56 protein-coding genes (2 of these 56 only partly in view) are annotated in these 57,671 nt (G+C 35.1%); 16 read left to right on the top strand and 40 right to left on the bottom strand.

Features of this window, described 5'->3' with window-relative positions:
- A protein-coding gene (locus tag H7F21_RS15315) for a 1-aminocyclopropane-1-carboxylate deaminase/D-cysteine desulfhydrase (protein ID WP_185790180.1) crosses the window boundary here: on the bottom strand, positions 1–774 show its 5' portion. The gene continues 165 nt to the left of window position 1, outside the view; the window shows 774 of its 939 coding nt (coding positions 1–774); its start codon is at positions 772–774; its stop codon lies beyond the left edge, outside the window.
- A 218-nt stretch (positions 775–992) separates the two neighbouring features.
- Here H7F21_RS15315 and H7F21_RS15310 point away from each other — a divergent pair, with 218 nt between their 5' ends.
- From H7F21_RS15310 to H7F21_RS15285, 6 genes are all read left to right on the top strand, one after another.
- Positions 993–4,631 carry a T9SS type A sorting domain-containing protein gene (locus H7F21_RS15310; RefSeq protein WP_185790179.1) on the top strand — a complete coding sequence of 1,213 codons (3,639 nt, stop codon included), beginning with the start codon at positions 993–995 and terminating at the stop codon, positions 4,629–4,631.
- A 373-nt stretch (positions 4,632–5,004) separates the two neighbouring features.
- Positions 5,005–5,175, top strand: coding sequence for a C1orf53 family protein (locus H7F21_RS15305; RefSeq protein ID WP_185790178.1), 171 nt, complete (start codon positions 5,005–5,007; stop codon positions 5,173–5,175).
- Entirely contained in the window at positions 5,175–7,184 is a 2,010-nt protein-coding gene (locus tag H7F21_RS15300) for a urocanate hydratase (protein WP_185790177.1), read from the top strand. Before H7F21_RS15305 ends, H7F21_RS15300 begins: the two co-directional genes overlap by 1 nt.
- A gap of 11 nt (positions 7,185–7,195) precedes the next feature.
- A complete protein-coding gene (locus tag H7F21_RS15295; protein ID WP_185790176.1) occupies positions 7,196–7,756 on the top strand; it encodes a DUF4136 domain-containing protein in 561 nt (186 codons plus the stop codon).
- Between the two features lie 116 nt (positions 7,757–7,872).
- The gene (locus H7F21_RS15290) at positions 7,873–9,552 is read left to right on the top strand and encodes a SulP family inorganic anion transporter (RefSeq protein WP_185790175.1); all 1,680 of its coding nucleotides are present in this window, start codon (positions 7,873–7,875) and stop codon (positions 9,550–9,552) included.
- Between the two features lie 136 nt (positions 9,553–9,688).
- Complete coding sequence (locus H7F21_RS15285; RefSeq protein WP_185790174.1) at positions 9,689–9,880, top strand: cold-shock protein; 192 nt, start codon at positions 9,689–9,691, stop codon at positions 9,878–9,880.
- A gap of 57 nt (positions 9,881–9,937) precedes the next feature.
- On the opposite strand, the gene H7F21_RS15280 is transcribed toward H7F21_RS15285, so the two are convergent.
- The 4 genes from H7F21_RS15280 to H7F21_RS15265 are packed head-to-tail and all read right to left on the bottom strand — an operon-like array spanning position 9,938 to position 15,499.
- Positions 9,938–10,999, bottom strand: a complete 1,062-nt coding sequence (locus H7F21_RS15280) for a bestrophin family protein (protein WP_185790173.1) — start codon at positions 10,997–10,999, stop codon at positions 9,938–9,940.
- Between the two features lie 52 nt (positions 11,000–11,051).
- Positions 11,052–13,100, bottom strand: a complete 2,049-nt coding sequence (locus H7F21_RS15275; protein ID WP_185790172.1) for an alpha-ketoacid dehydrogenase subunit alpha/beta — start codon at positions 13,098–13,100, stop codon at positions 11,052–11,054.
- On the bottom strand, positions 13,101–14,168 hold the full coding sequence (locus H7F21_RS15270; protein ID WP_185790171.1) for a branched-chain amino acid aminotransferase: 1,068 nt from the start codon (positions 14,166–14,168) through the stop codon (positions 13,101–13,103).
- A 50-nt stretch (positions 14,169–14,218) separates the two neighbouring features.
- Entirely contained in the window at positions 14,219–15,499 is a 1,281-nt protein-coding gene (locus H7F21_RS15265) for a dihydrolipoamide acetyltransferase family protein (RefSeq protein ID WP_246431503.1), read from the bottom strand.
- A gap of 197 nt (positions 15,500–15,696) precedes the next feature.
- On the opposite strand from H7F21_RS15265, the gene H7F21_RS15260 reads away from it, so the two are divergent.
- Positions 15,697–16,170 carry an Lrp/AsnC family transcriptional regulator gene (locus tag H7F21_RS15260; RefSeq protein ID WP_185790170.1) on the top strand — a complete coding sequence of 158 codons (474 nt, stop codon included), beginning with the start codon at positions 15,697–15,699 and terminating at the stop codon, positions 16,168–16,170.
- Positions 16,171–16,172: 2 nt separating this feature from the next.
- On the opposite strand, the gene H7F21_RS15255 is transcribed toward H7F21_RS15260, so the two are convergent.
- The 19 genes from H7F21_RS15255 to H7F21_RS15165 form a co-directional block, all read right to left on the bottom strand.
- Positions 16,173–17,819 carry a MutS-related protein gene (locus tag H7F21_RS15255; protein ID WP_185790169.1) on the bottom strand — a complete coding sequence of 549 codons (1,647 nt, stop codon included), beginning with the start codon at positions 17,817–17,819 and terminating at the stop codon, positions 16,173–16,175.
- Between the two features lie 77 nt (positions 17,820–17,896).
- The gene (locus H7F21_RS15250) at positions 17,897–18,493 is read right to left on the bottom strand and encodes an acyltransferase (protein WP_185790168.1); all 597 of its coding nucleotides are present in this window, start codon (positions 18,491–18,493) and stop codon (positions 17,897–17,899) included.
- Between the two features lie 2 nt (positions 18,494–18,495).
- Positions 18,496–19,248 carry an enoyl-CoA hydratase/isomerase family protein gene (locus H7F21_RS15245; RefSeq protein WP_185790167.1) on the bottom strand — a complete coding sequence of 251 codons (753 nt, stop codon included), beginning with the start codon at positions 19,246–19,248 and terminating at the stop codon, positions 18,496–18,498.
- Between the two features lie 48 nt (positions 19,249–19,296).
- The gene (locus H7F21_RS15240; protein ID WP_185790166.1) at positions 19,297–19,581 is read right to left on the bottom strand and encodes a GIY-YIG nuclease family protein; all 285 of its coding nucleotides are present in this window, start codon (positions 19,579–19,581) and stop codon (positions 19,297–19,299) included.
- Between the two features lie 53 nt (positions 19,582–19,634).
- A complete protein-coding gene (paaZ, locus tag H7F21_RS15235; RefSeq protein ID WP_185790165.1) occupies positions 19,635–22,172 on the bottom strand; it encodes a phenylacetic acid degradation bifunctional protein PaaZ in 2,538 nt (845 codons plus the stop codon).
- Positions 22,173–22,183: 11 nt separating this feature from the next.
- Complete coding sequence (locus tag H7F21_RS15230) at positions 22,184–22,786, bottom strand: short chain dehydrogenase (RefSeq protein ID WP_185790164.1); 603 nt, start codon at positions 22,784–22,786, stop codon at positions 22,184–22,186.
- 28 nt (positions 22,787–22,814) lie between these two features.
- Complete coding sequence (locus tag H7F21_RS15225) at positions 22,815–23,135, bottom strand: GIY-YIG nuclease family protein (RefSeq protein WP_185790163.1); 321 nt, start codon at positions 23,133–23,135, stop codon at positions 22,815–22,817.
- A 35-nt stretch (positions 23,136–23,170) separates the two neighbouring features.
- Positions 23,171–24,379 carry a 3-oxoadipyl-CoA thiolase gene (gene pcaF, locus H7F21_RS15220; RefSeq protein WP_185790162.1) on the bottom strand — a complete coding sequence of 403 codons (1,209 nt, stop codon included), beginning with the start codon at positions 24,377–24,379 and terminating at the stop codon, positions 23,171–23,173.
- A gap of 1 nt (position 24,380) precedes the next feature.
- On the bottom strand, positions 24,381–24,944 hold the full coding sequence (locus H7F21_RS15215) for a hypothetical protein (RefSeq protein WP_185790161.1): 564 nt from the start codon (positions 24,942–24,944) through the stop codon (positions 24,381–24,383).
- Complete coding sequence (locus H7F21_RS15210; RefSeq protein ID WP_185790160.1) at positions 24,941–25,345, bottom strand: hotdog fold thioesterase; 405 nt, start codon at positions 25,343–25,345, stop codon at positions 24,941–24,943. Before H7F21_RS15210 ends, H7F21_RS15215 begins: the two co-directional genes overlap by 4 nt.
- Before the next feature lie 92 nt (positions 25,346–25,437).
- Positions 25,438–26,595, bottom strand: coding sequence for a 3-hydroxyacyl-CoA dehydrogenase NAD-binding domain-containing protein (locus H7F21_RS15205; protein WP_185790159.1), 1,158 nt, complete (start codon positions 26,593–26,595; stop codon positions 25,438–25,440).
- A 71-nt stretch (positions 26,596–26,666) separates the two neighbouring features.
- Positions 26,667–27,605 carry a threonine ammonia-lyase gene (locus H7F21_RS15200; protein ID WP_185790158.1) on the bottom strand — a complete coding sequence of 313 codons (939 nt, stop codon included), beginning with the start codon at positions 27,603–27,605 and terminating at the stop codon, positions 26,667–26,669.
- The gene (locus H7F21_RS15195; RefSeq protein ID WP_185790157.1) at positions 27,606–28,385 is read right to left on the bottom strand and encodes an enoyl-CoA hydratase-related protein; all 780 of its coding nucleotides are present in this window, start codon (positions 28,383–28,385) and stop codon (positions 27,606–27,608) included.
- A 62-nt stretch (positions 28,386–28,447) separates the two neighbouring features.
- Positions 28,448–28,948 carry a 1,2-phenylacetyl-CoA epoxidase subunit PaaD gene (gene paaD / locus H7F21_RS15190; protein ID WP_185790156.1) on the bottom strand — a complete coding sequence of 167 codons (501 nt, stop codon included), beginning with the start codon at positions 28,946–28,948 and terminating at the stop codon, positions 28,448–28,450.
- Position 28,949: 1 nt separating this feature from the next.
- Positions 28,950–29,705, bottom strand: coding sequence for a 1,2-phenylacetyl-CoA epoxidase subunit PaaC (gene paaC / locus H7F21_RS15185; protein WP_185790155.1), 756 nt, complete (start codon positions 29,703–29,705; stop codon positions 28,950–28,952).
- Positions 29,706–29,804: 99 nt separating this feature from the next.
- Positions 29,805–30,092, bottom strand: a complete 288-nt coding sequence (gene paaB, locus H7F21_RS15180) for a 1,2-phenylacetyl-CoA epoxidase subunit PaaB (RefSeq protein ID WP_185790154.1) — start codon at positions 30,090–30,092, stop codon at positions 29,805–29,807.
- Between the two features lie 284 nt (positions 30,093–30,376).
- Positions 30,377–31,333 (bottom strand): 1,2-phenylacetyl-CoA epoxidase subunit PaaA, encoded by a 957-nt coding sequence (paaA, locus tag H7F21_RS15175; protein WP_185790153.1) that lies wholly within the window; start codon positions 31,331–31,333, stop codon positions 30,377–30,379.
- A 111-nt stretch (positions 31,334–31,444) separates the two neighbouring features.
- Positions 31,445–32,518, bottom strand: a complete 1,074-nt coding sequence (locus H7F21_RS15170) for an FAD-binding oxidoreductase (protein WP_185790152.1) — start codon at positions 32,516–32,518, stop codon at positions 31,445–31,447.
- A 68-nt stretch (positions 32,519–32,586) separates the two neighbouring features.
- Complete coding sequence (locus H7F21_RS15165) at positions 32,587–33,156, bottom strand: TetR/AcrR family transcriptional regulator (RefSeq protein ID WP_185790151.1); 570 nt, start codon at positions 33,154–33,156, stop codon at positions 32,587–32,589.
- A gap of 46 nt (positions 33,157–33,202) precedes the next feature.
- On the opposite strand from H7F21_RS15165, the gene H7F21_RS15160 reads away from it, so the two are divergent.
- Positions 33,203–33,508: a rhodanese-like domain-containing protein gene (locus H7F21_RS15160; protein WP_185790150.1), complete on the top strand. Its 306-nt coding sequence runs from the start codon at positions 33,203–33,205 to the stop codon at positions 33,506–33,508.
- On the opposite strand, the gene H7F21_RS15155 is transcribed toward H7F21_RS15160, so the two are convergent.
- Positions 33,503–34,117 carry a DUF4230 domain-containing protein gene (locus tag H7F21_RS15155; protein ID WP_185790149.1) on the bottom strand — a complete coding sequence of 205 codons (615 nt, stop codon included), beginning with the start codon at positions 34,115–34,117 and terminating at the stop codon, positions 33,503–33,505. The genes H7F21_RS15160 and H7F21_RS15155 overlap by 6 nt on opposite strands.
- 262 nt (positions 34,118–34,379) lie before the next feature.
- Here H7F21_RS15155 and H7F21_RS15150 point away from each other — a divergent pair, with 262 nt between their 5' ends.
- The 4 genes from H7F21_RS15150 (at position 34,380) to H7F21_RS15135 (ending at position 37,681) form a co-directional block, all read left to right on the top strand.
- Positions 34,380–35,108 (top strand): hypothetical protein, encoded by a 729-nt coding sequence (locus tag H7F21_RS15150; RefSeq protein WP_185790148.1) that lies wholly within the window; start codon positions 34,380–34,382, stop codon positions 35,106–35,108.
- Between the two features lie 221 nt (positions 35,109–35,329).
- Positions 35,330–36,094, top strand: coding sequence for a hypothetical protein (locus H7F21_RS15145; protein WP_185790147.1), 765 nt, complete (start codon positions 35,330–35,332; stop codon positions 36,092–36,094).
- Between the two features lie 272 nt (positions 36,095–36,366).
- Positions 36,367–36,579: a hypothetical protein gene (locus H7F21_RS17445; RefSeq protein ID WP_246431500.1), complete on the top strand. Its 213-nt coding sequence runs from the start codon at positions 36,367–36,369 to the stop codon at positions 36,577–36,579.
- A 280-nt stretch (positions 36,580–36,859) separates the two neighbouring features.
- Positions 36,860–37,681: a hypothetical protein gene (locus H7F21_RS15135; protein WP_185790146.1), complete on the top strand. Its 822-nt coding sequence runs from the start codon at positions 36,860–36,862 to the stop codon at positions 37,679–37,681.
- A 12-nt stretch (positions 37,682–37,693) separates the two neighbouring features.
- On the opposite strand, the gene gldC is transcribed toward H7F21_RS15135, so the two are convergent.
- Both gldC and gldB read right to left on the bottom strand, forming a co-directional pair.
- Complete coding sequence (gldC, locus tag H7F21_RS15130) at positions 37,694–38,029, bottom strand: gliding motility protein GldC (RefSeq protein WP_185790145.1); 336 nt, start codon at positions 38,027–38,029, stop codon at positions 37,694–37,696.
- The gene (gene gldB, locus H7F21_RS15125; RefSeq protein ID WP_185790217.1) at positions 38,029–38,985 is read right to left on the bottom strand and encodes a gliding motility lipoprotein GldB; all 957 of its coding nucleotides are present in this window, start codon (positions 38,983–38,985) and stop codon (positions 38,029–38,031) included. Before gldB ends, gldC begins: the two co-directional genes overlap by 1 nt.
- A 90-nt stretch (positions 38,986–39,075) precedes the next feature.
- On the opposite strand from gldB, the gene nadE reads away from it, so the two are divergent.
- Both nadE and H7F21_RS15115 read left to right on the top strand, forming a co-directional pair.
- Complete coding sequence (gene nadE, locus H7F21_RS15120) at positions 39,076–39,864, top strand: NAD(+) synthase (RefSeq protein ID WP_185790144.1); 789 nt, start codon at positions 39,076–39,078, stop codon at positions 39,862–39,864.
- Between the two features lie 133 nt (positions 39,865–39,997).
- Entirely contained in the window at positions 39,998–40,627 is a 630-nt protein-coding gene (locus H7F21_RS15115; RefSeq protein ID WP_185790143.1) for a response regulator, read from the top strand.
- Here H7F21_RS15115 and dnaG read toward each other — a convergent pair.
- The 5 genes from dnaG to H7F21_RS15090 all read right to left on the bottom strand — a co-directional run bounded on the left by dnaG (position 40,620) and on the right by H7F21_RS15090 (position 46,364).
- Positions 40,620–42,599, bottom strand: coding sequence for a DNA primase (gene dnaG / locus H7F21_RS15110; RefSeq protein WP_185790142.1), 1,980 nt, complete (start codon positions 42,597–42,599; stop codon positions 40,620–40,622). The two genes, H7F21_RS15115 and dnaG, sit on opposite strands and share 8 nt — an antisense overlap.
- 151 nt (positions 42,600–42,750) lie before the next feature.
- On the bottom strand, positions 42,751–43,842 hold the full coding sequence (locus H7F21_RS15105; protein WP_185790141.1) for a coiled-coil domain-containing protein: 1,092 nt from the start codon (positions 43,840–43,842) through the stop codon (positions 42,751–42,753).
- Positions 43,843–43,936: 94 nt separating this feature from the next.
- Positions 43,937–44,719 (bottom strand): hypothetical protein, encoded by a 783-nt coding sequence (locus H7F21_RS15100; protein ID WP_185790140.1) that lies wholly within the window; start codon positions 44,717–44,719, stop codon positions 43,937–43,939.
- The gene (locus H7F21_RS15095) at positions 44,706–45,269 is read right to left on the bottom strand and encodes an RNA polymerase sigma factor (protein ID WP_185790139.1); all 564 of its coding nucleotides are present in this window, start codon (positions 45,267–45,269) and stop codon (positions 44,706–44,708) included. Before H7F21_RS15095 ends, H7F21_RS15100 begins: the two co-directional genes overlap by 14 nt.
- A 117-nt stretch (positions 45,270–45,386) precedes the next feature.
- Positions 45,387–46,364 carry a polyprenyl synthetase family protein gene (locus H7F21_RS15090; protein ID WP_185790138.1) on the bottom strand — a complete coding sequence of 326 codons (978 nt, stop codon included), beginning with the start codon at positions 46,362–46,364 and terminating at the stop codon, positions 45,387–45,389.
- Between the two features lie 132 nt (positions 46,365–46,496).
- Here H7F21_RS15090 and H7F21_RS15085 point away from each other — a divergent pair, with 132 nt between their 5' ends.
- Positions 46,497–47,957 carry a T9SS type A sorting domain-containing protein gene (locus H7F21_RS15085; protein WP_185790137.1) on the top strand — a complete coding sequence of 487 codons (1,461 nt, stop codon included), beginning with the start codon at positions 46,497–46,499 and terminating at the stop codon, positions 47,955–47,957.
- Between the two features lie 48 nt (positions 47,958–48,005).
- Here the strand turns inward: H7F21_RS15085 and rlmN are convergent, their stop codons facing one another.
- The 8 genes from rlmN to rsgA form a co-directional block, all read right to left on the bottom strand.
- On the bottom strand, positions 48,006–49,046 hold the full coding sequence (gene rlmN, locus H7F21_RS15080; RefSeq protein WP_185790136.1) for a dual-specificity RNA methyltransferase RlmN: 1,041 nt from the start codon (positions 49,044–49,046) through the stop codon (positions 48,006–48,008).
- A 91-nt stretch (positions 49,047–49,137) separates the two neighbouring features.
- Complete coding sequence (gene queA / locus H7F21_RS15075) at positions 49,138–50,187, bottom strand: tRNA preQ1(34) S-adenosylmethionine ribosyltransferase-isomerase QueA (protein WP_185790135.1); 1,050 nt, start codon at positions 50,185–50,187, stop codon at positions 49,138–49,140.
- Positions 50,188–50,293: 106 nt separating this feature from the next.
- The gene (locus tag H7F21_RS15070) at positions 50,294–51,523 is read right to left on the bottom strand and encodes a 3-phosphoshikimate 1-carboxyvinyltransferase (RefSeq protein WP_185790134.1); all 1,230 of its coding nucleotides are present in this window, start codon (positions 51,521–51,523) and stop codon (positions 50,294–50,296) included.
- Positions 51,524–51,569: 46 nt separating this feature from the next.
- Positions 51,570–51,896, bottom strand: a complete 327-nt coding sequence (locus H7F21_RS15065; RefSeq protein WP_185790133.1) for a nucleotide pyrophosphohydrolase — start codon at positions 51,894–51,896, stop codon at positions 51,570–51,572.
- A 2-nt stretch (positions 51,897–51,898) separates the two neighbouring features.
- A complete protein-coding gene (locus H7F21_RS15060) occupies positions 51,899–53,854 on the bottom strand; it encodes a transglutaminase family protein (RefSeq protein ID WP_185790132.1) in 1,956 nt (651 codons plus the stop codon).
- Positions 53,855–53,908: 54 nt separating this feature from the next.
- Positions 53,909–55,807, bottom strand: a complete 1,899-nt coding sequence (locus tag H7F21_RS15055; RefSeq protein ID WP_246431499.1) for a DUF3857 domain-containing protein — start codon at positions 55,805–55,807, stop codon at positions 53,909–53,911.
- Between the two features lie 138 nt (positions 55,808–55,945).
- Positions 55,946–56,398, bottom strand: coding sequence for a D-aminoacyl-tRNA deacylase (gene dtd, locus H7F21_RS15050; RefSeq protein WP_185790130.1), 453 nt, complete (start codon positions 56,396–56,398; stop codon positions 55,946–55,948).
- Positions 56,395–57,345, bottom strand: coding sequence for a ribosome small subunit-dependent GTPase A (gene rsgA / locus H7F21_RS15045; protein ID WP_185790129.1), 951 nt, complete (start codon positions 57,343–57,345; stop codon positions 56,395–56,397). The genes dtd and rsgA overlap by 4 nt, the downstream gene beginning before the upstream one ends.
- Before the next feature lie 81 nt (positions 57,346–57,426).
- On the opposite strand from rsgA, the gene H7F21_RS15040 reads away from it, so the two are divergent.
- Positions 57,427–57,671, top strand: partial view of a hypothetical protein gene (locus H7F21_RS15040; RefSeq protein WP_221892490.1) — the 5' end (the start) only. The gene runs 250 nt beyond the window's last position; 245 of the gene's 495 nt are visible here — the first part of the coding sequence; its start codon is at positions 57,427–57,429; its stop codon lies off the right edge, out of view.

The following is a 57,671-nucleotide window of genomic DNA, read 5'->3' as shown; positions in this document are numbered from 1 at the left end:
CAAAGGAATATGATAGTCGGTTTTAAACCTATTGATAAACGTAATCAGTTCTGGCTTTATTTTAGCATAACCTCCAAAATGATAATCGGTTATTAATTCCCAGTTATCCCGTTTTGCAAATTTACGAATATCTTCTCGTAAAAAATCTCCTTTTAATGCTGGAAATCCTAATATTTTTTGATGCGGTCGAGATGCATTTATCAAGCCAGAGATCGTACCTCCGGTTCCTACTGCACAGCAGATATAGTCAAAATGCAAATCAATAGACTCCAAAATCTCTTCACATCCCTTAACGGCCATTGAGTTGGTTCCTCCCTCTGGTATTAAAAAAAATTCACCATACTCTGCCTTAAGAATTTCAATGTAATGCTTATCTCCTTTTCTTCTATAATCTTTTCTAGAAATAAATTTGAGCTCCATACCACAATCACAGGCAAACTTTAGAGTAGGGTTTAAACTTTGCTTCAATGACAATTCATCGCCTCTTACAACACCAACAGTATTAAACCCATGCTCTCTCCCCGCATAAGCTACTGACGCAATGTGGTTGGAAAAAGCACCTCCAAATGTCAATAGCAATCTTGCATCAGTTTCCTTTGCCCTTTTAATATTATATTTTAGTTTGCGGTATTTATTTCCCGATATAAATGGATGCAACAGATCTTCTCGCTTTATGAAAAGACTAGTGGCAGAATCTTTGAAAAACACCTCTTGATTAATAGTTTTTAGTTTAAAATTAGGATTAAGCAAAAATAAACAACTATTCTCAAGCATCAATATTGTACATTTTGTAATAAGCAAACTTTTAATTTACAATTAAACGATGTTTTTTGTCGTTTTATCGGTAAAAAATTATTTTTTTTTGTTTTTTTTTCTTACGTTTGCTTCTTAAACTAGACATAAAATTCGTGATTTACTTGATTTTTGATATTTAGTTTAGCCTAAATCTAAATATGTAAAATGAAAAAATTCATTTCAAAAACCTACGTGTTATGAAGAATACTTTACGCTTGATTGTATCCAAATACAATAAATATTTTTCGCTTATAGCCCTAGGATTTATCTTATTTTCGGGCCATCTAGTAGATGCACAAGTAACCATATTCAATGATAATTTTGAAACTGGTTTTGGAGATTGGAATGACGGTGGCGATGATTGTGCCAGATCCAATAATACATTCGTTGGAGGAAATTGGAATATAAGACTTCGTGACGATACTGGCGCGAATGCCTCAGTATTTTCTGATGCTGTTGATTTAACTGTCTATGGTCAAATAGATATTAGGTTTAGGTTTAGGTTATTAGGCACTGAAAGTGGCGATGATTTCTTTGTTGAATACAGTGCTAATGGTAATTTTACCGATACTGATATTTTAGTTACATACATCACGGGATCTGGTGTAAATAATGATATTACTTACACCTCTAATCTTTCTATTACAGCTGCAAACTTTACATTTGGTCCAAATTCAAGATTTAGGTTTAGAAGTGATGGCAACGACGATAGCGACCGTGTGCTTATTGATGATATTTTTATCAGAGCTTACCAAGTACCGGCTAATGATGCATGTGCAAATGCAATACCTTTAACTTCTAATACCACATGCGAGAATACAATTGGTACGACTCATGGTGCTTCTCAATCTCTACCTGGATGCTCTGGTACTGCAAATGATGACGTTTGGTATTCCTTTACGGCAACAAATTCTGAACATACAATAAGAGCGGGAGGGTCATCATTAAGGGATATTGCTTTTGAAGTATTTGATGGTAGCTGCGGTGGTTCGTCAATTATTTGTGTAGATGATTTTGGTGGCACAGCCCCTGAAAGCACAACGCTAACTACTTTAACGGTAGGTAATACATACTATATCAGAGTATATAGTTGGTCTAGTAATGCTAGAAATAATGGAACTTTTTCAATTTGTATAATTGAACCCTGTTCAACCTCAACAGCAAATGGAACTTCAGCATTATCTTGTCCTTCCGTTGATGCAGGCGCAGTAGGCTTAAGTGGCTCAGATATCACAATAAATTGCTCTGTTGGTAGTACAGACATAGAAGCTACGTATTTAGATTTAGGTGAAACATCTAGCTACGCTGTAGAGTCTATACCCTATACCCCACCTTTTCAATTTAATTGTTTAGCTAATCCCGTGAGTGTAAATATTGATGACCGATGGTCACCTGTTGTGAATCTCCCGTTTGACTTTTGTTTTTATGGAAATACATACAGTTCATGTGTAATTGGTTCAAATGGGGTTATCTCGTTTGATACGAGTTTGGCAAATTCTTTCTCAGGTTGGAGAATATCAGATAATATTCCTTCAAACGTCAATGCAGATAATAGTGGCGGATTGTTTTTTGGCCCATCAATATATGGTGTTTATCATGATGTAGACCCTTCAGTTGGTGGCGAAATAGGCTATCAGTTAATTACACTAGATTCTGGATGCCAAGCCTTGGTTGCAGCTTGGAGTGATGTTCCAATGTATGATGACAACTCAAAACTTTACACTGGGATGATTGTTTTTTATGAGGATACTAATGTTATTGAGGTCTATATAAAAGAAAAGCAAGTAGTTTCTGGTTGGAACGGTGGTAACGCAGCTGTTGGTTTACAAGAAGATGCTACAAATGGGATAGTTGCTCCTAATCGAAATAGCTTAAGCACCAATTGGACTGCAACTAATGAAGCTTGGAGATTTACACCAGATGGATCATCTATTACTACCTTAAGATGGTATGAAGATTCTATAGCACCAGGTAACGAGATTGCTGACCCTAATGATGATGGTGTAATAACAGTTAGCCCTACAGCTACGACAACATATTTTGCAGAGGTAACTTATAACTTATGCAATAGTTCTACGATAGTAAGATCTGATGCAACTACCGTTACAGTAACAGGTAGTAAGACATGGAATGGCTCAGACAATAATAATTGGCATGATGGAGACAATTGGACACCTGTAGGAGTACCAGATATCACAAATTGCGTTACAATTCCTCCAACAGCAACTAATCCACGCATATACAACGGTGCAGACGGACTTGGTAAAAATATGCAAATTTTGGATGGTGCGGATTTATTACAACAAGCAAATTCAACATTGACCATAGATGATGAGATTATTGTTGAACCATCTGGAAGGTTTAGAATAAGAACTAACGCAAGTGTCGTTCAAGTCAATGACGTTGCTACGAATAATAATATTGGTGTGGCAGAATATAGAAGAAGAGTTAATGGAGTAGGATATTTTGACTATGTCTATTGGTCCTCTCCTGTTAGTGGTTTTGATGTAGAAGATGTATCACCAGGTAGTCCTAGTTTTGGCATTTACAATTGGATACCAACTGTAGCAAACGGTACAGCTGGTAATCATGGTACTTGGGTTAATACCGCAGAGAATATGATTCCTGGTAAAGGATATATCGTCAGAGGTCTCTTGGGTACGGTAGCAACTAACCAAGCTCAATTCGAGGGTATTTTAAATAACGGACAAATATCTGTTCCTATATCCAGAGGATCATATAATGGAGCTGATTATACTGGTGTAGGTAATACAGCAACAGCTGATGATGACAACTGGAATTTACTGGGAAATCCGTACCCTTCTGCTATTTCACTAAGTGCCTTTTTAGGCGCTAACCCAGCAATCGATGGTACTTTATACTTTTGGAGGCATTTGACACCTGCTAGTAATGCTATAGCCAATCCTTTTTATGAAAATTATACCTATAATTATTCATCAAGTGATTATATGGCTGAAAGTGCTACAGGTTCAGTACCTGCTGGTTTTGATGATGGCTTAATTGCATCTGGCCAAGGCTTTTTCGCTTTGATGTTGCACTCTGCATCAACACCAAATACTGTGAACTTCAGTAATATTATGAGAAGCAGTTCATATAATAATAATGCCTTTTACAGAGGCAGCTCAAATCCTATAGAAAGACATCGTATATGGTTAGACTTAGTTGATGAAAGTACTAATACAGCAAACTCTATATTAGTTGGATATGTAGAAGGGGCAACGAATAATATTGATAGATTATATGACGGGCGTTTATTAAAAGGTTCTGGTCATAAGTTTTATTCAATAAATTCAGATAAAGATCTTGTTATAAACGGCAGAGCGCTTCCTTTTGAAGATACGGATTCAGTACCTTTAGGATATGAAACATTAACCTCTGGCGATTATACGGTTTCTATAAATCAACTTGATGGATTATTTGAAAATTCCTCTCAAACCATATATTTAGAGGATACAGAAACAAATATGATTCACGACTTAAGAAACAGCCCTTACTCTTTCACAACAAATCAAGGCATTTTTAATGAACGCTTTATACTAAGGTTTAATAATAATAGTACGTTAGGAATAGATGATGAAGAAGCACTTTCTAATTTAGACATTATAAAAGTTAATGAAAATATCAATGTAAACTCTTCGTATAGCAACATAATATCTTTTGAGTTATTTGATATAAAAGGTAGATTGATTCATAAGAATTTAGACATTAAGAATGATTACTACACCTATAAAACTCAAAACATAAGTTCAGGTGTTTATATCGTAAAAGTTCTGCTGGAAAATGGATCAATAAAAGTGAAGAAACTTATATTCTAGTCAATAATATTTTAAGAATGCCCAAAAAGGTCTTGATCTTAAATAGTCAAGGCTTTTTTCATTTTTATAAGCTTCACGCTCAAATGAAATATTTTTATAGGCTAACATCCATTTTCGATATATTATTAATCGGACAATAAACTCAAAACCGTAAAAAACAAAAAAGGGAAGAATCAATAATTCTAGTTGCTGTCTCAAATGAATCTTTTCGTGATTGATCAATACCTTATTCCATTTCAAAGCTTTATACTTTAAAAACATAAAAGGGAAAATGGTTATCCCGATATAGCCCTTGGGCACAATATATTTTGAAATCAATATCACAATTAGACCCATTCAAAAATCAATCCAATTTACATTATCTTTGTAAGACATGAAAAAATATGTCCCGTTAGAAGAAGGAGATTATTACTTAACACCAGAAGGTTACCGCTGTTTCACAGAGCAATATCACCTAAAACGAGGGTATTGCTGCGAAAGTGGTTGCAGACACTGCCCATACGGATTCAACACAAAAACAAACCAAAAAGACACAAAATCATAATGCCAGATATTAAAGTTTCATTTCAAGACCAAATACCCGAAGGCATCCCTAAAGTATTACCCCAACCAAAGCCGTATGACACTTCAATAAATCATGCACCAAAACGAAAAGAAATTCTCTCACCACAAGAGAAGAACCTCGCTTTAAGAAATGCCCTAAGGTATTTCGATCCAAAGCATCATGAGGAGCTATTACCAGAATTTAAGAATGAACTAGACACTTACGGTCGTATATACATGTATCGTCTTAGACCTGACTACAAAATGTACGCTAGACCAATTAATGAGTATCCTGCTCAATCTAAACAAGCCGCAGCAATAATGCTGATGATTCAGAATAATTTGGATTATGCGGTTGCGCAACATCCACATGAACTTATTACTTATGGTGGTAATGGAGGCGTTTTTCAGAATTGGGCTCAGTACAGACTGACTATGAAATATTTAGCCGAAATGAATGATGAGCAAACTTTAGTCATGTATTCTGGTCATCCTATGGGCTTATTTCCAAGTCACAAAGAAGCACCAAGAGTTGTCGTAACAAATGGCATGATGATCCCTAATTATTCCAAACCTGATGATTGGGAAAAATTCAATGCCTTAGGCGTGACACAATATGGGCAAATGACAGCTGGAAGTTATATGTATATTGGACCACAAGGTATTGTTCATGGTACTACTATTACAGTTTTAAATGGATTCAGAAAAATAGGTAAACTACCAAAAGGCAACCTTTTTGTTACATCTGGATTAGGAGGTATGTCTGGAGCACAACCAAAAGCTGGTAATATTGCTGGTTGTATTACTGTCTGTGCAGAGGTGAACCCCAAAATAACTCAAATACGGTTAGACCAAGGCTGGATTGATGAGAAAATCACAGATTTAGATGAACTAGCTGCAAGAGTCGCAAAAGCTAAAGCTGAAAAAGAAATTATTTCAATTGCCTATTTAGGAAACGTTGTTGATGTTTGGGAAAAATTCGATGAAGCCAATATCCACATTGATTTGGGAAGTGACCAAACATCACTCCATAATCCTTGGGCTGGAGGCTACTATCCCGTTGGATTATCTTTTGAAGCATCCAATACAATGATGGCCAATGAGCCAGAAAAATTCAAAGAACATGTCCAAAAGAGTTTAAGGCAACATGCAGTTGCCATCAATAGGCACACTGCAAAAGGCACTTATTTCTTCGATTATGGTAATGCCTTTTTGTTAGAAGCATCAAGAGCCGGAGCAGATATAATGGCAGAAAAACCAGAATTAGGTAGAGAATTTAGATACCCTAGTTATGTGCAAGATATTATGGGACCAATGTGCTTTGACTACGGTTTTGGTCCTTTCCGTTGGGTATGTGCTTCAGGAAAACCGGAAGATTTATCGAAGACAGATAAAATTGCTTGTAAGGTTTTAGAAGATATCATGAAAAATTCTCCTAAAGAAATTCAACAGCAAATGGCAGATAATATTCAATGGATAAAAGGGGCGCAGGACAACCAATTGGTCGTAGGTTCGCAAGCGAGAATATTATATGCTGATGCTGAAGGGCGAATGAAAATTGCCGAAGCTTTTAATCAAGCAATTTCTGCTGGCCAAATCGGAGAAGTTATTCTAGGAAGGGATCATCATGATGTTTCTGGAACAGATTCACCATACCGTGAAACCAGTAATATCTATGATGGCTCGCGCTTTACAGCAGATATGGCTATTCACAATGTCATTGGAGATAGCTTTAGAGGCGCCACTTGGGTGAGTATTCACAATGGTGGTGGTGTTGGTTGGGGAGAGGTTGTTAATGGTGGATTCGGCATGGTTCTTGATGGTAGTAAAGAAGCATCAACACGATTAAAACGAATGTTGTTTTGGGATGTTAACAATGGTATTTCAAGGCGAAGTTGGGCTAGAAATAAGGGTGCCATTTTTGCAATTAAGCGCGCTATGGAAGTAGAGCCGAACTTACAAGTCACCTTGCCTAATTTAGTCGATGACAATTTATTTGAAACAAATTAAAAAAAAGCGATATGAAGAGATTAATTAAACTCACACCGATTTTGGTTTTTGCCCTACTTCTGTCCTCTTGCAGCTCAGTAAGGGTTGCTGCCGATTATGACAGAGAGACAAATTTTAACGAATACAAAACTTTTGCATTCTTCAAGCCTGGTATTGATAAGGCAGAGATAAGTGATATCGATAAGAGAAGAATTTTACGAGCCATCGAAGCTGAACTCATGGCAAAAGGCATGACAAAATCTGAAAATCCAGATATGTTAGTTAGCATATTCACTAAGTCCAATCAGCGAGTTGATGTTTACAACAATGCTTGGGGCGCAGGTGCTTGGGGCTGGGGAGGCTTCAATCGATGGGGCTGGGGCTGGGGTCCTGGATTTGGTTGGGGAGGAAACAACGTCTCTACCAGAACTGAAGGCATGCTCTTCATTGATTTAATTGACACAAAAAAGAAAGAATTAATTTGGCAAGGGTCAGGCACTGGATACTTGGTCACGAGAAATGTTGAGAAAAAAGAAGCTCGTATAAAGGAATTTGTGGCCAAAACTATGGAGCAATTTCCTCCAGCATTATAAAACTATTACATACTAGAAAAAAGCGCTGAGTAATCAGTGCTTTTTTTTGTTTATACTTATTCATTAGGCTTTAAATCTAAATACTATATCTTTGCCGACTTCTAAGAGAAAACGTTATGATTTTAGGCCAAACCACAAGAAAAAATTTCACGCAGAACCCAAAGAATGATATTCTTTCAGGACTAACAGTAGCTTTAGCCTTAGTACCAGAAGCTGTAGCTTTTGCTTTTGTAGCTGGTGTAGACCCTTTAGTCGGACTCTATGGCGCATTTATGATGGGTATTGTAACCGCTTTATTTGGCGGACGACCAGGTATGATATCTGGAGCCACTGGTGCGATGGCAGTCGTCATGGTTCATCTTATTCAAAAAGGAAACGACGTTGGTTTAGCAATGGATGCACCAATTGAAAACTTAGGATTACAATGGTTATTTATAACCTTGCTTTTTGTTGGTGGCATTCAAATTTTGGCAGGTGTCTTTAAACTTGGTAAGTTCGTTAGGCTTATTCCTCATCCTGTAATGATGGGCTTTGTTAATGGTCTGGCCATTGTCATTTTTCTTGCTCAATTAAAATTATTTCCTAATGCAGTACCAAAGGATATTTCATTTTTTGGAAATACATCCGAATGGTTTGGCGCATTGTTCTCAAATGCAGCTTTCTGGAAAATGATGGTATTTATTGGTCTAACCATGGGCATTATGTATGGCCTACCGAAATTAACCAAGAAAATCCCTTCGGCATTAATTGCAATTATTGTAGTGGCTTCTATTACTATCTTTGGGGGCATTGAAATGAGCACTGTTGGTTCTTTTATTGCAGAAGGCACTGATGGAAAAGGATTAGAGGGAACACTTCCAACGTTTCAAGATCAAATATTTGGGTTCTTCGGAACGCTTTCTGGACACTGGGGCTTAATCCTATCTACTGCTTTTATTCTCGCCGCAGTTGGTTTAATTGAGTCTCTTATGACCTTAAACCTAATTGATGACATGACAGAAACTAGAGGAAATGGCAACCGAGAATGCATTGCTCAAGGAGGTGCAAATATCTTAAATGGATTTTTCGGCGGCATGGGAGGATGCGCCATGATCGGTCAATCAATAATCAATGTAGATTCTGGTGGTCGTGGTCGATTATCTGGCGCCGTTGCAGCTATTGCACTACTCTGCTTTGTATTGTTTGGAGCTCCACTAATCGAACAGATACCTATTGCAGCTTTAGTCGGTGTGATGTTTATGGTGGTTATAGGGACTTTTGCTTGGTCTAGTTTTAGAATCATTAGAAAAATACCATTATCAGACGCTATAGTTTTAATTGCGGTATCTGCTATTACAGTATGGAAAGACTTGGCAGTAGCCGTTATCGCCGGTGTCATTATTTCTGCATTAGTTTTTGCATGGAAGAATGCCACTATGATTAGAGCTCGAAAGCGCATTCAACCAAATGGCACTAAGACTTATGAAATTTGGGGCCCCTTATTTTTTGGCTCAATCCAAAATTTTAATACGAAGTTCGATGTTAAAAATGATCCTGAAAAAGTAGAAATAGACTTCGTAGAATCTCGTGTAAGTGATCATTCTGCCTTAGAAGCCATTTTTAATTTAGTGAATAAATACAAAGCTGAAGGAAAGTCTATCAAACTAAAACACTTGAGTGAAGACTGTAAAATACTTTTGAGAAAAGCAAGTCCTAAATTTGAAGAAGTAATTATTGAAGACATTGACGACCCAAGGTACCATCTAGCTGCTGATCCCGAAAAGTTTACAAAGCCACTTTCAGAATATAATATTTGAAATAAATTACCTCTTAGATGCTAATCCTTAGATAGTTAAAAATTAATATTGTTTATTTACTAAAAGAATCAAGCAAAATTAACTGATAGTCAATTAATTAGACTACTTTCGCAGCCTAATTTAATATAAATTTATTATGAGTACTGGTACAGTAAAATTTTTTAATGATTCTAAAGGTTTTGGATTCATAACAGAAGAAGGAAGCGACAAAGATCATTTTGTACACATTTCTGGTTTAATCGACGAAGTAAGAGAAGGGGATAATGTAGAGTTCGATTTAACAGAAGGAAAAAAAGGATTAAATGCAGTTAATGTAAAAGTTATTTAAATATATCTTTAAAATCTTTTTAAACTGAGCCTATCAACTATGATAGGCTTTTTTATTTTACATCTGTACATGCTTCTCTTCTGGGAATTGACTAGGAATGTCATTAACTTCCTCATCTAACATTTGCCTCAAATCAATCTCTATTCCTCTAGAAATCGTTGAAATAGGCACATCATTTGGCCCACCTTCAAATGGATTTTCTCCTGTCCTCGCTAAGCGCTCCATGGTATGAAATGCCCATGAAACAATAGCACAAAAAGGAACTGCAATCCATATAAAGTATTTACCAACAAGGAAAAAATCGTCAACCATAGTATCACCTATTTCAGCAAACTCTGGAATTAATCCAAATGGCAATAGAATAGTAAATACTCTTGTTAAGTATAATCCTAAGCTAGCATATTGTCTAGGGTAAGGGAAATTTTTAATACGCTCGGATTTTCCTTGATGTGTAAATAAAGATTCTAATACATTTTCTAGCTCTAAAAAAGCAAATTCCCAAATTAAACCTTTCTCCTTAAGCTCCCTAATATGTTTTGATTGAAGGTATAATAACGCGGTCTGTTTATTACCTTTGGATAAAACGTATTGTCTTTCTTCTTCCGACAAGTACATAATTAAATTATCCTCTAGCGTAGAAACTTCCTCAGGAATATGAATCATATCGCGCCACTCTTGATTGGTTTTAGCTTTGTGCTGCGTTTCCCAGCTTTTTCGCTGGCGCATAGCATAGCGCAATGCTGTCATCCAAGCAATATGCCGATATACCAATGTCTTTTTATGCTGCCTTATTTCATCATTTGAAACAGGTACTTCACGATGCTCATTGGTAACCATATCCTGTACTTTCATTCCCCAAGTACGAGACGTATTTACTATAGCTCCCCATATCATGCGAGCTTCCCAAATACGACCATAGGCTGAATTATTTTGAAAACCAACAAGAAAAGCTACAGCGGTACCAATTAAAGCTACAGGAGTCCATGGTACATTTAAAAAGGTAAATCCAAATACTTTATAGAGAACGGTAATAATTCCAGCGTATAGCAGATAGATTAAGGTTTCTCCTCGTGTCCAGAGGACCATATCCTTAACTGAATAGCGTTTTTTGGTAAGCATTTAGTTGATTTTATGAACTGAAAGATACAGAAAATCCTAAATCAATCACTTACTAATAACTCAATAATAGCTCGATTTTATCTTTTACCTTTTCAGTTGAAGGAATCATAGTTTGCTCCAAAGTAGAGTTTAATGGAATTGCTGGCATGTTTTCGCTACCTATAGTCATTACAGGGGCATCTAAATATTTAAAACATTCTTCCTGAATCTTTCCTGCCAATGCTCTGGCAAAACTATTATTTGCAGGTTCTTCAGTAACTACAAGACACTTTCCGGTTTTCTTTACAGAGGTCATAACAGTATCCTCATCTAAAGGAAACAGCGTTCTTAAATCAATGATCTCAATCTGGTCTCGCATATTTAATTCTCCAGCAGCGTTATATGCCCAATGCACTCCCATTCCGTAAGTGATGATAGTACAAGTCTCAAGATTCTCCTGTTTCCAAATTTCCTGTAAGACCCAAGCCTTTCCAAATGGCAAAACGTAATCTTCGCTAGGCTCTTTTGAAGTTGCTGTTAGCGTTCCTGGCACTTTAGACCAATACAATCCTTTATGCTCTAAAATTACAACAGGATTAGGGTCATGATAAGCAGCTTTCATTAGGCCCTTTAAATCGGCACCATTACTTGGGTAAGCTATTTTGATTCCTCGAATATTAGCAATAACACTCTCAACCGAAGACGAATGATAAGGTCCGCCACTACCATAAGCACCAATTGGCACACGAAGTATCATACTTACAGGCCATTTTCCATTAGACAGGTAGCAACTGCGACTAACCTCTGTAAATAGCTGATTTAATCCAGGCCATATATAGTCAGCGAATTGTACCTCAACGATTGGTTTTAATCCAACAGCGCTCATTCCTACGGTAGACCCAACAATAAAAGCTTCTTGAATTGGTGTATTAAATACACGATCGTCTCCAAATTTCTGTGCCAAGGTTGCTGCTTCTCTAAAAACACCTCCTAAGCGTCCTCCAACATCTTGTCCATATAACAAACACTCTTTATGTTCTCGCATTAATTCTTCAACTGCAAATAAGGCACAATCTACCATTACCACTTTATCAGCACCTTCAGGTTCGCGCGTTCCTTTTTCCTCCATTATCGGTGTAGGCACAAAATCGTGTGTAAATAAATCTTCAGGTCCAGGGTCTTCAGCTTGTAAAGCTTTTTCAAAATCTGAAAGTACCTGTGATTTAGCTTCATTCTCTATATTACTCACATCTTTTTCAGAAAATCCATGATCTAATAATTGCTGTCTTAGTACTGGATAAGGATCTCGAGAACGTGCCTCCTCTAAATCATCACGATACCATTCCATACGAACGCCAGATGTATGATGATTTAGCAATGGCACTTTAGCATGTACTAAAAATGGTCGACGCTCTTCTCTAATCGTTTTTATTACGTTTTCAATAGCCTCATAACTTTCTATAAAGTTAGCACCATCAATTGAAATAGCTTCTAATCCATGAAACCCAGCTGCGTATTCTGCTGCGTTCTGCGCCCTTGTTTCCGCTTCATTTGCAGAAATATCCCAACCATTGTCTTGTACTAAATATAGAATTGGCATTTGCTTTAAGGCCGCCATTTGAAACGCTTCTGCAATTTCACCTTCTGTAACTGATGCATCACCAAGTGAACATACCGAAATAGGGTTCTTAATCGATGTATCGTTCAAACCCTGTAGTTCTTTATACTGCATTCCCATAGCAACACCAGTTGCCGGAATCGCTTGCATACCCGTAGCAGATGATTGATGAGGAATTTTTGGTTTGTCATCATCCTTTAAACTTGGATGTGAATAGTATGTTCTTCCACCAGAAAACGGGTCATCCCTTTTCGCCAATAATTGTAGCATTAAATCATAAGGTTCTAAACCAAATGCCAATAACATGGCATCATCTCTATAATATGGAAATGCATAATCTTGCGGTAAGAGTTGCATTCCTAAAGCGACTTGTATAGCCTCATGTCCACGAGATGTGGCGTGCACATATTTTGAAACTTGCTTAAAATTTTCTTCATATAACTCTGCCATTGCTTTTGCCGTGCAGAGTTTCGAAAACCCTTTCTTTAAGATATCCTTATTCATTTAGGCTAATTCCTTTCTTGTTCTAAGCATCCATCCAAATTTATCTTCATGGTCTCCAATTTTAATAGCATTCAATTTATTATTAACCTCCAAACCAACTGGACTTTCATCTGACACATGAATAGTTTCTTCATCCATTCCAATCTCTTGAATATAGGCAATTCCAACAGCTGTTCCCGTGCCAAAAGCTTCTTCTAAAGTTCCATTTGCTGATGCCTCTTTTATCTCATCAATCGTAATTTTTCTTTCAGATACCTTGTAGTCCATGTCTCGCAACAAATCGATAACACTCGCTCTGGTTATACCATGAAGCACTGAACCATCTAACTCAGGCGAGATGAATTCACCATCTATCTTAAAAAAGATATTCATAGTACCAACTTCCTGAATATACCTATGTTCAGCGGCATCCAACCATAGTACTTGGTCATAACCTTTCGCTTTTGCCAATTCCGTGGGACGAATTGCCGCTGCATAGTTCCCAGCAGCTTTTGCTTCACCTGTTCCACCATGTGCAGCTCGGATGTATTGTCTTTCTGCCCAAAGCTTAATGCGCTTGCTAAAAAATGGACCAGCTGGCGATGCCATAATAATGAACTTATAATGCGTAGCTGCTCGCATACCAATAAATGGCTCATCGGCGTACATAAATGGTCTTAAATATAAAGCACTTCCTTGCTGTGGTGGAATCCAATTATGCTCTAAGCTTACCAATTCCTTTAATCCTTCAACAAATAATTCTTCAGGAACATTTGGCATTCCCATGCGGTCTGCACTTTTATTTAAACGCTTTGCATTTTGTTCTGGTCGAAATAACATGGGTTCGCCTCCAGTATTCTTGTAAGCTTTCATACCTTCAAAAATAGCTTGACCATAATGTAAAGCCATTGCAGCAGGATGGGTTGGAATTAATCCCATAGGCATAATTCTTGGGTTTACCCATTCGCCATTTTCATAATCACAGATAAACATGTGGTCTGTAAATGATGTTCCAAGTGGAATATTGTCGAAATCTAATTTATCAAGATTAGATTTTTCGGCTTTGTTAATTGAAATGTTGTAGCTCATAATTTTTAATGATTTATGAGATTCTGAAACAAGTTCAGAATGACAAATTTTTATATTTTTCTTTTCGTATCGAACTGTTCGAAATAATCCGCAACACGACGCACAAAACTTCCTCCTAAAAAGCCATCAACTACACGATGGTCAAAGGATAAGGATAGATACATCATACTACGAATAGCGATTTCATCACCATTTTCACTTTCAATGACTTCAGGTCGTTTTTTAATAATACCTAAAGCTAGAATAGCGACTTCTGGTTGATTAATAATTGGTGTGCCCATCACACTTCCAAAGGTTCCCACATTGGAAATGGTAAATGTACTGCCCTTAATATCATCACCTGAAAGTTTATTTTCTCTTGCCTTATTAGCAAGCTCATTGACATTTTTGGCAAGCTGTTTTAAATCTTTAGTATCTGCATTTTTAACGACGGGAACGATTAAGTTGCCGCTTGGTAATGCTGTTGCCATACCAATATTAATATCCTCTTTCACAATGATGTTAGTTCCATCTACTGAAGCATTAATATTTGGAAAATCTTTAACCGCTTTTGCAACAGCTTCTACAAATAAAGGAGTAAAGGTTAGGCGCTCACCATACTTCTCTTGAAATGCTTTTTTATTAGCATTTCTCCAATTCACCATATTGGTTAAATCCGCTTCAACATAGGCCGTGACATGTGGTGATATGTGCTTAGAATAGACCATATGGTCAGCGATCATCTGACGCATACGGTCCATTTCTACAATTTTCCCTTTTCCTTTTTCAAATGTCAATTGCGGTATACGATAAGCCGTTGGGTCTTGCATAACAGATTGTGCAAACTTATATGGTCTACCGTCTTCTATATACTGAAATACATCGCTCTTTCTTAATCGCCCTTCCTTCCCTGTAGCAGGAATACGTGCTAGTTCTTCAAAACTAATATGTTGCTCTTTTGCTATAGAAATAATTAGAGGAGAGAAGAACGTGTTAGTGTTATTAACTGAGAATGAATTTGATTGAGACATCTCGACTGCATTCGATGTGACAGGGCGTTTCTTTTTAAAACTTTTCTTTTTTTGAGATTCTTCGTTGTCACTCTGAATGACAGTATCATTTTTTGAAGATTTCATCTCGTCAGAAACTTCTAAAATTGCCATAACTTCACCTACGGGCACTACATCTTTAGCTAAAAAAAAGGTTTTAACAAGCGTACCAGATGCTGGAGCTGGTACTTCGTTATCCACTTTATCTGTCGCAACTTCTAAAATAATATCACCTTCTTCAAATGCTTCTCCTTCTGAAACAAGCCAATTTATGATTGTTCCTTCTGTGATACTCTCTCCCATTTTGGGCATCTTAAGTTCAAACGTACTCAAAATCAATAATTTAAAAACAGTATCAAATTTAATAATTTAAGCTTTTTACCATTCTTAAAATCTTATAAATTAAATCTATACAGAATATTATTCTTAATTTATAACTAATTAAAGTTTTATTTTCTTTTATTAATTATATTTTTGTAACATCAAAAAATAATTTTCTGATGGCGCACGCACTTGATAAAATTGACACACAAATTCTGTCTATACTTCAAAAAGACAGTAACCGTACCACAAAGAGTATAGCAGAAGAGCTTGGAATGACAACCTCACCAGTTTTTGAACGCATTAAAAAACTAGAAAAAGAAGGTTATATTAAAAAATATGTTGCTGTTCTAGACAATAAGAAAATTGGATTAAAACTAACTGTATTTATTGGCATTACCTTGCAAGGTCACACCAGAAGTTATTTAGAAAAGTTTGTAACTGAAATTAATAACTTCCCTGAAATTGTAGAATGTCATCGTGTGAGTGGAAACTATGATTATTTGCTTAAGCTTATTGTAGAAGACATTGAAGCTTATGAAACGTTTATTATTTCCAAACTGACCCTTCTTCCTTATCTAGGTAATGTGCAAAGTTTGATTACCCTTTCTACTGGAAAAGAGACTAATGAGATTGATTTGAGCAGGGTATAATTTTACCTATTCTTCAGATTATCCAATGCGTTAGAAATTGCTAATGCCTCATTAACTACGTCTTTAGGATATCCGTTAATATCAAGTATTCTTATGGCATTTCTATTTTCTAACTTTCCCATTTTAAGTTTATAGTCAAAGCCAATATTTTTTTCATTCAGTACTTCGCTAAAATGATATAATTCGTATTCACCAGAGAGCATATCAGTAAGCTCAACATCATGTGTAGATACTAAGACTATATTGTTATTTCTCGCTATTGCAGATAAAACAGCTTTACCCGCTGCTACACGCTCTACAGTATTTGTTCCTTTAAATATTTCATCTAATAGAAAAAGGTTGTTATCATGTTTTTCACCTTCTTCAATTATCTTCTTAATTGTGAGAACTTCTTCAAAATAATAGCTTCTATCATTCATTAAATCATCACTGATTCGTATTGCCGAGAAAATCTTTAGCAGTGGAAAAGCAAATGATTTTGCAAAGCACGTATTAATAGTTAAACCTGTAATTACATTTAATCCGATTGCCCGAATAAAAGAGGTTTTACCTGACATATTTGAGCCCGTGAGTAGGATAGATTTTTCGTTTATTGTAATACTATTTGCCTCGCAATTAATAATTAATGGATGATAAATTTCACTAGCAATAATTCTGTTCTCACTAAGTATAGTTGGGATACAATATGTCTCCAGCCCACTTCTCAAAGAGGCTATTGCGATTAACATATCTGTATGGCCAACAAACTGAAATACTTCTTCTATTTCGTGACGTTTTTTGTCCAGTTTTTTTAAAACATCAAACAACAATAATGGCTCTAGCAAAAATACTGTTTTAAAAATCTCAAACAAGAACCAAAGAATAATTTCGAACTCTCCTTGAAGTCTAGTTTCAAGTTGAAAAAAAGACATTCTGCTTTTAACCTGCTTGATTACTCTGATAGACTTATCGATGTTTAGATTAAGTCTTTTTATGTCGACATTTTTATTAAGATCAGACGCTACTGCATTCAATCTTAAAAGCTGAGGAATTGAACTTATATATTCGGCCAAATTCTTTTTATTCCAAAAGTGAATTACAAAATTGATGCAAAACACGCCTAATAAACCGAAGAAGAACAAAGGATTGATAAAGGACAGCACCATTAAACCTGAGCTAGTTATAGACAGCAGCTTTATTATAAACAACCACTTAGGTGGCTTTGCGTGCTCTTCTTGAAAAAGTTCAGAAATATAATAGGCTTCTTCATTTTTAAGCTTTAGTAATTTCTGTTGGGTTGAAATTCTTAATTCAGTATTCTCTAGTAATACATCTATTACCTCTTCATTCAGTTTTGTTTGACTTTTATCTAATTCTATAGTTCTAAGTCTATTGTAGAGATATTGTTGACCTACTTTAGATTTGGTATGATCAACCAATACAAACAAATCTTCAAAATCCAAATCATTACATGTTTTATCAGATAAAACCTGATGCATCTTTGAATGATCTCTATTCTTGAAATATTTTGAAATCCGTTCAAAATCAAAAGTATCATCAATCTTAATTTTACCAAAGGATTCGATAAGTTCCTTTTTTACTTCTTTATTCCTGTTGAAGCGTATTTGAGAAAATTTATATTTGATTTGAGAGAGAATATCTTTGACCATTGATTGATTAGTATGGCATTTCTAATTACCGTTACAAAAGATATGTTGAATTAAACAACCTGCCATATAATTAAATACTATTTCTTAAAAGTGTCTCTTAAGGTCTTATAAACATCATCCTGAACTTTCATATGCTCTGGCACTTCTCTTAGTGGTTCTGCTTCTCTCAATGATTCATGACAATCTTCAGGTAGTTGTTGATAGAGTTCCGTGCCTTTTGTTTTCCATGCAACCATTTCATCGCTGACTTGTTTAACCACTTTTGCAGGATTGCCCACGACTAAACTTCGTTTTGGGATTATTGTTTCTGCTTTCACAAAAGCCATTGCGCCTATAATGGATTCATCTCCAATTTCGGCATCATCCATAATTACTGAATTCATACCTATCAAACAATTCCTCCCCAAATTAGCACCATGAATAATAGCGCCATGACCAACATGGGCACTTTCCTTAAGTGTTATTGACTTACCAGGAAACATATGAACAGTACAATTTTCTTGAACATTAACTCCATCCTCTAAAATGATTTGTCCCCAATCTCCACGGATTGCAGCTCCAGGACCTATATAACAGTATTTGCCTATGATGACATTTCCAGTTACAGCAGCCAAAGGATGCACAAAACTACTTTTATGAACCACTGGTGTATAGCCTTTAAAACTGTAAATCATTTCTATTTAAACTCTTTCAATTTTTCTTTTGTAAAATCCGATAATACCAATCTACCACTTGTTTGTGCGCGCTCAGCTAGAAGCTCGTCCCAGTCATCAGTACCTTTCCAGAATATCTTTTTCATTTCTAGCATTGCTTCAATATTGTAGGTACATAAATGCTCAGCAGTAGTCTTTACCGTGTTATCAAGTTCTTCAGTACTTTCGTAAACATGAGTAAATAACCCTTTTTGTTTTGCCCATTCGGCTGGATAGAATGAATTTGCATCAATTGCTATTTGAGACATGGCACTTAATCCCATTTTCCGCTCAATGGCTGGGCCAACAACAAATGGTCCAATACCAATATTGAGTTCACTCAACTTTATTGACGCAAATTTTGTTGCCATACAGTAGTCCGTTGAAGCGGCAAGCCCTACACCTCCTCCAACAGTTTTACCTTGGACACGGCCGATAATAAACTTAGGACATTTACGCATAGCATTAATCACATTGGCAAAGCCTGAAAAAAATACTTTTCCTGTTGCAGCATCATTGATATTAATCAATTCATTAAAACTTGCTCCAGCACAAAAGGTGCGGTCGCCTCCGCTTTTAAGTACGATGACTTTAATAGCATCGTTTTGTCCAGCTTCAGTAATTGTATTCGCTAATTTCGCTAATATATCTCCAGGAAGAGAGTTATGCGCAGGATGGAAAAACTCTATGTATCCTACTTCGTTTTCTATGGTTTGTTTTACGTATGGGTCCGTCATCACGCTTGCGTGTTCCCGTGAAAACGGGAATCTTTTTATGTGTTAAACTTATACTTCTTTATATAAATCCTTCCATTCAGGATTTGATTTTTCAATTAATTCTAATTTCCAAGCTCTATTCCATTTCTTCATCTGCTTTTCTCTCAATCTAGCTTCATCTTCAGTTTCAAACGCTTCAAAATAAACAAGTTTATTTAAATTATACCTAGCTGAAAATGTATTTGGATGCGCTTTGGTTTTATGTTGATATATTCTTGTTTTTAATCTTTTTGTTTTTCCAATATATAAAACACCATGTTTTTTGTTTGTTATAATGTAAACGTAGTGTTTCATCCTTTTCTATCTGAGACACCCAATTTCTTGGGTGCTTCGAGCAATTCAATTTGTTATAACAAATTGAATTGCTCGAAGTGATGATTTAAATGTTTTCGTTCTAATAAATACCACTCATACCTATTTAATTCACCAAACACCATATTTTTTAATCTGGCTTCAGGATTTTCTTTAAAATATTCTAAATATTTCTCACGTTGTGACCTAAACTTTTCGACTGCTATTGCTAAATTTTCATATTTTAAATCATCAAGGGTATCCTTTTCTAGCAATGGGAATTGGCTATTTTCAGGAAACTTTTTATAATTCCAAAGGCTATTTTTTACCTTTTCCAAGATCTTCTCTGGTGTTGAAATTTCAAAATCCTGAATGTCACCTGCGGCAATTTTATAAGTATATTCTAAATGTTCTATCATGTGCTGTGGTGTCATGATTCCCCATTTTGGTTTTGTTTCTTCCGACAGTTTTGATAAACATTCATCAATCTTTTCATCTGTCATCTCCACAAAGATTTGTTGCTTCTTTTCAACCATGGTTAATATGGTTGCTACTGCAACTAATGGACTATCTTTCTCTGTTTTCTGACTATCTGGTCGGTTTTTAAAATTAGCGTCAAACACCTCAACATGCCATTTTACAATTCCGCTTGGATGTTCCGCCGAGACAACATCTCTATCAACTTTTTCCTTACAAGTCAATCTTACGTAAATAGTATCATTATGGTAAAGTGGACGTAAAAAACGAATACTATCTAATCCGTAATTTGCCGCAACTGGTCCTTTATTAGGGTACACAAACAAACCTGCAGCTGCCGAAATGATAAAATAACCATGTGCTGTTCTTTTTTCAAAAATACTTCCATCTAAAGACGTAATATCTGTATGCGCATAGAAATGATCCCAAGTTAAATTCGCGAAATTCTGAATATCATTATCAGTAATTGTTCTATTATGCGTTTTCAGAGACATACCTGGTTGGATATCCTCCCAATGGTATTTAAATGGATGCTCTTTTGCTTGTTTGTACTTCGCATTTTGCTGATAAATACCAGTAATTTCAGTAATCGTAGTTGGCGAACCTTGAATGGCTGTACGCTGCAAATAATGCTTTATACCACGCATACCACCCATTTCTTCGCCGCCACCAGCGCGTCCTGGACCACCATGAACCAAATACGGTAGTGGCGAACCATGACCTGTACTTTCTTTAGCACTTTCTCTATTCAAAACTAAAATACGTCCGTGATGAGATGCAGCATTAACAACATACTCTTTTGCAATTTTATCATCATTAGTGGCAATTGAAGACACTAATGAGCCTTTACCCATTTGTGCTAAAGTTATCGCTTCATCTAGATTTTTATATGGCATTATGGTACTTACAGGACCAAAGGCTTCACGTTCATGAATCACGGTATTTTGGAATGGATGGTCTGCTCGTAATAAGATTGGACTTATAAAAGCACCTTTTTCGGCATCAGCTCCAATAGTTTCAATTTTATCTAAATCACCATAAACAATTTGAGCTTCTTTAGCTAAATCATTTACTGAATCTTTAACTGCTTGCACTTGTTGCTGACTGACTAAAGAACCCATTCTCACTTCTTTTAATCTTGGATCACCAATCGTCACTTTATCCAGCGCCTTTCCTAATGCAATTTGAACACCTTCCACTAAGTTTTCTGGAACAATAATTCTGCGGATTGCTGTACATTTTTGACCAGCTTTAACGGTCATTTCTTTTCGAACTTCTTTAATAAATAAGTCGAATTCAGGTGTTCCTGGAACCGCATCTTCCCCTAAAATAGAGGCGTTTAATGAATCGGCTTCCATGGTGAATGGGACAGATTCTTGTATTAATCTCGGATGTGCTTTTAGCAAACGTCCTGTTTGCGCCGAACCTGTGAATGTCACCACATCTTGTGACTCAACCGTATCTAAGATTGTTTTAACGGTTCCATTAATAATCTGCAAAGCGCCTTCAGGTAAAATTCCAGAATCAATAACTGTTCTTGCTACAGCTTCTGCCAAATACGATGATGATGGCGCAGGCAATACAACAGCAGGCACTCCTGCCATCCAGTTCACAGCACATTTTTCTAACATGCCCCAAACTGGGAAATTAAAAGCATTAATATGTACAGCGACTCCTTTTTTGGGTACCATTATGTGATGTGCCATAAAACGTCCACCACGAGATAAATCAATAGCATCACCTTCAACATGATACGGTTGATTAGGAAATAATTTACGTAATGAGGCATTAGCGAATAAGTTTCCGAAACCACCTTCGATGTCTATCCAACTATCTACTTTAGTGGCTCCAGTTCTATAACTTAATTCGTAAAACGCATCTTTGCGCTTTGTGAGATGTAATGCTAATTTTTTGAGCATATTACCACGCTCTTGAAAGGTCATTTTACGAAGTACTTCGCCTCCTTTGGTTCTTCCATATTGAAGAATTTCAGGAATATCTAATCCTTCAATTGCCACACTTGTAAATGCTTCACTAGTAACAGCATCTAAGATTGGAGTACCTTCTTCTTTACCTGTTGTCCATTGCCCTTGAACGTAGTGTTGTATTTTTTCCATAACTAATGCCTTTATGCTATTATCCTTAAGATTCTTCCTGTAATTTTCCCTTCAACAGATTTCACATAACCATCTACAATTTTATGCATTGGTACTGGTGTATTTCCTGGAAAATAATCTTTATATTTTTCAAATGAATCTTCAACTAAATCTGAACAGACGACATTGATACGTTTTCCATCCTCTAATTCTAGAGCGACAGCTTTTGCAAAGCTATTAATGGCTCCATTAACCATAGCAGCACTTGTAGTCATGTCAACTGGGTCATCTGCTAAAATTCCTGTTGATAGTGTTATAGATCCATTACGATTCAAAAAGTTTTTACCAATTCGGACAACATTCACTTGTCCCATCATTTTACTCTTTATGCCTATGTAAAAATCATCTTCAGATAGATTATCTAATTTGTCCCATTTAGCATCACCTGCAATAGCTACAATAGCATCTAGCTTACCAACAGAATCAAACATCGATTTAATTGATTTTGAATCTGAAAAATCAACTGTTATATCTCCCGATGATCGACCAGCTACAAGCACTTCATGCTTTGCAGATAATCTTTCAGCTACTTTTCTTCCTATGGTTCCGTTTCCTCCTATGATTAGTGTTTTCATACACATGCCTGCGGAAGCAGGTATCTTTTTAATTATTAATTCTAAATCTTCTCGTATCGAAATTCCAATTCATACTTAAATCAGACCAAATTGGATTCATTTCTTCAATTAACTTGATTTTCCAATCTCTTTTCCACCTCTTGAATTGTACTTCTCTAATCGAAGCCACTTCTCCATTTTCAAATTCTTCGAAACACACCAATTTATTACAATTATATCTTGCTGTAAAAGCTTTGGGATATAATTTCGATTTGTGTTCTTTTAATCTTTCTTCAATACTATTTGTCACTCCTATGTAAATTACTCCATTCGGTTTATTTGCCATTATGTAGACGTACCAATGCTTCATCTCTCTTTATTTTGAGATTCCTGCCTTCGCAGAAATTAAGCTCTCTCAATAATAGCAGCATAACCTTGCCCAACTCCAATACACATAGTCACTAATGCATATTTTTTATTTTGCTCCTGTAATTCTAAAGCTGCCGAATATGCTATTCTTGCACCTGTCACTCCTAATGGGTGACCAATTGCTATGGAACCTCCATTTGGATTTAATCTTGGATCGTCATCTGCCAATCCCCAAGCTCTCGTGCAGGCTAATGCTTGCGCAGCGAACGCTTCGTTAAGCTCAATAATATCTATATCATCCATTGTTAATCCTGCTTTTTCTAAGGCTTTATTAGAGGCTTGAACAGGACCAATTCCCATAACCCTTGGTTCTACACCAACCACAGCAGAACTTACGATTCTCGCTAATGGTTTTAGATTGTATTTTTTTACTGCATCTTCTGAAGCTATTATTGTTGCCGCAGCACCATCATTTAATCCTGACGCATTTCCTGCCGTCACACTTCCACCTTCTTTTTTAAATGCTGCTCTTAGCTTTCCTAAAACTTCTAATGAAGTTGTTGGTTTCACAAACTCGTCTTTAGAAAATTGAATGGGGTCTTTTTTGCGCTGTGGAATTTCAACAGTGACTATTTCTTTTGCTAGCCTCCCGTTTTCTTGTGCTTTTGACGCCTTCATTTGACTCCAATAGGCAAACTTATCTTGGTCTTCTCTCGAAATATTATATTTCTCAACCAAGTTTTCTGCAGTCATTCCCATCCCATCAGTTCCATATAACTTATGCATCTTTGGATTGATAAAACGCCATCCAAACGTTGAATCATATAGTTTAGAATCACCACCAAATGCTGATGATGGCTTTGCCATGACGTAAGGACCACGTGTCATATTTTCAACACCACCTGAAATAAATACATCACCATCACCTGCTTTAATCGCACGATTAGCATGGATGATTGCAGATAAACCAGAGCTACATAATCTGTTCACTGTTTCACCAGGCACTGTAAATGGTAAGCCAGCTAATAAAGAAGACATACGTGCCACATTACGGTTGTCTTCACCTGCTTGATTGGCGCAACCCATAATGACATCGTCGTAAGCCTCCTTAGGAATACTTGGATTTCGTTTAACAACTTCTGAAATTACCAATGCTCCTAAATCGTCAGTACGAACAGCTGATAAGGTGCCTTTATAATTTCCTATTGGTGTGCGGATTCCGTCTATTATGTATGCTTCTTTCATCTTAAATCTTAATTTCCTGTGCTATAGCCTTTGCTAAATTTTTATTGTTTGCATGGTAAATTTCATTCGCTTCTACACTAAACTTTCGTTTCAGTAAAATCTTATTTTTTCTTGTATCTAAAAGCATTAAGTACATATTGTAATACATTATTTTCTTTTTATTTACAAAAAATGTCTGTCCGGTTCTTTTTGAAATCCTAAAAAAATTTGACTCAAGATTACTTACAGCAAAAACACATATAATATTATTCTTTTTTGGTTTATTCTTTATTTTTAAATCTTTAAATGATTTAACCATCTCAGAAACTGAATCATTTCTTTCAAAAACATACTCAGTTTTTATATTGGTATTTTTGAATTCTTTTTTTAATTTACGAAAGAGAATTTTGTAATATTTTTCTATTTCCCAATGTCTATTGGAATAGAATAATAAAGAATCAGGAACTGAATAATCATTGGAAGTAAATTCTTCCGATAGAGTAATGCCTTTAAATGATTTTTTTTCTCCCTGAGAAAAAGCCAAACTAAAAGCTAAACATAATAGTAATGATAAAATAAATCTCATTCCCAGTCTTTTTGTGTTCTATAAACAACACCTTTAAAAAGTGCAACTAATTCTTCGCCTCGTTTTACTTCGATGATATTAAAGCCTAACTTATTATTTACTTTTCCTATTACTGATTCAGCAACCAACTTATCTCCTTCTTCTAAAGCTTCAATATGATTGATACTCGTTTCAATAGAAACCGCATATTTACCATGAGTGTTTGCTGCAAATCCAAATGCTGTATCTGCTAACGAATAGCTAATACCTCCATGTGCTTTGCTCATACTGTTAAGCATGTCTTTTCTAATGGTCATTGCTACTTTACAACGTCCTATTTCGCATTCTAAAATCTCAATGCCCAACCATTGGCTGTAAGCATCCTGACTTAACATTTTATATGGAATCTGTTCTCCTTTCATATTTACTCTTACGTCACTTCGAGTGATTTTCGATAGAAAATTGTATCAAGAAGTTTAGCTTGTTCTCGATACGCTTCGCAATCGAACTGACGCTACTTAAAAAATGTTTTATGCTCTCTACTCATCTTGCGCAACAACGGACTGCAACGGTATCTGTCTTCATGGTATTCGTCATACAATCTATCTAGTGCATTTACACATTTATCAATACCAATTTCATCTGCCCACGCCAACAAACCCTTCGGATAATTGACACCTTTGGTCATCGCATTATCAATATCTTCTGCTGATGCTATATTTAAAAATAATGCATCTGCTGCTTCGTTAATTAACATCACTAAAACACGATTACATATTTTTTCTGCTAGACCTTTATCTTCTGTAGGGCTTGGTTTAGTAGCTCCTTCAGAATAATCGTAATACCCTTTACCAGATTTACGCCCTAAATAACCTGCTTCAGAGAATCTCTTTTGTGTAAATGCTGGTTTGTATCGTGGATCGAAATAAAACGCTGTGAATACAGTTTCAGTTACTGTATAATTAACATCGTTACCTATAAAATCCATAAGCTCAAATGGCCCCATTCTAAAACCTCCAATGGTTTTTAAACTCCAATCAATTGTTGCAAAATCTGCGATACCTTCTTCATATATTCGCAGTGCTTCGCCATAAAAAGGCCTAGCTACTCTATTGACAATAAAACCTGGTGTGTCTTTGGCTACTGCAACTATCTTCTTCCAATCTGAAATGGTTTCAATTGATTTTTGAAGCACAGCTTCAGATGTTTGAATTGCTGGAATCACCTCTACCAATTTCATTAAAGGTGCTGGATTGAAAAAATGAATACCAACGCAACGTTCTGGTTTTTGTAATGATGCAGCTATAGATGCAATTGATAAACTGGATGTATTTGAGGCGATAATACAATCGTTAGCCACATAATTTTCCAATTCTGAAAAGACTTTCTTTTTAATATCAAGATTTTCAATAATCGCTTCAATGGTTAAATTTGAATCTGATAAATCTTTCAAACTATCTACATAAGCGATATTTGATTGAATTCTTACTTTTTCGTCTGCATCAATTCGACCTTTTTCAATAAGACGATTTAATATTTTTTCTAATGCCGCTTTAGCTTTATCCAAAGCATCTTGATTAGTATCGTATAATTTTACTTTACAACTAGCGGTTGCAGCCACTTGCGCGATACCACTTCCCATGGTCCCAGAACCTATAATTCCTACGTTCATAGTTTTATAATTATGATGAGATCCTGAAACAACACTTCGGCAAGCTCAGTGTGACAGTTCAGGATGACAAATCACCCAAAGGGAAGATTTGTCACATCTACATTTCCGCCAGACAAAATAATTCCGACATTCTTATTTTTAAATTCTTCTTTATTCTTCAATACTGCTGCAAAAGGCACTGCACATGAAGGTTCTATTATAATTTTCATTCTTTCCCAAATGAGTTGCATCGCATTGATAATTTCATCCTCTTCGACACGGATAATCTTATCGACATACTTTTGAATAATGGGAAAATTGCGGTCTCCTAAATGTGTTCTCAAACCATCAGCAACTGTATGAAAACTATCATTGGTTTCTATTTTACCAGAAATTAAAGAACGATACGCATCGTCTGCTTCCATCGGCTCTCCTCCAATTACTTTGCAATTGTCTGAAAAATAATGTGCAGCTAAAGCTGTCCCTGCTATTAATCCACCACCACCAACTGGAGTTAAAATTACGTCTAAATTTGGATAGTCGCCTAACAATTCCATAGTGGCAGTGCTATTTCCATAAATCACCTCATCTTGATTTGATGGATGCAAAAAAGACGCTCCTTTTTCTTCTTTTATTTTATTAGCAGTTGCTTCTCTTGCTTGAGGCGTAGATTCACACTCTATAATTTCACCGTCGTATGTTTTTACGCCGTTCTTTTTGACTTGAGGTGCGTTTTCTGGCATAACTATATAGGCCCTTACATCCAATTTCTGAGCAGCTAATGAAACCGCTTGGGCAAAATTACCTGACGAATGGGTTACGACTCCTCGCTGTCTTTCTTCCTCTGATAATGATAATATAGCATTGGTCGCACCACGCATTTTAAAGGCTCCCATTTTTTGAAAGTTCTCACATTTAAACACAATATCAGCTCCAACCATTTCATTTATTAGGCTTGAGCTTAGAACTGGCGTTTTATGAATAAATGGTTTTATTCTGTTGTGAACTTCTATGAGGGTTTCTTTGTTCAATTAATTGCCTTTAAAATTTGGCTTACGTTTTTCTATAAATGCTGCAACACCTTCTGCATAATCATTACTGCTAGCTGCTTCAATTTGTAATTTTGACTCTAATGCCAATTGGTCTTCTAGAGTATTGGTCATCGACTTATTAAATAATTCTTTAATAAGACCTAGAGCTTTTGTTGGCATATTCGCCAGTTTATTTGCTAATTGATTTATCGTTTCCTCAAATTCTTCTAAAGACACTGACTTATATATCATTCCCATTTTTTCTGCTTCCTCAGCTGAAATTTTATCACCTAGCATGGCCAAAGCTTGTGCTTTTTGAAAACCAATTAAACGAGGTAAAAAGAAAGTTCCTGCACTGTCCGGAACTAAACCAATTAAACTAAAGGCTTGAATGAAACTTACCTTTTCGTGAGCCACAACAATATCACATGCTAATGCAATATTAGCTCCTGCACCAGCAGCAACACCATTTACAGCACCTATAATTGGTTTTTTAATTGAACGAATTCTTGTAATGATAGGATTGTAATGCTCTTCTAATATCTTTTTAAATCCTGGATTTAATTCTGGATTTGTGACTTCTTTTAAATCTTGACCTGCGCAAAATGCTTTTCCGTTTCCGGTAAGTACAATCGCTCTGACTTCTAGATTGCTTTCGCAATCATCTAAAATCGATTGAAGACTTAAAGCCATCTCGCGATTGAAACTATTGAATACTTCTGGTCTATTTAGCGTAATGTGTGCTACTTTATTTTCAATCTTTAATAGAATTGAGCTCATATTTTTAAACTTATAATTATCTTGATGAGATACTGAAACAAGTTCAGCATGACAACAAGTTGTCACTTCAAACATTTAAAATAATCAAAAGGTTCTTGGCAATCATCACATTGAAATTGTGCTTTGCATGCTGTTGAACCAAACTGACTTACCAATCTAGTGTTCTTTGAGCCACAATTGGTACACTTAACTATTCGCTTTCCGTTAAGCAATACATCTTTATCTGCTTCAGCATCTAAAGGTGCAGCGATTCCGTAATCTTCCAAAGCCTTACGTCCTCTTGGCGTAATCCAATCTGTTGTCCAAGCTGGATGTAGGATTAAATCAATTTCGGATTCATATCCAGAATCTTTTAATGCTTTTTTTATATCATCACCAATGACATCCATTGCGGGGCAGCCACTATACGTTGGTGTAATTTCCACCTTAACTTTACCATCAATTAAAATTGCAGAACGTACAACACCCATGTCCATAATAGACAAAACTGGAATTTCAGGGTCTGAAACCTGTTCCAGTATTGATAGCAATCTCTTGTCTATATTTTGTTCTGTACTTGTCATACTACCACTCCATATTCGGATAGGTGCGTTGCATATATTGTAAATCTGACAGCAAATAACCTAAATGCTCCGTATGAATTCCTTGCTTTCCACCTTTTTGAAAGTATTTGGATTCTGGCACTTGTATTGTCGCTTCTTCTAGTACTTGAGAAACTTCTTTATAATAACTATCCTTAAGCTTTGTTACATCTACTCCAATTCCTTCAACTACCATTGCCTTATCTGCATCAGTCTGATGAAAGAATTCATCTGTATATGTCCATAAGTCGTTTATAGCCTCTTGCATTTTTTCCTTACTTTCCGAAGTACCATCTCCTAAACGTTTAACCCAGTCCGAAGAAAAGCGTTCGTGGTAGCTTACCTCTTTTACACATTTATTTGCAATTGCTGACAACGTTAAGTCTGTACTTTTCTGAAGTTCTTTTAAAAATGCCAAATGATACACATCAAATAAAAATTGACGCCCAAGTGTATATGCAAAGTCTGTATTTGGTTGTTCTACCAATAATACATTCTTGTATTCGCGTTCCTTACGAAGCATTGCGATATCATCTTCTGTTCTTCCGTCTCCAGCAATCTTGCTCGCGTACTGAAAATAGCTACGCACTTGTCCAAATAAATCTAATGAGATATTAGTACACGCAATGTCTGTCTCCAAACTTGGTCCATGCCCACAAAGCTCACCCATGCGTTGTCCAAGAATTAGGCTGTTGTCTGCAATTCCTAAGATGTAATTGTATAAGTTTTCGTTTTTCATGTTTACTTTCCACGAAAGTGGAAATCGTTTTAGTTAAACATTTAAATAATTTTATGTGTTTCCGATTTCTCGGGAAATGTAATTAGAGTAAAACTCAAATTACATGTGTTTTACTTCGTCTGGCAAATCATAAAATGTTGGATGACGATACACCTTATCTTGAGCTGGCTCAAATAACTCTCCATTGTTCTCTGGATTTGAGGCTGTGATGTGTTTGGATTCTACAACCCAGATACTCACGCCTTCATTACGTCTTGTATATACATCGCGTGCATTTTCTAGCGCCATATCAGAATCTGCAGCGTGCAAACTACCACAATGCCTGTGTTCTAATCCGTTTTTACTTCTTACGAAGATTTCCCATAAGGGCCAATTTTTAGCTGACATAATTTCTAATGCCTGCGAAAGCAGGTATCTTATTAATTATACTTCTGTTTTTATTTTTTCTTTCTATTCATTTTGTCTTGAAACAAAACGAAACAAAAGTTCAAGTTGAAATAAGGAATTTTTAAAACTTGTTCCACAGTTTTAAAACCTCAAAATGAAATCTAAATTTTTTCCAAGGCTTCAAAAATTCTTAACGATTTCATTTTTTTATTCTGCATTTCAACGTGTTGACATTTTGCTGACTCATTTATTAAATCGATTCTAAAGCCAGTCTAAAAATATTATTACACCGCCTTTTTCTCCTTACGATTTCTTTTCTTTTCTGCATGAGCCATAGCTGCATCTCGAACCCATTTACCACGTTCCCATGCCCCAACTCTAGCTTTCATTCTTTCTTTATTCATTGGACCGTGACCTTTTACAACTTGCCAGAACTCATCCCAATCAATTTCTCCAAAATCGTAACTGCCTCGTTCTTCGTTCCATTTTAAATCTGGGTCTGGAATTGTTAATCCTATTAATTCTGCTTGTGGCACTGTTTGGTCTATAAATTGCTGACGTAAGTCATCATTAGACTTGCGCTTTAATTTCCATTTCATAGATTGTTCGGTGTGCACAGAAACATCATCTGTAGGCCCCAACATCATTAAGCTTGGCCACCACCATCTGTTCAATGCATCTTGAGCCATTTCTTTTTGCTCTGGTGTTCCGTTGGCTAATTTCATCATGATTTCGAAACCTTGACGTTGGTGAAAGCTTTCTTCTTTACAAACACGAATCATAGCTCTTGCATATGGTCCATAAGATGTATTACACAATGGCACTTGGTTAATAATTGCTGCACCATCGACTAGCCAACCAATGGCCCCCATATCTGCCCAAGTTATTGTTGGGTAGTTAAAAATAGAAGAGTACTTGGCTTTACCCGTATGTAACTGCTCATACATTTCTTCACGAGAAATTCCTAAAGTTTCGGTTGCAGAATATAGGTACAATCCATGACCAGCTTCGTCTTGAACCTTAGCTAGCAAAGCCACTTTACGTCTTAACGATGGTGCTCTTGTAATCCAATTACCTTCTGGAAGCATCCCTACAATTTCGGAATGCGCATGCTGCGACATTTGTCTGATATGTGTCTTACGATATTTGTCTGGCATCCAATCTTTAGGTTCGATTTTTTCGTCTCTTGCGATACGCTCATCGAATTGTCTTTCTAAACTTCTAATTTGTTCTTCACTCATTTTTTTAAGCTTTTAGCTAATAACACTTGGCTTTTAGCAAGTTGAACTTTAATTTTTCTTTTTCGTTATATTATTTATTCCTGCCTGCACAGGAATGACAAATCTTTTTAATCAAACATCAAAATCCACAACTACTTTATCTGAAGTTGGAACGGCCTGGCAACTTAACACTAGGTTTTGTGACACTTCTTTTTCGTCTAAAGCATAATTAATTTTCATTTCTACAGAGCCATCCTTAACTTCACATTTACAAGTACTACATACGCCTCCTTTGCATGCAAAGGGTAAATCTGCACCTGCTCCAAGAGCAGCGTCCAAAATATTGTCATATTCTTTGGTCATGGTGAACAAAAATTCCTTTCCTCCATCAACAATGATTACTTCGGTACCCTCTACATTTTGTTTAGATAAACGTTCTGCACGCTTTATATCTTCTTCTGAAAGGCCCGTTACGAATAATTCAAAATGTACTAATTCCTTAGGCAAACCCGCATTAATGAGATAATCACTAACATAGTTAACCATTTGTTCTGGTCCACACAAAAAAACTTCACTCGTATCAGGAATATCTATGAATGTTTTAGTGAGCACTCTCATTTTCTCATCATCAAAACGACCATTGAACAGTTCTATATCGCGTCGCTCCTTAGTCAGAAAATAGTAAATTTCAAGCTTTCCAAAATATTTATTTCTCAGTTGCTCTAATTCTTCCTTAAATATGATAGACTTAGCGGTTTTATTAACATAAAAAAGCTTACAAGTTGAGTTAGATTCTGCTTGCAAATGCGTTTTTATCATGGATAAAATGGGTGTTATTCCGCTACCAGCTGCAAAAAATAGATAATTTTTTGACCCATTGGGCATGACCTCCACACCAAACGTACCGCTTGGTACCATCACTTCCATACTGTCACCAGATCTCAACTCCTCATTAATGTATGTGGAAAATTTACCACCTGGTATTTGTTTAACAGCTACTTGCCATTTGTTCTCAGTTGGGGAAGAGCATAATGAATACGACCGCCTAACATCTTCACCTTTAATATCTGCTTTGAGCGTTAAATGCTGACCTTGCCTATACTTAAACACCTCATGTAATTCCAAAGGAACATCAAACGTTACTACTGAAGTATCATCTGTTTCTTTATAAATATCTGCAACTGTTAAGTTGTGAAATTCTGCCATCTCATGCTATATATTACCAAACTAACAATTGTTAGTTTATATGACAAAGTTATGAAATATAATCTAAACTATTTGTTAATTCCTTCTATCAGAATTTGATTGAGTGCACTAGACAATTCCTCAAGATTCAAATCTTCTTTTTTCGGAATCCATATATAAAGTGACCTAAGCGTTGTTAATATTGAAAACATCATAACTTCTGGATTAAGATCTACAATTTCACTTGATACTATTCCATCTTTGAGAATCCCTCTAAAATCATCCTCATAATCAGAGCGTAATTTCTTATAATAACTGCGTTTTTCTTTAAGGTGCATCCAATCATTATTTAAGGAAGCCATTCCATAAATATTTTGACTGGATATCCTTATATGTAATTGAATAATCTGTTTTAGCTTCCCAATACAATTTTGTTTTGAAGATTGAATCAATCTCATGCCCTCAGTAAACTCTTCTGCCAAAGAAATAATAATAGTATCAAGGATATCTTGCTTAGAATTGATATGGTTGTAAAGGCTTGCTGCTTTAATTCCCATTTCTCCAGCCAAGTCTCTCATGGTAACCGCACTATAGCCTTTTTCTTTAAAGAGTTTAGCCGCCACTCTGATAATTTCTTCTTTTCGGGTTTCTAGTTTCAAATACCTTGATTTCAATTTATTCGTAAATTTAAACAAAAAACAAGCTATGGGATTTCTAGATTTTATTTTCGGTAACAAAAAAAGCCACATAGAAACCTATCTAAAGAATGGTGCTGTTATATTAGATGTAAGAACTTTACAAGAATGGAATGATGGACATATCGAAAATTCTATACATATTCCATTAGATGAATTGCCAAATCGCATTAAGTATATTATACAATTAGGAAAACCCGTAATAGTCTGCTGTGAAAGTGGTGTAAGATCAGCAAGAGCCACTAAATTCTTAAATCTCAACAACATTGACGCTGTAAACGGTGGGGGTTGGAAGAGTTTAAAAAATAGATTATAACCTCAAATCATTAAGTGTTCCAATAGATTCGATAGGAGTTTGGTTGTATTCCAATGACCACCCCAAAGAATTTGTTAGTATAAAGAATTTGGACAACTCGCTAATCAATCTATTTTGAGCGTTCGATTTTAAATCCGAAGCTTCTATTTTTTTCATTAAAGTTTTTTTAACCGTTTCCTTAATAACATTATAATCCTGAGCTTCAAACTGATTTAGAAAATCCGCCTGAACATCATAATATTCTAAATCTGGATTGATTTTTATTTCCTCTTTTGGTATTCCTTTAATTCTTAGAATTTTATTCTTTTCATCAATATCATATTCAATAAGACTGAGATCGTATGCCACAGTGACATCAGCATTAACAATAACAACTGCTTTCTTTTCTGCTTCTAATAAATCTCCAAAAACTGCCTTAGAATTCTTGTAAGTGAAAACCTCACTAAAATGACCTTCTGTCACAACGAGTTTGCCTACATTTTTTATCTGCTTTTGAATAAGTGCTGAATTTTCCTTTAATACAATCTTATCTTCTTTTTCTTCTCCACAGTACTTAAATGTAAACAGAACGATTAAGGTTATTATAACTCCAAATAGAATTTTGCGCATATGCTAATTTAGTATTAAAAAATAATCATAACTAATAGTCATTTAAATTTATATAAAACCTCAAGGCATTGCTTTCAATTTAACTAATAATAATTAAGCCTTTGGCAAGATAATTGTTTTGTATATAAAGAGATAAAATCGTAACTTAAACAAGTATTGAAAGTGACCAAAATGAAAGGTCAGCGTCTTATTAATAATTGATTAGGATTGATAAATTCTTTTAAAAAAATACACCAAAGTCATATAGATATATCCAAGCATAATGAACAAAAGATTGACCATAATAATATTCACTATTTCTTCCTTTTTTATTTATGGGCAAAAAACAACTTTTGAAAAAAATGTTAATTATAAGGCTAGAGCATTAACTCAAGTCTTTAACGAAAATGATAATAGTCTCACCTTAAAAAGCGAAGATACTATTAGTAGAGTCGACATATTCAATGATGATTACTCAAATAGTATCGAGGTTAACAATATCGAAACTAAGATTGATCTTAATGAACTACCCATTGGCGAATTTATTGTACAAGCAAAATTAGGGAAAAAACATATTATAATGTATCTCACGAAAAGTGAAACAAATTTGCTACAACCACCAAATATTGAAATCATTCTAAATGAAGATACAGAAGATATAAAGAAAAAACCTGACGATTCGCTCTTAAAAAAGGCAGAAGAAAAATCAGAAAAAATAACAGCCGGTTATTGGATCGTATATGAGAGATATGCTAGATCAGGATCTTCTAAATCAATGAGATTGGAAAGCAAAGAGGTCGTAGCAGAAATGATATCCAAAAACCAGCTAGAACTAAGTACAGAGATTGGCAAAAACAACAAACTGATTGTTTACGAAGTGTATGACACATCAAAATTTATGCGTGAGCAAATTAAAAATCGTCAATACTTTAAATCTTCTGATTCGAAAATCTTTAATATTGAGCCCTATTACAGCTCAACAAAACAAAATTATCAAGTAGCCACAAAGTAAATCAATAGAAATAATTATATAACGGAAAAACTGTTATAACACACTTATAAACAAGGTCATAATGAACCTTGTTTTTTGCTTTACATCGTAATTGGTGGCGGATCAGCTAAAAAAAACGCATCATATCTTAGAAATTTATGAACATGGATTTAAGCTTTTAACTTAGCCTATAGTTAAGCCAATATTAAGCCAAAAACTTGATATTAAAAACCCTCAAACCCATGTCTAAAGTAATATCTACATTCCTAATCTTGTTTTTAGCAACGTTCTGCTACAGCCAAAACATAACATTATTAAAAAACTACAATCCCAAGGTTAAAGAACTAAAGCACAACTTAAATTTAAGTAAAGATAGCCTATCGCTAAGATGCGAAGGTAAAATTATTAAAGTTGATATTTTTAATGACGATTATGACCAAAGTTATGACGTTAAAGATAACCAAGGATTAATACCTCTTAGGAACCTTCCTGAGGGCAAATTTGTAGTCGAAGTACATTTGACGAATAAAATTGTTGAAATGCACGTCGTAAAATACTTTGACAATAAAACAGATTCTTCTATAGATAAAAAAAATATTGTTGAGGGCAGTGGAATGATGCTCGACGAAAAATTAAACCTTATAACAAGTCCTCCTAAAAACAGTATAGAGTTTATTCTCACAGGAGCTAAACGATCTAACTTAAATCGTAAAAAACAAAAATTTTATTGGGTAGTACATGAGGTAAATACTGGAAATAATTCCCACAAAAGTATGAAGTTATTAGCCGAATCTGTCACTCTAAAAATGATTTCGAAAAATAAGCTAGAAACGAAAACTAACTTTGGAAAACTTAACAAATTGACGGTTTGGGAAGTCTACAATACCACTCAGTTTATGCAGAAACAGGTTGCAAATCCCGAATACATCAATTCTTCAGCTTCAGACCTTTTTAATGTAGAGCCTTACTATAGTTCTTCTAAAAGTGAAACAAGCGCAACTATTTAGATTCATTTATTATTTTGTAATGGCTGATGTTATCAAAAGTATAGATCAACGGTTAGCATAAATAATCATTCTTCATACTGTAAGTAACGAAAAAGTGTTATCGTGTAAGTCATCTTTAATCATTTGATCTGAAAACAAAATTATATCTTTAGGTATGGCTTACGACGAACTTCTTGGAGACCGAATCCGTCAAATTCTAAGAACCGAAAAAGTTCCAATTTAGGATAAAAAAATGATGGGTGGACTAGTCTTTATGGCCAGTCAATAGTAAAATGTGTTGTGACACTCATATCGATAAAAAATATGGAGATAGTTTACTCATGGCAAAAATTGGAGTTGAAGCTTACGGCCGAGAAATTAGTAAGGAAGAATGTTTACCAATGGATTTCAAAGGGAGACCTATGAAAAGCTATATTTTTATAACCCCAAAGGGGTTTGATTTGGATAATGACCTAGACTATTGGATTACCAAGTCCATACACTAAAATAGATCGATTGGCTAAACTTACTAACTATTAGCTGAGAATAAACTTTTCAAAAAGGGTTTTTTGTCCGATTATCTACCAAATTAAATTCTATTGTTTATTAACCGAAAACCTTTTTTTTGGTATTATAGCGAAAACACTTACAAGTTATCTTAAAAATTTGCACTCTATCCTAATAAAAGGTCCCTAAAATAATTTGGTAATACCTTTACATATATAAATAAGTGTCTTACAAACACTTAGTATTGTATTGTTTCCCAAAAACAAAACCTACTTTATTATGAAATCAATTTATGCTATAGCATTCGTTATGATGACCCTTTTATCTTACGGTCAGAAATCATCCTTATTACAGAATGTAAATGTGCGAGCCAAAGAATTAAAGCATAAGCTCAACAAGACTGGCGATAGTCTTATTTTCAATAGTGACAAAGTCATTGAAAAGGTTGAGATTTATAATTCAAACTTCGAAAAAAAATTCACAGTAAATAGTTATAGTGCAAAAATACCTTTAACATATATGCCTTCAGGCAGATATGTAACTGAAGTGAAATTAAGAGGGAAATTGATATTAATTACGCTATTGGTTGAAGAGAATATGATTCCAGAACCATATGAATCCAACCCTAAATCTCACATTACAAAAACAAAACCTTTTAAAAGAGAACCCAATTCTTTTCGAACAATTGCAAGTAAAAGCAAGACAAGCAACCTAAATGAGTCTCATAATCTATTTGGAAGTTCGAGATCAAAATCTAGTGGTATTAAAAGTCCTAACTTAGAAACGGTAAAACCTAAAATTATTGCTCCAATAAAGCTTCCAAAAAAAGACGTAAGGTTTTATTGGATCGTTAGAAATATAAACAAAGGGCAAAGTTCTAGCAAAGTAATGAGAATGGGAGAAAAAGATGAGGTTGACAGAATGATAGAACAAAACAAAATCGATAGACAATCTGCAGCCGGAAAACGTAATGAACTAATTATCTGGGAAGTTTATGACGCTTCGAAATTTATGAAATTTCAGAGATTAAATGCCGATTATGCCAACGCGAAAGAAGCAGATTGTTTTAATGTTATACCAATCTACAACTCTGGAAATTAAACTACTCCTGTTCTATTTTTTCAACTCCAGCTTTTCCGCAAAGTAATCACAAAAATCTTTCATAGTCGCTGTCATTTTTTCATCTTGAGTGGCACGCATAAACGTGTCGCTCATAGTCACTAAAGTCTGGTGAAAAAATTGCTTCATTTCATCAACCGGCATATCCTTAGTCCATAAATCTATTTTTAAAGTTTCTTGAGTCTTACTATCCCAAACGGATAACATTATCGCTTTCGCTTCCTCGTTATCTATGCCACCATCTTGTGCAGACCAATTTAACTTTTCAGGCACACGATTTTCGTCGAGTTCTACATTTAACTCTATTTTAGACTTTATAGTTTTTTCCATTACTTTTTCGGTTTAAATTTAGATATCCTAAAAATATCTTCAGGTTTTTTTTGTAGCACTTTCATTACATCTTCGCCAGTTCTTTCAACATAGGCTCTAACAATTTGCCAACCTATATATTGCCCTAGTCGGCCTGGTGATTCGTTATCCAATTCTAGATAAAATTTAGAAAAAGGTGCATCTGCAATAAATCGCCCAGGTAATTTACTATCTGTACTGTACAATAGTTCTTTCTCAATAAAATAACTCCAGATTGCGCTTTCGTTAGCTTCTGCCCATTTTAATTGTTCCTCTGTATATCCAATTTTTTCAGCATCAGTAGCAAACGGAATCATCTTATCTTTGAAACAAAGTAGCTTTCCGAAATAGATCATTTCATCCAATAGTGTTTTCCTTTCTTTCTGAAAGGTATATTTCTGAGCATATTCTTCTGTCACATCTGGCAAAATTTGATCTTGCTTCATATTTGCTGCCAAATATCTAGGAATGTTTTGGTAAAATCTGTGTTCATCCCCTAAATAATTGTCTAAAGCAATTAGTACTAAAGAATCCGTAACGATAGTCTTATTTCTATAATCCACATCATTAGTCAATGTAATTATCCTCGGCAAACTAAATGTCTTATCGTAGTATTTTAAATGCTGGAATAAGCCTTGTAAATCGTTCTTGGTCTCTTTAAAATCAGGATAAGCTTTATTCACTTCGACTAGTAGCTCGTGCTGTAAGGTGTCATTTATTCTATCTACCCAAACCGAATCTGGAACGTGCTTAGAAAAGAGAAAAGGATAAGCTTCTTTAAGCTGGGGTAAGTCCTTTGGTTGCGCCTCCATGTAAGCTTTATCAAATCGCTCAACAACAAAGTCGGCTTCAATTTTTGCAATTTCTTCTTCAAGTTTAGAATCTTTATTACAAGACACTACAAGAAGTCCCAATATTAACAATGTGTAAATTCTCATAGACATTTTACAAAACATTTTTAATCCTAACACGTTTCCGTTATTTTTGTTGTGCAAAGGTACACTTCTTTGTTCAAAACTTTAAAAATTATGCAAACGGAAAAGGTCGTCGATCATATCGTAAATTGGTTAAAGGATTATGCCACCAATGCAAGAGTCAATGGTTTTGTGATTGGTATTTCTGGTGGAATAGATTCTGCTGTAACATCAACGCTTTGTGCCAAAACAGGCTTGGAAGTTTTATGCATAGAAATGCCTATACATCAAGCTGCAAGTCATGTTAGTAGAGCGCAAGAACATATAGCACAATTAAAAAAACGTTTCCCAAATGTGAGTGACACTAGGGTTGATTTAACACCTGTTTTTGAAGAATTTAAGACCGAAGTTAACCTCGATGGCAAACAAACTACGGTAGATATGGCATTGGCAAATACTAGGGCACGTTTACGTATGACGACTTTGTACTACCACGCTGGTCTATTGGGTCGTTTAGTTGCAGGAACAGGCAACAAGGTTGAAGATTTTGGTGTTGGTTTTTACACAAAATATGGCGATGGTGGCGTGGACTTAAGTCCTATTGCAGATCTTTTAAAATCTGAAGTCTATGCTGTAGGTGATTATCTGGATGTGCCAGAATCAATAATGAAAGCTGCGCCAAGTGATGGTCTATTTGGAGATGCGCGCAGTGATGAAGACCAAATCGGTGCGACTTATCCTGAATTAGAGTGGGCAATGCAAATGAAAGATGAGGGTAAAACAGCTAATGATTTTCAAGGTAGAAAACGTGAGGCTTTTGAGATATTTATGAATTACAATACCAGAAATCAGCATAAAATGGTCCCTATACCTATTTGTGAAATTCCTAAAAATTTAAGGTAAAAACTGCTGTTTATCGAATAAATTGCAGAAACTGTTTAATTTTTGGTTACATTTACGAAACAAATCTCCGCAACATCCTTAATTAACTTTTGCTATTGATTAATAACCCTAACTAAATCAAAAATCAATTGTCATGATACGCATTCTTATTGTTGACAACCATCCTATTGTAAGAACAGGGCTAGAATTGTTCTTCAATAGTAAGCCTGATCTCAAAGTAGTTGGAAAACTGGGAAGCGGCATCGAAATTTTCGAATTTGTAAGACGTCACGAAGTTGATGTAATTATTTCTGAAATAGACCTACCAGAGCTTAATGGTATTACTGCACTAAGAGCTATAAAAAAAGAAAATAAGTCTGTTAATGTCTTAATGTTTAGTAGTCAACCAGAAGAAATTTATGCTATAAGTACATTAAAGGCTGGAGCATCTGGTTATTTGAACAAAACCGCCGATGTTGATACGATAGAAGCTGCCGTTAGAAAAATTCATGGAGGCGAAATTTCATTAAGCGATAAAATGGATAAGCATTTACGCTATGAAGACACTAAAAAGAGTCGAAGTCGTATGTTTAAAAAGCTCTCTACAAGAGAAGTTGAAGTATTAAAATTGCTCTCAATAGGCAGAAAGAATAAAGAAATAGCTGAAGAGCTGGATATAAACGAAAAAACAGTTAGCACATATAAGGCAAGGCTTTTTAAGAAATTAAACGTAACCAATATTGTGGATTTGATCCACCAAGCTAAGCATCATAATCTTACCTAGCGATATAGCTTCCAATAACTTTGCCCAACTTTCTAGACAAAAGCATTTTTAGACCAACATAGTCCTTTACATCTTCCATTATGGGACGAGAATCTACTTCAGGTCTTAAGGTTTCATTTTTATATTCTGCTACCTTTTGATCTATTAAATAGCAACGAAGACTTAAAATGGTCTGGCTCACCAATTGCGAAATTGAATGTTCTTTTTCCTTTGGAATAATTTGATTGCGCTCCCAATCATGAAGATTGTACTTTTCATCTTCCATTAAAATACCTGTAACCTCACTTGCAGATTCTTGATCTAGTTGATTGATAAAATCTTTGGTGGAAAAGTCTTCATCTTGATTCAATCTATCTATAATAGAATAATACAATTCTCTAAAACGCTCATTTGAAAACATCATTTCATCTTCCTGAAGATCTAGATATATCTTTTCAAAAACACGTGCCTCATGTATTGTAGGCTCTAAAAGCAACTCTCCAGAAACCTCATCTTCTTTTAAAATGAGATCTTCAAACTGTTCAGTTCTGTCACCATAGAGCATCAAGATTTCAATAATCTTTCGCTCCAATTCATATTGAACGTTTATTTTCTGCTTTTGCTCTGGTTGATTCTTTACAACTTCAAAAGCTTTCTGTTCTTGTTTGAACTTTTTGTTGGCTTCTTGAAATTCCTTTTTGTTGATTTGTGCCAATGTGCTAAACAACACATTTTCGCTGATTTCCATAATAGAAGCACATTCTTGCACATAGATTTCACGTTTAATAGCATCGGGAATTTTTGCAATGCTATTAACAATTTCTCGAATGGTCTCAGCCTTTTTTATTGGATCATTATTAGCCTCCTTAACTAATAATGACGCCTTAAATTGAATAAAATCCTTAGCATTCCCATTTAGATATTCAGTAAGCTCTTCTAAAGTGTTGGATTTGGCAAAACTGTCTGGATCTTCACCATCTGGGAACGTACACACCTTAACGTTCATACCTTGCTCCAAGATTAAATCAATACCTCTTATGGAAGCTCTAATCCCGGCAGCATCACCATCAAAAAGTACTGTAATATTATTAGTTAGCCTATTGATGAGCCTTATTTGATCGGACGTTAAAGCTGTACCAGAGGAAGAGACGACGTTCTTAACTCCAGTTTGATAAAACTGAATCACATCCGTGTAACCCTCTACCAAATAACAATTATCTTCCTTGGCAATGGTTTGCTTAGCAAAATACAAACCATACAGCACCTTGCTCTTGTGGTAAATCTCACTTTCAGGTGAATTGAGATACTTTGCGGCTTTTTTATCGTTGGTTAGAATACGTCCACCAAAGCCTAGTATGCGACCACTCATGCTATGGATAGGAAACATCACCCTACCTTTAAATCTATCGAAACGCTTTTGCTCTTTTACAATAGTGAGACCCGTTTGCTCTAAGAAGTCTAATTTATAACCCTTACCTAAGGCATCATCTGTAAATGCCTGCCACTCATCCAAGGCATACCCCAATTGAAACTTTTTAATCGTTCCCTCTGTAAATCCTCGCTCTTTAAAATAGCTAAGACCAATCGCTTTACCTTGATCTGTTTTATTTAAAATCTTTTGAAAGTACTCATTAGCATATTCGCTCACCAAATACAAACTTTCTCTAGCATCTGCCTGGGCCTTTTCTTCGTCTGTACGTTCAGTTTCCTCAATTTCTATATTGTACTTTTTGGCAAGGTACTTAATAGCTTCAGGATAGGTAAAATGCTCGTGCTCCATTAAAAATGTCACTGCATTACCTCCTTTGCCAGTCGAGAAGTCTTTCCAAATTTGTTTTACAGGAGACACCATAAAACTCGGTGTACGTTCTTCACTAAAAGGGCTTAGCCCCTTAAAGTTACTTCCAGCTTTTTTTAGTTGTACAAAATCACCAATGACCTCTTCTACGCGAGCAGTTTCAAAAACTTGTGCTATGGAATTTTGTGAAATCAAAAATGAGAATTTTAGCCAGTCTGTAAATTTAAGATAATCTATTTGTTTAAGAAATATATCATTAGGAGTAATTTGAATTTCTTGTGATAATATAAAATGCCTTAATCCGTTTCCAGATTAAGGCATTTGTAACACTCAAAAATTGATTGATTTATAGAGTATCAAATCTAATACCAATTGAAATATTGTTTTGGTCTATCGCTTGATTTTTAAATAATGGATTAAGATCGTACTTCACATATAGTGCTACCTCACCAATTCCGATATAACCACTCAGTCCGTATACAAAATTATTTACTTCATAACCGCCTCTTTGTTTGTTCTTAACTCTATTGCCGTCCTCTTTATATTTAAGCTTTTGCATACTACCAAGATTAACACCAGCATAACCACCTATACCTATTTTCAATTGTCTATGTCTGGAATAACGAAAATAGTTTTCTTTTTCAATCTTTTTAGATGGCCCAAATTCCAAATGTACTGGTATAACTAAATTTGTAGTTCTAAATTTTGCTTTATTAATTTCTAAAGGAAATTCTTGCAGAGTTATATCGCCATCGTTATTTACAAAGTATTGATTGTCTTTAATGTTAAGCTTGTTCCATTGAAATGAGAAGCCGTATTTTAATCTCCAAAAGTTTGTATTCTTAAAGATTCTTGTATTTAGCGTGTATCCCCATTCTACAAATCCGGAACCTCCTAATTTATAAGGTGAATCATCTAGGTCTACACCATCAATTAAGGTATTATTAAAACCAATAGCTGATACATTTTCACCGAAGGTTCTTCGATCGAATTTTGGCTTTCTTTTAGGTTTATCATCACCACTTACATCGATATGAAATCCACCAGAACCAATACTGATTGACACCCTTTCATTATCATCTCTTCTATACTGATAAGAATCATAGCCATTTCTTTTCAGTAATGCTATTTTACTTTCAACTATTTCGGTTCTATTTTCAATATTAAGTGCCGCTACTTTTGCCGCTTCCTTTTTAAGATTTTCTGCCTCTTCTGCAGTAATCTCTTTATCATCTAATCGCTTATTAATTTTGGATATCTTAAGTTTTAAAATTGATTTTTCTTGCTCTTCAATTTTCATTTTTTCTTCTTCTAAATTACTGATCTTATAATCTACATCAGCTTTTCTTATAGAATCTAACTCTTTAGTTTGCCCTTGTGTCGTTGCAAATGCAAGTGATATAATGGCATATACTACTAATCGCGTAATTGTGTTCATAACTGTTCGTTTTTTGATGATTTATATTTATTTAATTTGATTCTTGTTTTATAATACCTTCAGGCGATGACTTTCTCTGAAAATGAAACTTTATTTAGTTATTACGCTCTGCTACAGCCGTTTTCACGGTTTCATAACTTTCTTTTAGTGCTTCATACACCTTTGTTCTAAAAGACTGTCCCATTTCTTCCTCTACGTCCAACAAAAGGGAATTGGCATCAACAGTTTTACTGGTCTCTTTTCTCAACTTATCTTTAAATAATTCTTTACTAGCCAACTTTAAAAGGGAATCTACTTCCCTATCTGTAACTGATGGGGTTTCAGACCTCAATTGATCTAAAGCTTCTACAACTGCATTTTTGTTGATCATTGTTTGTTTAACTAAGCTTTGCTGTGCTTTGTTAGAATCCTTTAAGCGCTCAACTTTATTATCTTCACTTTCTTGGTTACTAGCCAATTGCGTTTCAGTTTTTTGCTTTTTATTGATTACTGCTTTGTAATTGATGATCTGCACTTCTTCTTTTGTGTCATTTTCGTCTATTTCACTATCTGTTTTTTCATTTTCTGCAGCTAACTCTATTGCTTTAACCTCATTTAGATTTGGCTGTTTCGGCTCAATAATTTGTTCCATTGATTCTTCCTCAACTATTTGAGGTGCTGTATTGTCATCGATTTTAGAACCAAAGGTCTCTACCATAATAGCAATCATAATAATTACACCTGCCGCAATTCCCATCCACCAAAACCATGGGTTTTTCGATTTCTTCTCTTGGGTATCCAAACGTTCAGAAAGTTTAGACCAACTTTCTATTGATGGCTGTAAACTTCGCTTTTCGAGCTTGTCTTTTAGTTGTTCTTCGAATTTAATTGGTGCCATAACTACTGTTGTTTAATTCTTTAATTTTCTTTTGGAGCATTTGCCTTGCTTTAAATAATTGTGATTTCGAAGTGCCCTCAGATATATTAAGTAAATCCGCTATCTCATAGTGCTTATACCCTTCGATGGCATACATCACAAAAACCATTTTATAACCTTCTGGTAAACTATCTATTACTTGTTGAATCTCTGCAACTTCAATATTTGTTTTGATGTTATTAGAATAATCATGTTCTAAATACTCATCTTCTGCAGCAAACTCAATGGTCTTTTTTTGTCTTAAATAGGAGATAGCTTCTCTTACCATAATTCGTCTTATCCAGCCCTCAAAACTACCTTCGTTCTTAAATGTTTTTAAATATTTGAATACTTTAAAGAATCCATTGAGCATCACCTCTTCTGCTTGTTGCACATCTTTAATGTAATATCTACAAACGCTTAACATTTTTGGCGCATGCAACTCATACAATACATGTTGAGCTTCACGGTTGTTTTTTGCAGCTCTTTGTATAAGTTTTATTTCGTTTTTATGAAGTTGGATAACTTTCATTCTAATTTACGGTTGCGCTTCTATTTATAAAGACGCAATTGTTTGGCTAATGGTTGTCTGGGAAGTGAAAATTAGTTTAAAAATTTTATAAGTAATTGATTTTCAAATAAATAAAATTTATTTTTTTCTATCAATAACATAATCTACCATTAACTTTAATGAAGATTTGTACGGAGATTCTGGGTAATTGTTTAGTAAATTTAATGCCTCTTCTTGGAAAGCTTTCATTTTTGAAGTGGCATAATCCAAGCCATTATTGGCTCTTACAAAAGTTATAACCTCTTTAACACGCTTTTTGTCCTTATTGTAATTTTTGACCGAATTTATAAGCCAAGCTTTCTCTTTTTTAGAACAATTGTTTAGCACATAAATAAGGGGTAAAGTCATTTTTTGCTCCTTAATATCTATACCTGTAGGTTTGCCTATTTTTTCCTCGCCATAGTCAAATAGGTCATCTTTTATTTGAAATGCCATACCAATAAGTTCACCAAACTTTCGCATGGTTTCCACTTCTGGAGCATTGGGTTTAACTGATGCAGCACCCAAACTACAGCAGGCTGCAATTAAGGTTGCTGTTTTCTGCCGTATGATATCATAATAGACCGCTTCTGTAATATCTAGCTGTCTTGCCTTTTCAATTTGAAGTAATTCGCCCTCACTCATTTCCCTTACAGCAACAGAAATAATTTTCAATAAATCGAAATCGTTATTGTCTATAGAAAGCAATAAGCCCTTAGACAAAAGGTAATCACCTATTAGTACTGCTATTTTGTTTTTCCAAAGGGCATTGATAGAAAAGAAGCCACGACGTCTATTACTGTCGTCCACAACATCATCGTGAACCAGAGTCGCTGTATGAATTAATTCTATTACGGAAGCGCCTCTGTATGTTCGCTCGCTAACCTCTCCATTATTCATCATCTTGGCGACCAAAAACACAAACATTGGTCGCATTTGTTTGCCCTTACGGTTAACAATGTAATGTGTAATGCGATTAAGAAGTGCCACTTTACTCGCCATAGAGAGCCTAAACTTTCGCTCAAAAAGTTCCATCTCATAAGCTATGGGCTGCTTTATCTGTTCGGTTATTTTCATTTATTGAATAAGACTCTTGCGAAATTACGAATAAACTAAGTTTTAAATCGCATATCGAGAATAATTAGAATTTAACACCACTGGAAAACAATTATTTGTAACTTTAAAGCTATTAATCCAAAAACATAACTTATGAAAAAAATTACTTTATTAATTACAACACTAGTCTTTTCCACTAGTCTAATGTTAGGACAAACTGTTTTAAGCGAGGATTTTGAATCAGGCTTGAGCACACCTACTGGATGGACAAATAACGATATAGCTGGTGGTGGAGACATATGGACTTTTGCAAATGGCGGTGATGCTGTCGGTTATACTTCGCCCAATACGATTTATTATGTAAATGGTGAATTAGCGGGAAATTATGCATTGTTTGATAGTGATGGATATGGCAACAATACTACAGCAGAAGATGCAGCATTAGAAAGTCCAATATTCGACTGTTCTGGTTTAACATCGGTAACACTATCATTTAATCATTTTTTTACAGCTGGTTTTGGCGGTCAAGGATTTGTAGAAGTTTCAACTGATGGAGTAGGCTGGTCACAAGTTGCCTCTTACAGTGGAGTGGACCAAGCTGCATCTTCTTTTGGATTTGAATCTATTGATGTCTCAGCTGATCTAGCAGGAGCTGCAAATGCTCAAGTCCGTTTTAGATGGACAGGAGATTATGCATGGGGCTGGGCCGTTGATAATGTGTCTGTTTTTCAATGTACTGTCAATGCACCAAATGCTGTAACAACTGCTATAATGCCTTCTAATGGGGCTACTGGCGTAACTATTGCATATGGAGACCCTAGAAATTTGGGTCCAATCGAATGGGCACCGCCGTCTTCGGGTGATGCTGCTGACAGTTATAATATTAGTTTAGGAGCTAATACAGCTGGTGACGATATTGGCTTAATCACTGGGTTTAGTATCGGAAATTCCATTAATTTTAACTGGCAACCTAATACAACTTACTATTGGTTCATAGAAGCAGTTAACTGTGCTGGTGTCACCGCTGGACCAGTATTTAGTTTTACTACAGAAGCGTGTACAGATACAATAGCGCCGCCTGCTGCCACTGCACCTATACCAGGCGATGCAGCAACAAATGTAACTATTGATGCGAATGGAAATTCTCTAACTTTTTCGTGGACGGGAGATCCAGATGTTAATTATACTTTAAACTTAGATACAGCTAATCCTCCAGTCCAAAATTCATTTAACAATTTTGAAAATGGAGGTGAAATAACTGGTTTAGCCGAAAACACGACGTATTTCTGGTCTTTAGATCCTATAAACTGTTTTGGAGAAACCACTGGACCTGTCTGGAGTTTTACTACTGGCTTAGCATTATCAACTTCTGAGGAAGAGTTTAGTACTTTTAGCGTTTCACCAAATCCTGTTAGTGATATCTTGAATATTAAATCAGCTGAACCAATAGATAATGTTATTGTATATGACCTTACTGGCAGAAAAGCTGCTCATTTTAATAAAGGAGATATTTTCAATTCAAGCATTAACATTTCAAATCTATCTCAAGGTTTATATTTAGTAAAAATTACTGCTGGAACAAATACTCAGACAATAAAAGTCACAAAACAGTAGAGATAATAAAGTTAAAAAAAAGCGGCAATAAGCCGCTTTTTTTATACCCTAACTTTTATTAGCCAGCTGACCGCAAGCGGCATCAATATCCTTACCTCTGCTTCGCCTAACGGTTACCGTAATGTTATTTGCTTCAAGAACGTTAACATACATATCTATTGCTTTTGAGTCAGCTTGTTGAAACTCACCATCATCAATTGGATTGTATTCTATAAGATTCACCTTACTTGGTGCAAACTTGCAGAAGTTTACTAAGGCATCTACATCTTTTCGTTTATCATTAATACCTTTCCAAACTACATACTCATAGGTAATTCGATTCTTAGTCTTAGCATACCAATACTCTAATGCTTCTCTCAAATCTTTTAAGGGAAACGTAGCATTGAACGGCATAATAGATGTTCTAACTTCGTCAATTGCAGAATGCAGCGACACGGCTAGTTTAAATCGCACTTCATCATCCGCCATTTTCTTTATCATTTTAGGTACTCCAGAAGTTGAGACCACAATTCGTTTTGGAGACATGCCCAAGCCTTCAGGCGATGTTATTTTATCAATGGCCTTAAGGACATTGTTGTAGTTCATTAAAGGTTCTCCCATGCCCATAAACACGATATTACTCAATGGCCTACCATGATATAATCGGCTTTCATTATCGATGGCTACAACTTGGTCATAGATTTCATCTGGATTGAGATTACGCATGCGTTTCAATCTTGCTGTTGCGCAAAATTTACAGTCTAAACTACAACCTACTTGCGAAGATACGCAAGCCGTTGTGCGCGTTGCGGTAGGAATCAAAACAGACTCAACAATTAAATCATCATGCAATCTAACTGCATTTTTTATAGTACCATCAGAGCTGCGTTGCATCTGATCTACTTTGATATGATTAATTACAAAGTTATCTTGTAACATCCGGCGCGTTTCAATGGATATATTGGTCATGTCCTCAAAACTATGTGCCGATTTTTGCCACAACCATTCATACACCTGATTCCCTCTAAATGCTTTATCACCCTGTTTTACAAAAAAATCTCGCAGTTGTTCTTTGGTTAGGGCACGTATGTCTTTCTTTTTAATTTCCATTTTGGTAAAGTTACTCAAATGAACTGGCATTTATCCATTCATAAAAAAAGCCTCAATTAAGAGGCTTTGATAATCTTTCTTTAATTCTCAATTAGATAATAAGCATAGCATCTCCATAAGAATAGAATCTGTACTTTTCTTTCACTGCTTCTTCATAGGCTTTCTTCATGAAATCATGACCAGCAAAGGCAGAGACCATCATCAACAATGTTGATTTTGGTGTATGAAAATTAGTAATCATGCAGTTAGCAATACTAAAATCGTACGGTGGAAAAATGAACTTATTGGTCCAGCCATCGTACTCATTCAATCTTCCATTTGATGATACAGAACTCTCAATGGTACGCATAGAAGTAGTTCCAACAGCGCAAACACGCTTTTTGCTTTCAATACCTCTATTTACAATATCTGCAGCTCTCGGTGTAATAACAATTTCTTCACTGTCCATTTTATGCTTGGATAGATCTTCTACCTCAACAGGATTAAATGTACCCAAACCAACATGAAGTGTTACTTCCGCCATTTCCACACCTTTGATTTCTAGACGCTTCAATAAGTGCTTTGAGAAGTGTAATCCAGCCGTTGGTGCCGCTACAGCACCTTCATTTTTTGCAAAGATTGTTTGGTAACGCTCTTCGTCTTCTGGCTGTACATCTCTCTTAATATATTTTGGAAGCGGTGTTTCTCCTAGTTCTGTTAGCTTTCTTCTAAAATCGGTATAAGATCCGTCATATAGGAACCTTAAGGTACGTCCTCTAGACGTTGTATTATCAATTACCTCAGCAACTAGAGTTTCATCTTCACCAAAATATAATTTGTTTCCAATTCTAATCTTTCGAGCAGGATCTACAAGTACATCCCAAAGACGTTGGTCTTGGTTTAATTCGCGCAATAAAAAAACTTCGATACGTGCGCCCGTTTTTTCCTTGTTACCGTATAGTCTTGCTGGGAAAACTTTAGTGTTATTTAAAATCATCACATCCCCTTCATCAAAATAATCGATAACATCCTTAAAGAGTTTATGTTCAATTGTTTGATTCTCTCTATTAAGAACCATTAATCTAGATTCATCCCTGTGCTCTGCCGGATGCTCTGCTAATAATTCCTCTGGAAGGTCAAAACTAAAGTGTGATAATTTCATTTGTTAGATTTTATTGTTTTATTGGTTAAATGGAATCTTTAACCACTTATTTTTTGAAGTCGCAAATATACAATCTCAAGATAGGCCTTGTCAAGTAAATGGAGGTTTATTTTATAATGAAGCCTATAGCTTTAAAATCCTCCCAAAATTGAGGATAGGATTTACTCACAACATCTGCATTTTCTATAATAATGGAAGTCTTCAAACCCAGTGGAGCAAATGCCATTGCCATTCTATGGTCATTATAGGTGGCAATAGAGATATCGCCCTTAATGTGCGTTGCTGGTTTTAATTGCAAGGCTTTATCCGTAATCGCAACCTGAGCTCCTAGCTTTTCCAGCTCCGTTTTAAGCGCAACAAGTCTGTCGGTTTCCTTTATCTTAAGGGTATGAAGTCCTATTAGGTTACATTCTAAACCCAAACCAAAAGCCGTAACAGAAATGGTCTGTGCGATATCTGGCGCATTGCTTAAATCTAATTCTATTCTAGATTGGCTATTGATGATTGAAGATTTGTGAAGTGTAATACTATTATTCTCAAAGGTGGTCTCTACACCAAATTGCTTATAAATTGCAGATAAAACCGAATCTCCTTGGAGTGAATTACTTTTATAAGATCTTAACTTAATTTGAGTTCCAATGGCACTTAAAGCTACAACACTATAAAAATAAGACGCAGAAGACCAATCAGATTCCACCGTGAACCTCTGTAATTGCAGTTTTGCATCTTTTGACTTTACTTTGATCGTATTATCCTTAAATTCAGTTTGAATGCCTAACTCGTCCAAAAGGCTAAGCGTCATTTTAATATATGGCACTGAAGTAATCTTACCCTCTAATACTAATTCCATTCCATTATTTAATCTCGAAGCGATTAATAACAGTGCTGATATATATTGGCTGCTTACGTTAGCTTTTAATGTAACTTTATTGTTTGATAGTTTTTTACCTTTAATCTTTAGTGGTGGAAATCCCTCATTTTCTAAATAACCTATATCAGCCCCCAAACCTTTTAAAGCATCTACCAAAATCTTAATAGGTCGTTCTTTCATTCTGGACGATCCTGTTATAACAACTTCACGATTATCCTGAATGGAAAAATAGGCCGTTAAAAAACGCATAGCTGTGCCAGCATGATGAATATCAATAGCACTATCTTTTGACTCTAAAGCTTTCTGCATTAGAACAGAGTCATCAGAATTAGATAAATTATCAATTGAAATCTCAGGATACAAAGCCTGAAGTAGTAGCAAACGATTGGATTCACTTTTGGAACCTGTGATTTCTATCTCTTTTAGAATGTTATCGATTGATGATTTTTGAATTTGAATATCCATATAAAAATTCCTGCTGGGGTTTGCTTGTTGAAATGCGGGAATAAAATTACTTTAATTTATCGTTATTATGATGTCTATCGTGATCGCGTTTTGCTTTTTTATCCATTTTTTTATCAAAAGCCTTTTGAAGATCAATTCCCGTTTGATTTGCTAAACAAAGTACTACAAACATGACATCAGCAAGTTCTTCTCCCAGATCTTTACCTTTGTCACTTTCCTTTTCACTCTGCTCGCCATAACGTCTCGCGATAATCCGAGCAACCTCGCCAACCTCTTCGGTGAGCTGTGCCATATTGGTAAGCTCGTTAAAATATCTTACGCCATGGGTCTTGATCCAGTCATCAACTTCTTTTTGAGCATTTTTAATATCCATGATTACGCTTTTGTTAATACGATTTGCTGTGCTTGTTTATCAATCACAGAGCTAAAAAAACTTTTAAATACTTTATAATTTACAGGCCCAATGATCGGATTATTTATATCTAAATTAACTTTTAATTGCAAATAACGTCCATTCTCTCTCAATATGTATTCAAATTTAGCATCATCATTATTGAATTCCATCATTTCACTTTTGGGTAAAGACTCAACATTATAACCATCAGGTAACATTATGTTAATGGTATACGCATCTTTATAAGGCATAATAAAATCAATCGGATATTGACGCTCTTCTAGTTTAAACGGGTTCTCTTTTATAGCTAGGAACAGCATCGGAGAAAAGTAAAGTTTTTCTCCAACCTCATCAATACCGTCGGATAATTCATAATCGTAAGATATTTTGACTGGTTGCATTGTATTTTTCCTGTTTTCAAAATTGAGCTCTCCAACTTCTAAATCGCCCTTATTTGACTCTATCGCCTTGATATGGTCTTCTTCAGCTAATAACGCATATCGCTTTCTATATCGTAATGCCGAATATGAATTTAAGTTTTTTAAAACTTTCCCAGAAACAGAAAAATCATCATGAATTTTTACATTTAGCCTAGTTGATTCTAAAGATTTTGTATTCGATCTTAGATCAATCCATTCTGAGTTACCATCTTTAGAAATAACTCTTCCTCTCCAGTTAAGTACACGCTCTGGTAATACATTATTTGTACTAAATGGTTCTGTAGCATCGATTAGCATATACTTATCTCCACTTTTAACCATACAAATCACATAATTAAAGCCCTCTCTTGTTGGAAAAAGTGGGATTCCGTTATTTCTAGTACTTATTAAAACAGGATATGCATTAACCCCTTGCGATTGCAACATTGAAGTGACCAATAAATTTACATCTGCAACATTACCTACACCGTCTTTATAAGCAGATCTGATTCCTTTTTGAGTATATTTTCCATAGTTTCCATTCCATTTTACTTTTGACTTCACAAAATTTTCGATTAAAAATGCTTTTTCAAAATCATTGGCTGCACTAGCTAATAAGGCTTCTAAATCATCTTTGTAGAAACTTGATTTACTTAACTGTCCTCCAAAATGCGTGCTTTCATAAATAGTTTTTGATACCTCCTGCCAAGATGAAGAAAATGATTTGTCAATAACACCATAAGAGTTTAAAACGGCATTTAGCTCTAAAGCCATTTTACTTCTATAAATATTGATGTTACCTGCATAAGCTTCTTCTTTTAGGGCTGGCACATTAGTTTCTTCGACATCAATTATGTCTACTTTGTATTCAAACGGTACTGTCAAATTCTTTGAGGTCTCCTTCAGTTTTGGCATATAGGTAGACCTTAAATTCATTTGTTTTTTGTAGACATAATATTCTGGTGTTGCTAATTTAACCTCAAGTCTGTTGATAGGGATATTGTATTGAAAAATGATATCTTCAATACCTATTGAGCCTGTTGTAATTTTGTATTTATATTCTATGACCGAACCCTCTTTAATATTTGGCATGGTAAACGAGTTTATCTTTGTGTACTCGTTGTAGTCCTCGCTAAATTTACCGTCGCTAGTTAATTTATCTTTTGTGATTTTTCCATCGATGTAATTATAGGTCACGCCTTTTAATCCTGTTAGATTTTCTTCAAATCGGTTACTTCCTTGATACAAATACTCTTTTTTAGTTGCCCAATCGAAACCATCCTTGTTGTATATTTTTACACGCTCATGGATTTCCCTTTGCTGCATAAAACCATCAGAATCCGTGTAATAAAAACTAATGGATTCATTTCTATATAATACAGCGGCAGAAGCTGAGGAATCTATTGGGTGAAATTTCTCCTGTAATTCCTCTTTGGATACTTTTCCAAATTTAAAGTTTTGAGCAATCACCTGATTAAGACTAAAAAAAATAATTGCGACAATAAATAGATGTTTCATGTGTAAAATATTATAAGCTAATTTGTATTAATTTAAGTTTTGGATATGGTAGATCTATACTTTAATTAGAACAACTTTGGTTTTGTCATTCTTGACAATCTGTTTTCTAAAATTCCTGAAAGCTTTGTAATCTTCTTTAGGGTAATTTCCCTTATTGAGAATATAAGTTCGGGTGTATTTTATTTTATTATCTCCTAGGGACTCCAGTTTGAACTTATAAGTTCCAAAATTTGTTTTGAGCTCTTTACCTTCCGACATAGCTTCTAGCTTAAACCCTTCTGGAATCGCTATTACAAAGTTATCTACATCTTTAAATGATCGATCTATTTTAAACTCAAATTTTCGCTCTGAGTAACGCGTTGGAATTTGAGTAACCTTATTAAACATATTTGGCTGAAAAATAAGTCGATCTCCACTTTTAGAAGCATAATTAGTTGATGATAACTTTATGCTTTCATTATAGATTACTTGTTCCTTATCATTAGCAATTTTGATGTCGTCAATGTTTAAGTCATTGATATTATCCCAATAGTCTTTGTAATGCAATTGCTGATCTCTTGCCGTCTCATTTTCTATCCCTTCGTGAATTTGATATTGATATCCTGTAGTAATTATGTCTACATCTGCATTAAAACCACCTGTTTCGTCCAATATAATATTGGCAGTAGTTTCTTGGACACTATCATCTGCTCCGTATATCTTAGTATGTACTATCTCACCGCCTTCTGGTTTTACCAAAAGCACATCTCTATCATCCGTAAAACCTGCCGTAAAGCCAAAAGGACTGGTTTGGCTGGTACATTCTAAAAAAATATTTTGGTCTTCACTAGGAACGCACAAGATGACATGGTTACCTTCTATTGCAGAAAACTCACTATCAATACTCCTAACATTTCTTCCTCCATAAACAACTGTATAATATGATGGTACTTCAACAGCCTCTAATAATGCTTTGGTATAGTTGGTCAGTCCTTTACAGTCTGCGTAGCCCAATTTATCAACATCTGATGCCAACATAGGCTTCCAGCCTCCAATACCAACTTGTATACTTATATACCGCGTTTTATCCTGCATATATTTATAGACCAATTTTGCACGCTCAATTTTATCATCGACACCAGATGTAAGCTGTTTAACTTCATCTATTGTAGTCTGAGGTATGTCGTCAGTTCCTGTTAAGAGTCTATCGTACATCCATTTACCAAAATCATTCCAGTCATTATTTATACCATCCACTCCTATCATATTGAATTTCCGCATAGCGACCCGATATGTTGGTACTAAAGTTCTTAATTCGGGAGCATATGACTCGTACTTCATGCCTTTAAAGTCTTCAATCACATAATGATGATCTGATACTTTTTTAATCTGATAGTCTTCAAAATTTTGCTTTTTTGATTTAAGCTCTACACCTGCCGAATTAATAATTTCATATTCTGCATGTTCAATACCAACATAGTAGTCATCAACAGGAAACCAGCCAGGGAAAAAAGCAGTATTCTTATGAAGAACTTCTGACGTATACTCTATAGTATAAGGATATTCCCTTGGAATATAATTTAGATATTTTACGCGATTATCTTCATAAATAGAAATATTGCTAACCGCGCTTGCATCCGTAAAATCGCGTTCTTTAACTTTTTTTATTTCTTCACCTAAGGCATCATAGATACGAGCTTCTATTTTTTTGATACTTGTATTGTTATCATAACCCTGTCCAGTATTTGTGTGTCTATTTCCTTTTTTATTGAAAACAGTTACAATACGCTTCTTTCTTACAAGTATTTTATCGTAATCCAATACTTCAACGGTCTTCTTGTCATACCTCACTACAGCATCAGTCTTAGTTTTGAGTTCTAAAGGAATGGTTAGTGAGTTGTAAACATCTTCGGATTGGGAGAAACAAATAAAACAAGTGAATATTGCGAAAAAGGTAAGCGGTATGCGGAGCATTAACATTATTTATTTGAGTTTAGGTCTCACAATATAAAAAGGAATTATATCTGAACAAATGATTTTTATCATAAATCCCTAAGCTTCAAAAATATTCGATATACTACAAATTTTAAAGCACACTGGCAGCTGTCAAGATCACTCTTTATTTTTAGAATCGATGATTATCGTCACTGGTCCATCATTAACCAAATGGACTTTCATATCTGCGCCAAACTCACCTGTTTGTATAGGCTTTCCTAATTCCGACTGCAGTTTTGTTATAAAATTTTTATATAAGAGAATAGCAATATCTGGTTTTGCGGCCTTTATATAACTTGGCCGATTTCCTTTTTTTGTACTGGCATGAAGTGTAAATTGACTCACCACAATTATATCACCATCTGAATCTGAAAGAGATGTGTTCATCACACTATTCTCATCAGAGAAAACACGAAGATTCACAATCTTTTTACAAAGCCAATCAATATCTTCTTGTGTATCTTCATTCACAATACCTAGCAAGACTAAAAGTCCTTTTTCGATAGATGCGACTTCCCTCTCATTAATTTTAACTGACGCCTTAGACACTCTCTGAACTACTACCTTCATTCACTATCCCAATTATCAGTTCTATAATGTTCGTCCTCACCTTCTAAAATCTGAAGATAACTTCTATATCTAGAATAAGACACTTCGTTATTTTCTAAAGCTTGTTTGATAGCACACTTTGGCTCTTTTAAGTGTAAACAATTATTAAACTTACAGTCTTGTTTTAGGGCGAAAAACTCAGGAAAATAATCACCAACTTCTTCTCGTTCCATGTCAACCACACCGAAACCTTTGATACCAGGTGTATCAATAATCTTGGCATCAAAACTCAGATCAAACATTTCTGCAAAGGTTGTGGTATGTTGTCCTTGCATATGCTGTTCAGAAATGGCCTTAGTTTTTAAATCCAAGGATGGCTCAATGGCATTGACTAAAGTAGATTTGCCAACGCCAGAATGTCCTGCAAACATACTCACATTGCCAACCATAAGATTTTTAACCTTATCAATATTCTTTCCTGTTTTCGCAGAAATACCAATACATTCATAACCTATTTGTCTATAGACACTCGCCAAGTACTTTACCTCCAATAAGGTTTCTGAATCATACGTATCGGCTTTGTTAAATAATAAAATCGTTTTTACGGCGTAAGCTTCTGCAGTGACCAAAAAACGGTCTATAAAACTTGTAAATGTCGGTGGATTGTCTATCGTTACCAAAAGAAACACCTGATCGATGTTAGAGGCAATGATATGTGTTTGTTTAGAAAGATTGACAGATTTACGAACTATATAATTTTTGCGCTCTTCAATTCTATTAATGACGCCTGTTTCTGTATTGTTTTTAGTCTCTAATTCAAACTCTACTTTATCTCCAACAGCAATAGGGTTGGTACTTTTAATACCCTCTAACCTAAACCTACCTTTAATTCTGCACTCATAAAATTTACCGTTCATTGTCTTAACGGTGTACCAACTTCCGGTAGATTTATATACTGTTCCTGTCATTAAGCTAATTAATAATAACAAAGTAACGACTTTTAACTAAAAAGTCTTTATTTTAATGGCATAAAACAAAAATCAACAATCATGAAAAAAAATTTCTTATTTATCGCAGCTATTGCTGTTGGACTAGTGTCGTTTTCTTTTATCAACAAAGATGCTTCTAACGAAGAAAAACCTGTTGCACAAGTAGAGTACAGAGTTGTAACGGTCGTAGAATCCATCGTTCCTAATGGATTAGGACGTTCTCGTATGATCTCTGTTAACGAAACAAAGGATTATAAAGAATATACTACTGTAAGATCTGGTGAAAAAGATAAAGACGAGAAAAA

This window comes from Winogradskyella flava, from assembly GCF_014243395.1.
Taxonomy (GTDB): Bacteria; Bacteroidota; Bacteroidia; order Flavobacteriales; family Flavobacteriaceae; genus Winogradskyella; species Winogradskyella flava.
Note: the sequence above shows the minus strand (reverse complement) of the source record. Positions and strands in the feature narration are given on the sequence as shown.

Excerpts from the sequence above, each read along its gene's own strand:
- H7F21_RS15310 (WP_185790179.1), top strand. The coding sequence starts at position 993 with ATGAAGAATACTTTACGCTTGATTGTATCCAAATACAATAAATATTTT.
- H7F21_RS15305 (WP_185790178.1), top strand. The coding sequence starts at position 5,005 with ATGAAAAAATATGTCCCGTTAGAAGAAGGAGATTATTACTTAACACCA.
- H7F21_RS15300 (WP_185790177.1), top strand. The coding sequence starts at position 5,175 with ATGCCAGATATTAAAGTTTCATTTCAAGACCAAATACCCGAAGGCATC.
- H7F21_RS15295 (WP_185790176.1), top strand. The coding sequence starts at position 7,196 with ATGAAGAGATTAATTAAACTCACACCGATTTTGGTTTTTGCCCTACTT.
- H7F21_RS15290 (WP_185790175.1), top strand. The coding sequence starts at position 7,873 with ATGATTTTAGGCCAAACCACAAGAAAAAATTTCACGCAGAACCCAAAG.
- H7F21_RS15285 (WP_185790174.1), top strand. The coding sequence starts at position 9,689 with ATGAGTACTGGTACAGTAAAATTTTTTAATGATTCTAAAGGTTTTGGA.
- H7F21_RS15280 (WP_185790173.1), bottom strand. The coding sequence starts at position 10,999 with ATGCTTACCAAAAAACGCTATTCAGTTAAGGATATGGTCCTCTGGACA.
- H7F21_RS15275 (WP_185790172.1), bottom strand. The coding sequence starts at position 13,100 with ATGAATAAGGATATCTTAAAGAAAGGGTTTTCGAAACTCTGCACGGCA.
- H7F21_RS15270 (WP_185790171.1), bottom strand. The coding sequence starts at position 14,168 with ATGAGCTACAACATTTCAATTAACAAAGCCGAAAAATCTAATCTTGAT.
- H7F21_RS15265 (WP_246431503.1), bottom strand. The coding sequence starts at position 15,499 with ATGGGAGAGAGTATCACAGAAGGAACAATCATAAATTGGCTTGTTTCA.
- H7F21_RS15260 (WP_185790170.1), top strand. The coding sequence starts at position 15,697 with ATGGCGCACGCACTTGATAAAATTGACACACAAATTCTGTCTATACTT.
- H7F21_RS15255 (WP_185790169.1), bottom strand. The coding sequence starts at position 17,819 with ATGGTCAAAGATATTCTCTCTCAAATCAAATATAAATTTTCTCAAATA.
- H7F21_RS15250 (WP_185790168.1), bottom strand. The coding sequence starts at position 18,493 with ATGATTTACAGTTTTAAAGGCTATACACCAGTGGTTCATAAAAGTAGT.
- H7F21_RS15245 (WP_185790167.1), bottom strand. The coding sequence starts at position 19,248 with ATGACGGACCCATACGTAAAACAAACCATAGAAAACGAAGTAGGATAC.
- H7F21_RS15240 (WP_185790166.1), bottom strand. The coding sequence starts at position 19,581 with ATGAAACACTACGTTTACATTATAACAAACAAAAAACATGGTGTTTTA.
- paaZ (WP_185790165.1), bottom strand. The coding sequence starts at position 22,172 with ATGGAAAAAATACAACACTACGTTCAAGGGCAATGGACAACAGGTAAA.
- H7F21_RS15230 (WP_185790164.1), bottom strand. The coding sequence starts at position 22,786 with ATGAAAACACTAATCATAGGAGGAAACGGAACCATAGGAAGAAAAGTA.
- H7F21_RS15225 (WP_185790163.1), bottom strand. The coding sequence starts at position 23,135 with ATGAAGCATTGGTACGTCTACATAATGGCAAATAAACCGAATGGAGTA.
- pcaF (WP_185790162.1), bottom strand. The coding sequence starts at position 24,379 with ATGAAAGAAGCATACATAATAGACGGAATCCGCACACCAATAGGAAAT.
- H7F21_RS15215 (WP_185790161.1), bottom strand. The coding sequence starts at position 24,944 with ATGAGATTTATTTTATCATTACTATTATGTTTAGCTTTTAGTTTGGCT.
- H7F21_RS15210 (WP_185790160.1), bottom strand. The coding sequence starts at position 25,345 with ATGAAAGGAGAACAGATTCCATATAAAATGTTAAGTCAGGATGCTTAC.
- H7F21_RS15205 (WP_185790159.1), bottom strand. The coding sequence starts at position 26,595 with ATGAACGTAGGAATTATAGGTTCTGGGACCATGGGAAGTGGTATCGCG.
- H7F21_RS15195 (WP_185790157.1), bottom strand. The coding sequence starts at position 28,385 with ATGAGCTCAATTCTATTAAAGATTGAAAATAAAGTAGCACACATTACG.
- paaD (WP_185790156.1), bottom strand. The coding sequence starts at position 28,948 with ATGACAAGTACAGAACAAAATATAGACAAGAGATTGCTATCAATACTG.
- paaC (WP_185790155.1), bottom strand. The coding sequence starts at position 29,705 with ATGAAAAACGAAAACTTATACAATTACATCTTAGGAATTGCAGACAAC.
- paaB (WP_185790154.1), bottom strand. The coding sequence starts at position 30,092 with ATGTCAGCTAAAAATTGGCCCTTATGGGAAATCTTCGTAAGAAGTAAA.
- paaA (WP_185790153.1), bottom strand. The coding sequence starts at position 31,333 with ATGAGTGAAGAACAAATTAGAAGTTTAGAAAGACAATTCGATGAGCGT.
- H7F21_RS15170 (WP_185790152.1), bottom strand. The coding sequence starts at position 32,518 with ATGGCAGAATTTCACAACTTAACAGTTGCAGATATTTATAAAGAAACA.
- H7F21_RS15160 (WP_185790150.1), top strand. The coding sequence starts at position 33,203 with ATGGGATTTCTAGATTTTATTTTCGGTAACAAAAAAAGCCACATAGAA.
- H7F21_RS15155 (WP_185790149.1), bottom strand. The coding sequence starts at position 34,117 with ATGCGCAAAATTCTATTTGGAGTTATAATAACCTTAATCGTTCTGTTT.
- H7F21_RS15150 (WP_185790148.1), top strand. The coding sequence starts at position 34,380 with ATGAACAAAAGATTGACCATAATAATATTCACTATTTCTTCCTTTTTT.
- H7F21_RS15145 (WP_185790147.1), top strand. The coding sequence starts at position 35,330 with ATGTCTAAAGTAATATCTACATTCCTAATCTTGTTTTTAGCAACGTTC.
- H7F21_RS17445 (WP_246431500.1), top strand. The coding sequence starts at position 36,367 with ATGTGTTGTGACACTCATATCGATAAAAAATATGGAGATAGTTTACTC.
- H7F21_RS15135 (WP_185790146.1), top strand. The coding sequence starts at position 36,860 with ATGAAATCAATTTATGCTATAGCATTCGTTATGATGACCCTTTTATCT.
- gldC (WP_185790145.1), bottom strand. The coding sequence starts at position 38,029 with ATGGAAAAAACTATAAAGTCTAAAATAGAGTTAAATGTAGAACTCGAC.
- gldB (WP_185790217.1), bottom strand. The coding sequence starts at position 38,985 with ATGAGAATTTACACATTGTTAATATTGGGACTTCTTGTAGTGTCTTGT.
- nadE (WP_185790144.1), top strand. The coding sequence starts at position 39,076 with ATGCAAACGGAAAAGGTCGTCGATCATATCGTAAATTGGTTAAAGGAT.
- H7F21_RS15115 (WP_185790143.1), top strand. The coding sequence starts at position 39,998 with ATGATACGCATTCTTATTGTTGACAACCATCCTATTGTAAGAACAGGG.
- H7F21_RS15105 (WP_185790141.1), bottom strand. The coding sequence starts at position 43,842 with ATGAACACAATTACGCGATTAGTAGTATATGCCATTATATCACTTGCA.
- H7F21_RS15100 (WP_185790140.1), bottom strand. The coding sequence starts at position 44,719 with ATGGCACCAATTAAATTCGAAGAACAACTAAAAGACAAGCTCGAAAAG.
- H7F21_RS15095 (WP_185790139.1), bottom strand. The coding sequence starts at position 45,269 with ATGAAAGTTATCCAACTTCATAAAAACGAAATAAAACTTATACAAAGA.
- H7F21_RS15090 (WP_185790138.1), bottom strand. The coding sequence starts at position 46,364 with ATGAAAATAACCGAACAGATAAAGCAGCCCATAGCTTATGAGATGGAA.
- H7F21_RS15085 (WP_185790137.1), top strand. The coding sequence starts at position 46,497 with ATGAAAAAAATTACTTTATTAATTACAACACTAGTCTTTTCCACTAGT.
- rlmN (WP_185790136.1), bottom strand. The coding sequence starts at position 49,046 with ATGGAAATTAAAAAGAAAGACATACGTGCCCTAACCAAAGAACAACTG.
- queA (WP_185790135.1), bottom strand. The coding sequence starts at position 50,187 with ATGAAATTATCACACTTTAGTTTTGACCTTCCAGAGGAATTATTAGCA.
- H7F21_RS15070 (WP_185790134.1), bottom strand. The coding sequence starts at position 51,523 with ATGGATATTCAAATTCAAAAATCATCAATCGATAACATTCTAAAAGAG.
- H7F21_RS15065 (WP_185790133.1), bottom strand. The coding sequence starts at position 51,896 with ATGGATATTAAAAATGCTCAAAAAGAAGTTGATGACTGGATCAAGACC.
- H7F21_RS15060 (WP_185790132.1), bottom strand. The coding sequence starts at position 53,854 with ATGAAACATCTATTTATTGTCGCAATTATTTTTTTTAGTCTTAATCAG.
- H7F21_RS15055 (WP_246431499.1), bottom strand. The coding sequence starts at position 55,807 with ATGCTCCGCATACCGCTTACCTTTTTCGCAATATTCACTTGTTTTATT.
- dtd (WP_185790130.1), bottom strand. The coding sequence starts at position 56,398 with ATGAAGGTAGTAGTTCAGAGAGTGTCTAAGGCGTCAGTTAAAATTAAT.
- rsgA (WP_185790129.1), bottom strand. The coding sequence starts at position 57,345 with ATGACAGGAACAGTATATAAATCTACCGGAAGTTGGTACACCGTTAAG.